Consider the following 57,671-nt stretch of genomic DNA (forward strand, 5'->3'; position numbering starts at 1 on the left):
GGCCTGCCCTTCGACGCCTGAACGGCTCTACCAGCAGCGAGCTGAGCCACTGTTTCGGTCCGGGCCGACGGCGCTGGTGACGCCGGGGAGAGAAAGAAAGAATTCTTCCTCTCCCCGGACCCCTCACCATCATCTTTTTCTTTGAGTTAGGGATGCTTTGCGGCCGGTGCGCCTCGGGTCACTGACCCGAGGCGACTGCACGCGCCGGATGGGTGCCCAGAAAGAACCGGCCCCTAATCACCCTATCCGCGAAAGCCAGATGGGAATCCAAGGGTCTCAGGCCCTTGGCGGGTGAGGTTCCGGAGAGGGCAGCGCCCTCTCTGGCGCCGCCAGCCCTCGTAGTGGGTATCTCCCCCGAACCACCTCAGATCACCACGCCGCCGCTGACATGGATCACCTGCCCCGTGACGTAGCCCGCGCCCGGCGAGGCCAGGAAGGCCACCGCCGCCGCCACGTCCGCCGGCGTGCCCAGCCGACGCATGGGGATGCGCGGCAGCACGGCGTCCCAGGCCGCGGGGTCCAGCGCCGCGTGGGCGCCCGCGTCCTTGCGGGTGAAGCCCGGCGCCACCGCGTTCACCGTCACCGCCGGCGCCCATTCGAGGGCCAGCGCCCGCACCAGTGCCTCCGTGCCTGCCTTGGCGGCGGCGCTGGCGGGGAACACGGTCGTGTCCGTCCGGAACAGATGCGCGACGAAGGAGGAGACGGCGATCATCCGTGCGTCGCGCCCTTCATCCCCTGCCCTGCGCAGATGAGGCCCCGCCGCGCGGGCCAGCCGCAGGAAGCCCCAGAGGACGGTGTCGGCGCTGCGGGCGAAATCCTCGTCCGTCAGGGCAGAGACGGGGGTGCGGTCCGCGAAGCCCGCATTGGCCACCACGATATCCAGGCCGCCGAAGGCGGTGGCCGCCTCCTCCACCAGCCGCGCGGGGGTGGAGGCGTCCGTCAGGTCGCCCATCAGCACGAGGGCCGCGGCGCCGGCCGCGCGCAACTCGGCGGCCACGGCCTCCGCGCCTTCCCGGTTGCGGCGCGCATGCACCGCGATGGCCGCGCCGGGCAGCGCCATGGCGCGCGCCACTGCCGCCCCGATCCCGCTCGAAGCCCCCGTCACCAGGATCCGCCGCTCTGCCATCCGCCATTTCCCCCGTACCACGCCTCTGGCCGCGCCCCTGATGGACGGCGGCGCCCCTGCCCCCCAGGATGCCGCGCCACGGAAAAATGAGGGAGAGGCGCATGGCGATCACGGTGATGCAGGCGGAGGGCCTCTATCCCGACGACACGGTGGAGCAGGCGGTGCTGGGCCCTGATGTCCGCATCCTGCAACCCGTCGTCGGCAGCCTGGCGGAGGTGCCGGACGCCCTCTGCGCAGAGGTGGAGGGTCTCTTCGTCTTCCGCGACTGGCTGAAAGCCGCCGACATCGCCCGCTTCCCCCGCCTGCGCTGCGTGGTCCGCATGGGCGTCGGCTACGATCGGCTGGACCGGCCGGCGCTGGCGGCGCGGGGCGTCACGGTCTGCAACCTGCCGGACTACGGCACGACGGAGGTGGCCGACCACGCCATCAGCCTCGCCCTTGCCCTTCGCCGCGGGCTGCTGCTGCACCACGACGCGCAGCGCGCCAGCCCGCCCGCCGCCTGGGCGCCCATCGAGTCGCCACTGATCCAGCGGCCTTCGACCCGTGTCTTCGGCGTGCTCGGCCTCGGGCGGATCGGCACGGCCGCAGCGCTCCGGGCGAAGGCCTTCGGCTGGAAAGTGGTCTTCCACGACCCCTACCGGCCCAACGGGACGGAGCTCGCCCTCGGGATCGAGCGCGCCCGCACGATCGAAGAGCTCTTCACCCGGGCCGACACCCTCTCCCTGCACACGCCGCTGACCCGCAGCACCCGCGGCCTGGTGGATGCCCGCCTCCTCGGCCTGATGCCACCTGGCGCGGTGGTGGTGAACACCGCTCGCGGTCCGATCCTCGACCTGGACGCGCTGGAGGGCGCCTTGCGGGACGGCTCGCTCGCAGGGGCCGGCCTCGACGTCCTGCCGGAGGAGCCGCCGGGGCCGGTGGTCCACCCCTTGCTTAATGCCTACCGGGAGGGACAGCCCTGGCTGTCGGGGCGACTCATCGTCACCCCCCACAGCGCCTTCCATTCGCCGGAGGCCCTGCTCGATATCCGTCTCAAAAGTGCCGAAACGATGCGGGATGTGCTGCTGGAGGGCCGACTGACGAATGTTGTGAGACCGGAAGATGATTAGCAACCGTGCTATAACAAGATTGTGATGAAAGTTTGTTTCGACCTCCGTGCGATTGATCGCGATGATCTGTGCCTAGAAGCCCCGCTTCATTGGTTATTTCCGAAATTCGGTTGAACTCGGTAGCGATCAGGCGTGGCCTTGCGATAAACAGAAGTTGAAAGCTCCGAGGGGATCGAGCAGTGCCGCGAGGCAAGGGGAGCGCAGACCCGATAGTGCGGCCTATCAACCGCATGCCGCACATCGTTCTCGACGTCTCCCGTCTGCTGGCCTGCGGCTCCAAGGCGGCGCCTTCCGGGATCGATCGGGTGGAGATGGCCTATGCCCGCCACTGGGCAGACGCGCCGGAGGGCAGCTGCACCTTCGTCGCGCAGGCCATGCTAGGCGACTACGTGGCCCTGCCGTTCCGGGCGGTCCTCGGCCTCATCGCCTCCCTCACCGAGGCCTGGGCGCAGGGCGACCCGACCGGGGCCCAGGCGCGCCGGGCCCGGCGGCTGGCGGTCGCGCTGCGCTGGCGCGTCATGGCCGGCATGGGCCAGCGCGAGCTGGCCAGGCGCCTGCGCCAGCCGGGGCCGAAGACCTTCCTTCTCGTCTCCCATCGGGCGCTGGAGCGGGAGCGGCCGATCCAGGCGATGCGCGAGGCCGGCTGCAGCTTCGTGCCCCTCATCCACGACCTGATCCCCGCCACCCATCCCGAATACGCCCGGCCAGGCCAGTCGGAGCGGCATCTGCGTCGCATCCGCACCACTGCGGCGCTGTCGGACGCGATCGTGGTCAACTCCGCCCATACGGAGGCGGCGCTCCACCCGCATCTGCGCGCCCGCGGCACCCCTCCGGAGGTGCTGGTGGCGCCGCTCGGCATCGATCCGCTGCCCGCCCCCACCATGGCCCTGCCGGCCGAGCCCTTCTTCGTGGTTCTCGGCACGATCGAGCCGCGCAAGAACCACCTTCTCCTGCTGCACCTCTGGCGCGACCTCGCGGCGCAGATGGGGGGCAAGGTGCCCCACCTCGTGATCGTCGGCCGCCGCGGCTGGGAGAACGAGAACGTCATCGACATCCTCGAGCGCTGCGACGCCCTGCGCGGCGTGGTGCGCGAGGTCGGCCAGGTTCCCGACCGCGAGGTGTGGGAGCTGCTGCGCGGCGCCCGCGCGCTCCTCTTCCCCTCCTTCGCCGAGGGCTACGGCCTGCCACTGGCAGAATCCCTCGCGCTCGGCGTACCTGCCATCTGCTCGGACCTGCCCGCCCTGCGCGAGGTCGGCGGCGCGGTGCCGGACTACCTTGACCCGCTGGACGGGCTTGCCTGGCGGAAGGCAATCCTCGATTACGCGGCCACCGACAGCGCCGCCCGCCGCGCGCAGCTCGGCCGGCTCTCGGGCTGGACGGCGCCGCGCTGGGAAACGCATTTCGAGATGGTCGACGACATGCTCGCCAGGCTGGCCCACCAACCCTTCCGCGCCACGGTCCGCGCGCCCGTGCTCGGGCGGCTCCGCGGCCTCGTCCGCTCCGGCGGGGCCGCCACCTGAGCCCCGTGCCGGGCAGGGCCACCCGGTGAGACGCGCCGAAGGAGGGCCATCGCGCGCCCAGGGCGGCGCGGCAGGCTCCCTTTCCAAAACGACACAGCCAGGGCCGACCCGCGCCGGCCGTGCCTCCCAGCGGGCCGCGCCCGAGCCGATCGCCATCGTCGGCGCCGCTTGCCGCTTCCCGGGCGCGCCGGACCTCGAAGCCTTCTGGTCCCTTCTCGAGGCCGGGGAGGACGCCGTCGGCACCCTGCCGGCCGACCGCTTCAGCCTCGACCTGTTCCACCATCCCCGCCGGGGCGAGCCCGGCCGGTCCTACAGCTTCGCCGCCGGCCATATCGGCGACGTCGCGGGCTTCGACGCCGCGCATTTCGGCCTCTCCCCGCGCGAGATGGCCGAGGCCGACCCGCAGCAGCGCCTCCTGCTCGAAGTGGCGTCCGAGGCGCTGGAGGATGCCGGCTGGCCCGCCAGCACCGTCGCCGGGAGGGAGATCGGCGTCTTCGTCGGCGGCTCCTCGACCGACTATGCGGAGCTGCGCCTCTCCGATCCCTCCGGGGCGGACCGGCACTTCATGACCGGCAACACCCTTTCGATCCTCGGGAACCGGATCACCAACGTCTTCGACCTGCGCGGTGGTGCGCAGACGATCGACACCGCCTGCTCCTCCTCCCTCGTCGCGCTGTCCCTCGCGGTGGACGCGCTGCGGGCCGGGCGGGTGGAGGCGGCGCTCGTCGGCGGCGTGCAGCTCCTCCTCTCGCCCTACGCCTTCATCGGCTTCTCGCGGGCCGCCATGCTCTCCCCGACCGGCCGCTGCCGCGCCTTCGCGGCGGGAGCGGACGGCTATGTGCGCGGGGAGGGCGCGGGGATGGTCGTCCTCAAGCCCCTCTCGGCCGCCCTCGCGGCCGGGGACGAGGTGCGTGGCGTGATCCTCGCGGCCGGGGTGAACACGGTCGGCCGCTCCATCGGCCTCTCCCTGCCCGATCCCCGCTCCCAGTCCACCCTGCTCCGTCGCGTGCTGGCCGAGTCCGGCCTGCAGCCCGGACGCGTCGCCTATTTCGAGGCGCACGGCACCGGCACCCAGGCCGGCGACCCCGTGGAGGCCGCGGCGATCGGCGAGGTCCTCTCGGGCGCCGCGCGGGCGGAGGCGCTGCCGATCGGCTCCGTGAAGTCGAATATCGGCCACCTGGAGACCGCCTCCGGCATGGCCGGGCTGCTCAAGGCTCTGCTGATGCTGGAGAAGCGGGTCATTCCGCCCAGCCTCCACTTCGAGGCGCCGAACCCGCGCATCGACTTCGGTGCCCTCAACATCCGCGTGCCCACCGCGCCCGAGTGCCTGCCTGGCCGCGAGCCGGTGATCGGGGTGAACTCCTTCGGCTTCGGGGGCACCAACGCCTCCCTCCTCCTTGCACCGCCGCCCGCCCCGCGCCGGCGCATGCCGGAGGCGGAGGGCGAGATGCCGCCGCTCATCCTCTCCAGCCGCTCCGCCGCCACCCTGCCCCGCGCGGCCGGCGCCTGGGCCGCGGCGCTCCGGGCCGAGCCGGCCCGCGCGCCGGCCCTGCTGCGCGGCCTCGCCCGGCACCGCGACCTCGGCCCGCACCGCCTCGTCCTGCGCGGCGATGCTCCTGAAGCCCTGGCGGCGGGGCTGGAGGCTTTCGCGGCGGGGGAGCCGGTGGGCGCGCACGGCGCCGTCCCCGCCGGCGCCTTCGGGCACGGCATCGCCTTTGCCTTCTCCGGCAACGGCGCGCAGTTCCCCGGCATGGCGCGCCAGGCCATGGCGCATTCCCGCCCCTTCCGGGAGGCGGTGAAGGCCGCCGATGCCGAACTCGCACCCCGCCTTGGCTGGTCCGTCGCCGCCGCGCTGGCGGAGGGGCTGACCGCCGAGGCCCTCGCCGCCACCGAGGTCGCCCAGCCCGCCCTCTTCGCCGCCCAGCACGGGCTGGTTGCCGCCCTCGCCGGGGAGGGGATCGAGCCCGCCATGGTGCTCGGCCATTCCGTCGGCGAGGTGGCGGCGGCGCTGGCGGCGGGCATCCTGGACCTGCCCGCGGCCGCCCGGCTGATCGTCGCCCGCTCCACCGCGCAGGGGCGCACGCGCGGGCGGGGCCGCATGGCCGCCTTCAGCGCCACCGAGGCAGAGGCCGCGCCGCTGCTGGCCGAGTGCGGCCCGGGCCTGGAGATCGCCGCCCGCAACGCGCCTCGCGCCCTCACCATCGCGGGGCCCGCCGCCGCGATCGAGCGCCTGGCCGCCGCCGCCCGCCGGCAGCGCCTGACCCTCGTCGTGCTCGACCTCGACTACGCCTTCCACTCCGCCGCCATGGACGAGGTCGCGGACGAACTGGCAGCCTCTCTGGAAGGGCTGCGCCCCGCCGCGCCCCGCCTGCCCTTCCTTTCCGCCGTCACCGGCTCGGCGCTGGAGGCGCCGGCGGATGCAACCTACTGGTGGCGCAACCTCCGCGCGCCCGTGCGCTTCGCCGAGGCCGCCCTCGAGGCCGCGCGCCATGGGGCGGGGCTGGTGATCGAGATCGGCCCCCACCCGATCCTGCAATCCTACCTGCGGGAGGCGATGCGCGCGGCCAAGTCGAGCGCCCCGGTCCTCGCCAGCCTCTCCCGCCGCGACCCGCCCGGCGACCCCGTCCCCGCCATTGCCGACCGCGCAACGGCGCTCGGCGCCGACCCGCGCCGCGCGCCCTCCTTCGCCGGCCCGGCCCTGCGCCGCGGCCTGCCGCCCACCTCCTATGCCCGCGCGCGCCACTGGTTCCCCGCAACGCCCGAGGCAGCGCGGCTGCACGACCCCGTGCTCGACCACCCGCTACTCGGCTTCCGGCGCGATGCCGGGCCGGAGGGCGGGGCGGCGCTCTGGACGCGGGCCCTCGACACCGACCTCATGCCCTGGCTCGCCGACCACCGGCTGGGCGAGGACGCGGTGCTCCCCGCCGCCGCCATGGCGGAGATGGCGCTCGCCGCCGCCGCCCTCCGCTTCCCCGAGGCCGAGGCGCTGGAACTCTCCGCCCTGCAGATCCTGAGGCCGCTGCCCATCCCCGGCAGCGGTCCCGAGGCGGGCAGCCAGGAACTGCGCTTCCGCCTGGCCGACGACGGCACCTTCCGCCTCGAATCCCGCCGCCGGATGAGCGGCGAGGCCTGGTCCCTCAACGCCCGCGGCCTGCTGCGCGCGGTCGGCGCGGAGGCCCTGCCCGATCCCGCCCCGTCCCTCTCGCCCGGCGGGCGCCGGGTGGAGGAGGCGGCGCTGCACGCCACCGCCGCGCGCTGCGGCCTCGCCTACGGCCCCGCCTTCCGCCCGGTGCGCCACGTGCTGCTGGCGGGTGAGGGCGCGGCGGCCGAGGTGGCGCTGGAACTGCCGCCCGCCGCCCCGCCCGATGACGGCTTCCTCCTCCACCCCGTGCGGCTGGACGGCGCCATGCAGGGCCTGATCGCCCTCCTGGCCGACCGGCAGGGCCCCGGGGCAGCCGCCTCCGGGGAGGCGCTGGTGCCGGTGCGCTTCGAGCGCCTGGTGGCCCGGCGCGGCGCCGGTCCGGCCGTGCGCGCCGGCCTCGCGCTCACCTATGTCGGCCAGCGCGCGGCCGAGGCGCGGCTCGTGCTCGCCGACGCCGCTGGCCGCCCGGTGGCGGTGGCCGAGGGCGTCTGGTTCCAGCGCGCCCGCCTCGGCCGCGCGGCCACCGAGCCCGCCGTCTTCCGCCTGGAGGACCGGGCGGCGCCCGATCCCACTCTGCCGCCCCCCTCGCCCGACCTCGACGCCGCCCTCGCCGCGGCCGAGGCGCGCGACGACGCGCTGGACCTTTCCGAGTCCGCCCTTCTGCTGGAGGCCTATGTCGCCTCCGCCGCCACCCGTGCCCTGGCACGCGGGGCCGCGCCCGGCGGCACCATCATCCCGACCAATCCCTATGCCGCGACGATGCTCCGCGCCTTGGAGGAGGACGGGTTGGCCGCCCGGGACGGCCATGCCTGGCATCTGCTGCCCGGCGAGGACCTGCCCGCGCCCGAGGATATCTGGCTCTCGGTGCTGACGGAGCGCCCGGTCCTCGCGCAGGACCTCGCGGCCCTGGCCTTGGCGGCCGAGCGCCTGCCGGAAGCCCTCGCCGGCCGACTGCCGCCGGAAGCCGCGCCGCTTGCCCTTTCCGACGAATCGGCTTCCTACGTCCTCGTCTCCGGGGTGCTGGCGGAAGCGGCGGGCGCGATCGCGGCGGCCTGGCCGGCGGAGCGGCCGCTGCGCGTGCTCGACCTCGGCGGACCGGCCCTCACCATCGCCCTCTCGGCCCGCCTCGCGCGCTCCGGCCGCCGCATCCTGCACATCCTCGCGGGCGAGGCCCGCCCACTGCCACCGCCGCATGAGACGGCCGAGGTCTCGACCATCGAGTGGCAGCCCGGCGCGGGCAACCCGGCCCCGATGGTGGACCTCGTGGTCGGCCTCCAGGGCCCGTTCCTGGACGGGGCGGGGCCGGGCGTCCTGCCGGACTTGGCGGCCGCCCTCGCGGAGGGCGGCGCGCTCCTTCTCGCCGCGCCGCAACCGGGGCGGATGACGGAGTTCCTGCGCGGGCAGGACCCGGCGAACCCCTCGCGGCCCATCCTGCCGGGCGCCGCTGCCTGGCAGGGGGCGCTGGAGGCCGATGGCTGGCTCGCCGCGCGCGTCCGGCCCCTCCGCACCTCGCCCATCCCCGCGCTGCTCGTCGCGGCCCGCCGCCCGCCGTCCCATCCCGCCCTCCCCCGCGCGGAGGAGAAGCGCTTCGTCCTCGTCGGCGATGCCGGCGCGACGCCGCTCGCGGAGGCGCTCGGTCTCGCGCTCGGCGGCGCCGGCGCCACGGTGGAGCGGCACCGGCTGGAGGACGCCCAGGCCCTGCCGCCCCGCGCGCTGCGCGGCGCCGCGGTGATCGCCCTGGCCAGCCCCCAGCCGGCGGCGCTGGCCACCACGCTCGCGGGCATCGTCCGGCTGGCCGAGGCCGCCGCCGGTTCCGCCTCCGGCCTCACCATCCTCGCCCAGGGCGACGCCAGCACGCCAGAGGCCGAGGCCATCCGCGCGCTCGGCCGGGTGCTGGCGAACGAGATGCCGGACCTCGCGCCGCGCCGCATCCTCGTGGACGCCGCCCTCGCCCCCCCGGCCGCCGCGCGCCGGGCCCTGGCGGAGATCGTCTCGCCAGGGGCGGAGCCGGAACTGCTGCTCGGCCTTCTCTCCCGCCGGGTGCCGCGCGTGGCGCTGGGCTTGCCTGCCGGCCCCGCCCGGGCGTCGCGCCTCGCGATCCGCCAGCCCGGCGCCCTCTCCTCCCTCGCCTGGGAACCGATGGAGCCGCTGCCCACCCCTGGCCCCGGCGAGGTGCGGCTACGGGTGGAAGCCTCCGGCCTTAATTTCCGCGACCTGATGTGGGCCCAGGGCCTGCTGCCGGAGGAGACGCTGAAGGACGGCTTCGCCGGCGCCGGCCTGGGGATGGAATGCGCGGGCGTGGTGGAGGCCGCGGGCCCTGGCACGGGCTTCCACCCGGGCACGCGGGTCTTCGGCTTCGCCCCGCGCGCCCTGGCCAGCCGGGCGCTGACCCGCGCCCAGGCGCTGGCCACAATCCCTGAGGGAATGACGTTCACTGCCGCCGCCACCATCCCCGTGGCCTTCCTCACCGCCGTCTACGCGCTGGAAACCCTCGCCCGCCTCGGCCCCGGGGAGCGCGTGCTGATCCACGGCGGCGCGGGGGCCGTGGGGCTCGCGGCGCTCCAGGTGGCCCAGGCCGCCGGGGCGGAGGTGGCGATGACCGCCGGCACCGAGGCGCGCCGCGCCTTCCTGCGCGCGGCGGGCGCTGACCTCGTGCTCGACAGCCGCTCGGGCGGCTTCGACGACGCGCTGCGCCGCCACTGGCCGGAGGGGGTTGACGTCGTGCTGAACTCCCTCGCCGGGGAGGCGATGGAGCGCTCGCTCGCCCTCGTGAAGCCCTTCGGCCGCTTCCTGGAACTCGGCAAGCGCGACTACGCGGAGGACCGGCGCATCGCGGTACGTCCTTTCCGCCGCAACGTCACCTATTTCGGCGTGGACGTGGACCAGCTCCCGAGCGCCCGCCCGGCCGAAGCGGCGCGGCTGCTCGAATCGATCCGCGGGCGGCTGGCCGGCGGTAGCTTCCGTCCCCTGCCCTATTCCCGCCGCGGCGCCGAGGAGGTGGAGGGCGCCTTCCGCCTCCTCCAGGCGGGCGGGCATATCGGCAAGATCGTCGTTCTCCCGCCCCGTGAGGAAGCGCCGCCCCCCGTACCCTGGGCCCCCGGCTCGGGTACCATCATCGTCACCGGCGGCACCTCGGGCTTCGGGCTCGAGGCCGCGAAGTGGCTCGCCGCCCGCGGCGCCGCGCGCCTGGCCCTCGTCTCCCGCAGCGGCCCCGCCGCGCCGGGGCTGGGTGAGGCGATGACGGCGCTGTCGGCCCTCGGCGCCCGTGCCAGCGCCCATGCGGTGGACGCGGCCGATGGTGCGGCGCTGAAGTCCCTGCTCGAAACCCTCCGCGCGGAGGGCCCCGTCACGGGCGTGGTCCACGCGGCGGCGGTCTTCGACGACGGGGCGGCCAGCGGCATGGACGCGGCCCGCTTCGCCCGCAGCCTCGCGCCCAAGATCGAGGCGGCGGAGAACCTCGACCGGCTGACGGCGGCGGACCCGATCGACCTCTTCCTCCTCTTCTCCTCGGCCACCACGCCGCTCGGCAATCCCGGCCAGGCGAACTACGTCGCCGCCAATGCCGGGCTGGAGGCGCTGGCCCGCCGCCGCCGCGCGCGCGGACGGCCGGCGCTCACGGTGCTCTGGGGTCCGGTCGCCGATGCCGGCGTGCTGGCGCGGGAAGCCGGCACCGCCCGCACCCTCGCCCGCCGCCTCGGCGTGGAGCCGATGCCCGCGCATGAGGCGCTCGATGCCCTGCCCGAGCTGATGGCGGGCGGCGCGCCCGTCGTCGCCCTCGCGCGCCTGTCCTGGAAGCGGGCCGGCGCCGCACTGCCCGTCCTGCGCGAGCCCGCCTTCGCCGCCCTGCGCGCGGGCAACGAGGATACGGATGCCGGCATCGCCGACATGCGCGCCCATCTCGCCGCCCTTCCCACCGCTGAGGCCGGGGCGCTGCTCGTCAGGATCGGCACGGAGGAGCTCGCCCGCATCCTCCGCCTGCCCGCCGAGAGCATCGCGCCGGACGCGCCCGTGGCCCGGCTCGGCCTCGACAGCCTCGGCGGGCTGGAGCTGCGCGGCGCGCTGGAGGCGCGGCTGGGCATGCCCGTGCCGCTCTCGGCCGTGACGGAGGACCTGACCGTCGCGGGCCTTGCCGCGCGCATGGTGGAGGGCCTGTCTGGCGGCGCGCGGGAGGCGCAGCTCGACGTGCTGCTCGAGAACTTCGAGCCCGGCACCCCGTTCCCGCCGCTCTTGCCCGAGAAACCTACTCTGTCCAATAGAATGTCCCAGGCCATGACCGGCGAGGCGAGGGAGACAGAAGGGTGACCCAAGGCATCGGCCTTTCCGCGGCGGCGCGCCTCGCCCTCCTGCAACGCCTCTCCAAGCGCCGCGCGCGGCAGGAGGAGAGCGGGGCGGAGAGCGGCGCGCGCTCCTTCGGCGACCTGCCGGCGCTGCGCGACTTCGAGCTGATGAAGACGGCTATGGAGGCGCTCGACCTCCCCAACCCCTTCTTCCGGCCGCATGAGGGCCTGGCGGCCGACACCACGCGGATCGGCGGCGCGGAATACCTGAACTTTTCCTCCTACAACTACCTCGGCCTGAACGGAGACCCGCGCATCAAGGCCGCGGCCCATGCGGCGATCGACCGCTACGGCGTCTCCGCCTCGGCGTCGCGCGTCGTCTCGGGCGAGCGGCCACCGCACGCGGCGCTGGAGGCGGCGCTGGCCGTTCATTACGGCACGGAAGCCGCGCTCTGCCTCGTCTCCGGCCACGCGACCAACGTTACGGTCATTGGGCACCTCATGGGCCCGCGCGACGTGATCCTGCACGACGCGATGATCCACAATTCCTGCGTGGAGGGCGCCCGCCTCTCGGGCGCGCGCCGCATCGCTTTCGCGCACAACGACCCGCAGGCGGCCGAGCGCGAGCTGGCCGCCGCCCGCCGCGGCGCCGCCCGCGCGCTGATCGTCATCGAGGGCCACTACTCGATGGACGGCGACGTGCCGGACCTCGCCCGCTTCGTCGAGATCGCCCGCCGCCACGACGCCTGGCTGATGGTGGACGAGGCACATTCGGTGGGCGTGCTCGGCCCCACCGGCCGCGGCATCTTCGAGCTGCAGGGCGTCGATCCCGCCGGCGTCGATATCTGGATGGGCACGCTGTCCAAGACGCTCTCCTCCTGCGGCGGCTACATCGCGGCGCGGCGCCAGCTCATCGACTGGCTGCGCCACACCGCCCCGGGCTTCGTCTATTCCGTCGGGCTCGCGCCGGTGCTCGCGGCCTCGGCCCTCGAATCGCTCCGCGTGCTGGCGGAGGAGCCCTGGCGCGTGGCCCGGCTGAACGCCAACGCCACCCGGCTGCGGGACGCACTGCGGGCGCGGGGCCTGGATGCCGGCGCATCGGCCGGGCATGCCATCGTGCCGCTGATGACCGGCTCCTCCGTGCGCGCCGGGCGGCTCTCGGCGGAACTGTTCGCGGGGGGCATCAACGTCCAGCCCATCACCTTCCCCGCCGTGCCCGAGCGCGCGGCGCGGCTCCGCTTCTTCGTCTCCTCCGAGCACACGGAGGAAGGGATTGATCGTGCGGCGGAGGTCGTCGCCCGCGCCTGCGCCGGCCTCGCGCCCGCGGAGCTGGCGGGCTGACAGGGGCGGCACCCCGCCTCGCCCTCCTCACCCTGGCCAGCGCCGCGAGCGCCGAGGCCGTGGCGGCGTTCGCCGCCCGCTACCGGGAGAGCCTCGCCCTCGTCGGGCTCTCCAACCCCTATCGCCGGAATGCGGGGGGATCGCTCGGCCAGGCCTGGCGGCATCTCCGGCGTTCGGGGCCGGGCCTGCTCGCCTACCTCGCGGTGAATATGTCGCTGCCGCGGATCGCCGGGCTGCTCTCGCCCGGCCTCGGCCCGCTTGCGCGAAGCCTCGGCGGCCGGGGCGTGCCCGTGGTCACGGTGGAGGACGTGAACGGCCCCGCTTTCGCGGAGACCCTACGCGCCTCGGGGGCGGAGCTGATCGTCACCTTCCACTTCGACCAGATCCTCTCGGCCGCGACGCTCGGCATTCCCCCGCTTGGCGGCATCAACGTCCACCCCTCCCTTCTCCCGCACCACCGGGGGCCCATGCCGACCTTCTGGGCGGGGATGGAGCCGGCGCCCGCCCATGGGGTCACGATCCACCGCCTCGTGCCGAGGATCGACGCGGGTCCGATCCTCGCCCAGAAGGCGGTGGACCTTCCGCGGGGGGTCACGGTCTCGGCCGCGGCGCGACTCCTCCATCAGGCCGCAGTGCCGCTCGCGGGCGAGGTCCTGCCCCGCCTCGCAGCCGGCACCGCGGCGGAGTGGCTGGCCGAGGCGCTGCCCTACCGCCCCTTTCCCACGCGCGCGACGTTGCGCGAGGCCCGCCGGCGGGGCCTGCGTCTCTTTGACGCCGCGGATTTGCGCGCAGCCCTGCGCGCGCGGCTTTGATCCCCGGCCAGAGCGCTTCGAAGGGGCTTCGTTCCGAAACGGCAACACGGCAGCAAGGAAAGCCCCGCTACACCCGGCAACGCAGGATTGTCGCCGCGCTGCGGCCCGAATATGGAGGATGGGTGCCTCAGCAAATCCAAGATGCCGTGCGGCCGAGGCGATTTCTCTTCCTGCAGGGTCCGATCACCCCCTTCTTCGACGAGGTCGGCGCCGAGCTGAGGCGGCTCGGCCACGGGGTTCACCGGATCAACTTCTGCCTCGGCGACAAGCTCGCCTGGCGCAGCCCCGGGGCGGAGGACTTCACCGCCCGCCCGGAGACCTGGCCCGCCTTCATCGCGGCCTTCCTCGACCGCCACGCCATCACCGACATCGTGCTGCTCGGCGAGCAGCGCTTCTACCACCGGGAGGCGATCGCGGCGGCGAAGGCGCGCGGCCTCACGGTGGTGGCCACCGACTTCGGCTACCTCCGCCCCGACTGGATCACCTTCGAGCTGGACGGCATGAACCGGGAGAGCCGCTTCCCGCGCGAGCCCGAGGCCGTCGTCGCCCTGGCCGAGACCCTGCCGCCCCTCGACCTAGCCCAGCGCCACCGGGACAGCTTCCTCAACCAGGCGACCTGGGACGTGGCCTACCACCTGGCAAACCTTATCCCGGGGCCCTTCCGCCACTACGCCAGCCACCAGATCTACCACCCGGTCCAGGTCTATCTCGGCACCCTGCTGCGCCTGATCATGCGGCGGCGCGCCAACCGACGGTCGGACGCCATTATCGGCCGGCTCAAGCAGGAAGGACGGCCGCTCTTCCTCATGGCGATGCAGATGGAGACCGACTTCTCCGTCCGCGCCTACTCCCGCTACCCCGACCTCGACACGGCGATCGAGGAGGTCATCACCTCCTTCGCTGCCCATGCCCCGCCGGCCGCGCAGCTTCTGGTGAAGGTCCACCCGCTGGACCCCGCGGTGAAGAACTGGGGCCGCCGGGTAGCCCGGACGGCGCGGCGGGCCGGGGTGGCGGGGCGCGTCCACTACCTCGGCGGCGGCAACCTGGGCAGCATCACCGAGAGCGTGCAGGGCGTCGTCACCATCAACAGCACCGTCGGCCTGCGCGCCATCGTGGACCGGCTGCCGACCCTCGCGCTCGGCGACGCGATCTACAAGATCCCGGGCCTGACCCATGGCGGATCCCTGGATAGCTTCTGGACCGAAGGCCATCCGCCGGACCCGGTGCTGCGAGAAGCCTTCCTGCGCGGCATCGGCCACTGCCTGCACATCCGCGGCGTCTACTACGCCCGCCCCGGCCTGGATGCGGCGGTCGAGGCAGCGGCGCACCGCCTGCACCACGGGCTGGTCAACCAACCCGTGCTGGAACCACCGCCGCTCTCATTCTGAAGCCTGAGTTAGACAGGGCTCTCTTTTTACCGTGTCGGCGCTTGTGGCCCTGGGGAGAGGAAGTAAGGAATTCTTCCTCTCCCCAGACCCCTCACCATCATCTTTTTCTTCGCGTTGAGATGCTTTGCGGTCGGTGCGCCTCGGGTCACCGACCCGAGGCGACTGCACGCGCAGGAAGGGCGCGCAAAGAACCGGCCCGATCACAGCATCCGCGCCAGCCAGACGGGGATCCAAGGGCCTCAGGCCCTTGGCGGGTGAGGCCTGGAGAGGGCAGCGCCCTCTCCAGGAGCCGCAAGCGCCGGCAGCCATCCCAGGTTGCGCAGCCTCTCCCTCTCCCCCGAGAGGAACCGGTCCCCGATATCGCCGCGCCAGCGCAGTTCCGGCGCCACCACGTTGCGCGCCCGGGCCCGTGCGGCTTCCTGGGCTTCCTGCACAGTGGCCCCCGTGCCCGTCACGATCATCAGGTGGCCTGACCGGCGCCGCCCGAGGAGTTGGCCGCCTTCCTGGCGCATGTCCACGAAGTGGTAGCCCTCCAGTTCGGCGCCCTCCACCGGGTGGAGAAAGAAGACCGGCGGGTCCTCCTCGGGCGTGGTGGTCGGATGGTGATCGGGGAAGGGCGGCACGGTCAGCACGATGGCGACGGAGAAGCCCGGCCGGGTCGCGAAGCGTCGGGGTTTGCGCGGCGCGGCCATGCGGCCCAGCAGGTCGCCCCAGCCCTCGGGTTGGAGGGCGGCGAGCACCGCGAAGCCGGGATTGCCGAAGCGGCAGGTGAACTCCAGCGGCCAGACGCCCCGCTCGTTCACGATGAGGTTCAGGTTGACGTAGCCGACATGCCCTGCGGCGGCGAAGCGCGGCGCCACGCGGTCCAGCGTCGCGGCGAAGAGCGCCTCCGAGTCCTCGTAGGAGGCGAGGGTACCCATCTCGCCCGTCATCTCCCCCATCTCACCGGGGAAGAAACGCTTGTGCTCGAAGTCGATGCAGGCCGGGCGCAGGAAGGCGGTGCCGTCGAAATAGGCGCCGACGCCGACCTCCACGCCCTCGATCCGCTCCATCAGCAGCACCCGCCCCTCGCCCGCGCGGCGGAGCATGAAGGCGACGTCCAGCCCCTCCGGATGGTCACCGACGAAGGTGTTGCGGCCGACCTCGTCGTGTTTGAGCACGTAGCGGCCGGGATGCTCCCGAAGCCAGTCGAGCGCGGCCGGGGCGTTCTCGAAGGACATGCTCTCCGCGATGGCGAGGCCCGCCTCGCGCAGCACCGACTGGCCGAAATCCCGCTCCTGCTCCAGGCGGTCGCCGAACTCGCTGCCGCCGACCACGCGATAACCCTCGGCGCGCAGCGCGTCCTGTACGGCGCCGCGCCCGATGCGCTCGAAGAAGACGATCCCGTCTCGCCCGACCCAGTCCAGTTCCGCCCGCCAGTCGGGCACGGTGTCGATCAGGCCGCCGAAGGCGCGGTCCCCCGGAGGATCCTCGGCGTGGACGCGCACCTCGTGCCCCTCGCGCTGCAGGGCGAGATAGACGTCGCCGAGATAGGCGCGTGGCCCGATGCCCAGAATCCGCATGCCCGCTCCGCTCCCTGCCGGTGCTCAGTCCCTTGCGGCAACGACGATCCGGCATCCCGGTTCCCCGGCGCCGCCCGCAAGGGAGCGCCGGGGAGGATGGGGCGGCCGCTCAGGCCAGCTCCGCCCCCCGCCGCTCCGGAATGAGCAGCAGCAGCGCGAGAACGTCCAGCGCGTAGAGCGCGGCGAGCGCGGCAATGGCCGTCTCGAAGCCGTAGGCGCCGGCCAGCGCCGCCACCGCCACGGGCCCGAAGCCGCCCACGGCGCGGCCGATGTTGAACAGCACGTTCTGCGCCGTCGCGCGCACCGCCGTGGGGTAGAGCTCGCTCATCAGCGCGCCGTAGCCGCCGAGCATGCCGTTGACGAAGAAGCCCATTACCGCGCCGCCGATCAGCAGCGCCGTCGCATCCGTCAGGCGCGAGTAGACCACCACCATGACAGCCGCGCCGACCATGTAGGAGAGGAAGGCGGGCCGCCGCCCGAGCCGGTCCGCGAGATGCCCGAAGGCGAAGATGCCGACGGCCATGCCGAGGATGGTCACGGCGGTCCAGACCGCCGACTGCGTCAGCCCGTAGCCGAACCGGCTGTTGAGGTAGTTCGGCAGCCAGATCATCACGCCGTAGTAGCCGAAGTTCTGCACGGAGCAGAGGATCACCATGCCGAGGCTGATCCGCGTGGTCGCCGCATCCTTTACCAGCAGGCGGAGCGGAAAGCCCTCCCCCACCGCCTTCGCGCTGCGGGCGGTGAACAGCTCCGGCTCGTGCAGCGTGCGCCGGATTCCCCAGGCCACGAAGGCCGGCAGGACGCCGACCGCGAACATGCCGCGCCAGCCGATGATGGGCAGCAGCAGCGGCGTCGCCAGCGCGGCCAGCAGCACGCCGGCCTGCCAGCCGAGGCCGACATAGGAGGAGGCCCGCGCCCGCTTCGACGCCGGCCAGGTCTCGGCGACCAGCGCCATGCCGATGCCGAACTCCCCGCCCAGCCCGATGCCCGCGATGGTGCGGTAGGCCAGCAGGTCCCAGTAGCCCTGGGCCAGCGCGCAGAGCCCGGTGAAAACGGCGAAGAGCACGATCGTCCAGGTCAGCACCCTGACGCGCCCCAGGCGGTCCGACAGCATGCCGAAGATCAGCCCGCCGATCACCGCCCCCACCAGCGTGCCGGTGACGAGGGAGGCCGCCTCGGCCTGGCCGAGCCCGAGTTCCCCCGCGATGGCACGGAGCATGAAGCCGAGGATCAGCAGGTCGAAGCCGTCCATGGCATAGCCGACGGCCGAGCCCCAGAGCGCCTTGCGGGCCTCGGGCGTGACAGGTTCTTCCACTTTTTTTCTCTCTTCCGTGCGGGCCGGCGATCATCGCCCGCCGGCCGGAAGCGGCCTTATCAGGCGACCTTGTCCGCCAGCAATCCGACCGCCAGCCCATAATTCATCGGCGAGTTGTAGCGCCGGATCACCCGCAGGTTCGGAAGGCCGAGGAAGACCTGCCCCGAGCTGCGCGTCGGCACGGCCAGCGAGGCCTCGGTATCGGTCGCGGGCAGGGGCGACCCGTCCGCCCGCCGCCAGCCCATCCGCGCCCACTCGGCCATCGAGCGCCGGCTCTCGGTGTCCACCCGCTCGATGTCGAAGCCGGCGGGGGGGCGGGCCTCCATCGCCCAGCCCTTGTCCGTCTGCCAGCCGCTGCGGGCGAGGTAGTTGGCGATCGAGCCCAGCGCGTCGGCTCGGCTGCCCCAGATGTCCTTGCGCCCGTCGCCGTCGAAGTCCACGGCCAGCCGCTCGAAGCTCGTCGGCATGAACTGCGGGTGCCCCATGGCACCGGCCCAGGAACCGCGCATCCCCTCGGCCGAGACGTGCCCGGCGTCGATGATCCGCAGCGCCGAGATCAGCTCCCCCTTGAAGAAGGCCGCGCGACGGCCCTCCCAGGCGAGCGTCGCCAGCGCCTCCACCACGTTGAAGCCGCCCGTGTTGGTGCCGTAGTTCGTCTCCATCCCCCAGATGGCGACAATCACCCGGGGGGAGACGCCGTAGCGGCCCTGAATGCTCTCGAGCAGCGCGCGGTTCTCGGCATAGGCGCGGCGGCCGCTCTCGATCCGCGTCTGGCTGACGATGCGGTCGCGGTACTGCTCCCAGCTCAGCACCCCCTCGGGCTGCTTGCGGTCCAGCTCCAGCACGCGGGCCAGGGGGCGGACGCCGCCGAGGGCGCGCTGAACCGTCGCCTGCGAAACCCCGGCCCGCCGGGCATCGGCGCGCAGCCCGACGAGAAAGGTGTCGAAGCCCGCCGCATCGGCCACGACCTGATCGGGCGAGGCGGTGATCGTGGTCACGGGCGCCGGCGCCGGCACGGGCGCCGCCACGGGTGCTACCGGGGCGGCCATGGCCGCCGGCGCGGTGCGGGAGGAGGAAGCGCAGCCGGCGAGGATCGGGCCGGCGCTGGCGAGGAGGAGGCGGCGGGAGAGCATGGGGGCGAGACTTGGCAGGAGCCCGCCGCGTGCGCAACGGCTTCAGTGCACTCCGCGCCAAATCCCACTCTATTCATTGCAAAACCGTTTATTAACAATCGTCTTGGTGGCACATCCATGGGGTCCAGGCGCCGGGTCGGGGGTTGCCACGGGCGCTTCAAGCCCATACCAGGGATCGCGCAGCTCGCCATGGAACTCTTCCGATGGCGGAACAAACCGTCCTTTCGCTGGTCAACGGCGCAGGGGCAGCCTCGCTGAAAGTCTTCCTGCTTTCGGCCCCTCTTTCGCCCGCCGCGGCCGCCCTCTTAGGGAGCGCGCCGCCCCGGGCCTCAAGGAGACGCCGCAGATGGCCCTTCCCCTCCCCGCCGCCCACCTCCGCCAGAGCATCCCGCCTGCTGGGCGCCGCTGGGCGGGATTGGCGGCTTGAGGGCGGCCCTCCGCCGCGCGGCCCCGGCCTGCGCCGCGCTCGGCCTTTCCGCCCTCGTCGCCTGCGCCCCGCCGATGGAGGAGGGGCCGGTGACCGCCGCCGCCCCGCCGCCGCGCGAGGAGCCGGTGCCGCCGCAGGATCCGGCGGTGGCCCTGCTGGAGCAGCAAGGCCTGCGGCCGGCGGGTGAGCAGCAGCTCGGCGATGCCTCCTATTACGGGCCGGAGTTCACGGGTCGGCGAATGGCGAACGGGCGCCGCTTCGACCCGGGCTCCATCTCCGTCGCCCACCGCACCCTTCCCTTCGGCACGAAGGTGCTCGTGACCCACCTCGGCAACGGCCGCTCGGCCATGGCAACGGTGGAGGACCGCGGCCCCTTCATCCGCGGCCGCATCATCGACCTCAGCCCGCGCCTGGCGGAGCGGCTTGGCATGCGGCAGGAAGGCGTCGCGGCCGTCGAGGTGCAGCCCGTCGAGGTGGCCGAGGCGCCGAACTAGAGGCAGCCCTGAAGGGGTTCCCACCTTCTGCCCGAGAGAGGGCGCTGCCCTCTCCGGATCTCACCCGCCAGGCGCCTGAGGCCGCTGGATCCTCATCTGGCGGTCGCGGAACCTTCCTTCACGTTCAGTCGCCTCGGGTCGATGACCTGAGGCGCACCATCCGCCGAGCATTCCAAGCAGGCAGAAAAAGATGAGTGGGGGTCTGGGGGGAGAGAATTCATTCTCTCCCCCCAGCGTCACCAGCGCTGCCCCGTAACGATGCGGGTCTGCCGGTGCAGACCACCACGGGAGCACCGCGCATGACCTTCGAAGCCCGTTCATCCGAGCGCTCGCCTCGCGACAGCAGGCGGCGGATTTCTGCCTCCGGACAGCCGGCATGGTCCTGACCTTCGCGGCGCTGGTGCTTCTCTCCCCCACCCGCCTTGACCACGCCCTCACGGGTTGACCAGGTTGGTAAGGCTGCCTTACCGTTCCTGCAAATAGGGGAGGAAAGGCGTGCAGGAGCCGGAGCGCATCCCTGTCCTGATCGCGGGCGGCGGCCCCTGCGGGTTGATGCTGGCCATCGAGCTCGCCCGTCGTAGGGTGGGCGTGGTGCTGGTGGACGACAAGCCCGGCACCGCCTTCAACCCCCAGGCCAACGCCACCCAGGCGCGCACGATGGAGCACTACCGGCGCCTGGGCTTCGCGGACGAGATCCGCGCGCTGGGAATGCCCGACGACTACCCCACGGACATCGCCTATTTCACCCGCTTCGCCGGCTATGAGCTGGCGCGCTTCAAGCTGCCCTCGGCGAAGGAGGCGCGCGCGCGGGTTTCGGGTCTCTCCGGCTCCTGGAGCGCGGCGGAGCTGCCGCACCGCGTCTCGCAGAAGTTCGTCGAGCGCGTCCTGCGCGAGAAGGCGCAGGCGGCGGGGGCCACTCTACTCTACGGCTGGCGCCTCGACGGGTTCGAGGAAGGAGCCGGGGGTGTCGCGGCCGCCATCGAGGCGGTGGACGGCTCGGCGCGGCGGGAGCTGCACGCGGACTACCTCGTCGGCGCGGACGGGCCGCGCAGCCCCGTCCGCTCCCGCCTCGGCATTCGCTACGCCGGCTCCTCGGGCGTTGCGCGGGACTTCATGGGCGGGCGGATGTACGCCCTCTATCTTCGCTGCCCCGCCTTCTACGACGTGGTGCCCCACGCGAAAGCCTGGATGAACGTCACCTATAACCGCGACCGCCGGGCCTTCATGGCGGCGGTGGACGGGGCCGCGGAGTTCGCCTTCCACACCCAGCTGCGCGACGGCGAGGACGAGGAGGCGATCACCGAGGCCCAGGCGCGCGCGATGTTCGAGCGCGCGGTGGGCCGCTCCGTCCCGGCCGAGATCCTCTCCCGCACCGCCTGGACCGCGGGGCATGCGCTGGTGGCGGAAAGCTTCGGGCGCGGGCGCGTGCTGATCGCCGGCGATGCCGCGCATCTTTTCACGCCGGCGGGCGGCCTCGGCTACAACACCGCGGTCGAGGACGCGGTGAACCTCGGCTGGAAGCTCGCATCCGTTGTGAAGGGTATCGCGGCCCCCGCGCTGCTCGACAGCTACGGGCTGGAGCGCGGGGCGCTCGCCCGGCGGAACACGGCCTACGCGCGGGAGCTCGCGGATTCCCTCGCCTACCGCCCGGCGGATCCGGCGCTTGAGAGCGACACGCCCAAGGGCGAGGCCGCGCGTCGGGAGGCCGGGGAGCATCTCGGCGCCCATGCGCGGCGCGAGTTCAACATTCCCGGCATCACCTTCGGCGGGCGCTACGACGGCTCCCCCATTATCGTCCCGGACGGCACCGCACCGCCGCCCGACGCCATGAACCGCTACGAGCCCACGGCCTGCCCCGGCGGGCGCCCGCCGCATGCCTGGCTCGGCGAGGGACGATCGCTCTACGACCTCTTCGGACCGGAATGGACGCTGCTGCGCCTCGGCCCTGCTCCAGCGAAGGGCTTCTCCCGCGCGGCGGCCGTGGCGGGCCTGGACCTGCGGGTGGTGGAACCCGGTGGCGGGGAGGCGCTGCGCGACCTCTACGGCCGCGACCTCGTCCTTATCCGCCCGGACCATATCGTGGCCTGGCGCGGGAACGATGCGGGGCAGGCGCCGGCCGTGCTGGCCCAGGCCGCGGGACTTGCCGCCTAAGGCGTGGCCGCGGGCGGCGGCCCCGGGCTAGCCTGAGCCACGCCATCGTCGATCGAAGAAAGAAACCCGGCCGGTTGCTCCAGACCGGCTAACAGGGAGGGACCAGGATGACGCATCGCAAGGGCTTCGGGCGAAGGCAGTTTGGCAGGGCGGCAGGCTTGCTGCCGCTCGCGGCGCTCGCGCCCCGCGGGGCGGCGGCCCAGGGGTCCGGCTCGCGCATCCCGGACGGGCCCGTGACGGTCGTCGTTCCCTATACCCCGGGCACCGGACCGGACATCCTGGGGCGGCTCGTCTCGGCGCCGCTGCAGCAGGCCTTCGGGCAGCCGGTGGTGGTGGACAACCGGGCGGGCGCCAGCGGCAATATCGGCACCCAGTTCGTCGCCCGCGCCGCGCCGGACGGGCGCACGCTGATGATGCAGCCGAACACCTTCATCATGAACCCGAGCCTGTTCCGGCAGGTGCCCTACGATCCCATCAACAGCTTCGTGCCGATCATCCAGCTCAGCACCGGCGACCTCGTGGTGGTGGTGAACCCGGACGTGCCGGCGCGGAACGCGAAGGAACTGGCGGAACTGGCGCGCGCGAAGCCGGGGGAGATCGACTACGGTTCCCCGGGCGTGGGCACGCCGCAGCACCTGGCCATGGCGCTGTTCGGGCTCACGGCGGGGGTGACGATGAACCACGTGCCCTATCGCGGCGCTGCCCCCTCGCTCCAAGACCTCATCGGCAAGCGGCTGGCGGCCATGGTGCTGCCGGTGCACACGGCGCTGCCGCTCGCCCAGTCCGGGCAGATTCGACTGCTGGCGATCTGCGGCGACCAGCGGAGCGACGTGGCACCCGACGTGCCAACCCTCGCCGAGAGCGGCGTCCCGGGATCCCAGGCCGATCTCTGGTACGGCCTCTTTGGTCCGGCCGGTCTGCCCGCGGATTTCGTGCGCCGGGTGAACGCCGACCTCAACGCCTGGCTGACCGAGCCCCGCACGCGGGAGGCGCTGCTGGCCCAGGGCATGAAGCCCGCCGGCGGCACGCCCGAAGCCCTGGGGGAACTGGCGAAGCGCGACCTCGCGCGCTGGGCAGACGTGATCAGGCGCGGCGGCATCTCGGCGGATTAGGCAGGATGGGCGACCCCGCCATCGGCGGCGCCCCTCTCGCCCTGCCGGCCCGCGGCGGGCCGGGCAACTGGCGCCGGCACAATGTCGGCCGCCTGCTGAACGAGGCGGTGCACCGCTTCGAGAGCCGCGTGCTGGCCCTGCTGGCGGAAACGGGCTTCCACGAGGTCCGGCTCGCCCATATCGGCGTGACGCGGAACCTCGACATCGGCGGCACGCGCGCGACCGAGCTTGCCCACCGCGCGAGCATGACGAAGCAGGCGATGGGCGAGCTGATCGAGCAGTGCGTCGCCCTCGGCCTCGTGCAGCGGGAGCCGGATCCGGCGGACCGCCGCGCCAAGATCGTGCGCTTTACCCAGCGCGGCCTGCGCTTCCTCGATGAGTTCCGCGGGGCCGTCGCGACTGCCCAGCAGGAGATGGGGGAACGGCTCGGCGAGGAGCGGCTGCAGGCGCTGCTCGACACGCTCTGGGACTACGCCCACCCGGAGGTGTGACCGAGAGTTAACCGCCCGCGGGCCGCGGGTCATAACCTTGTTATGTGCCCCTCGGCCCCGGCCGGCGCATACACCCCGCGCACGCCCCGGCGCCGCCGGCGGCGGAAACCACCCTCACGATGGGATGGAAGCGTGAGCCCACGATCGATGGCGTCAGTCTCACCCGCATCGAAGGAGGGGCTCGCCATGGCACCCCGCGCCGCCGGGAGGGGGTGGTTGCTGGCGGCCTGCGCCGTCTCGGCGCTCATGCTGCCGGCCCTGCCCGCCGCGGCGCAGTCCGTGCAGGACCTGCGGGCCCAGCTGAACGCGCTGCAGCGGCGGATCGACCAGCTCGAGGCGGCGCAGCGCCGGTCCGAGCAGCGCACGGTGGAGGCGCCGCGCCCCAGCCCCGCCCCGTCCGGCCGCGGCATCGCCGCCGCGCAGCCCGGCCGCAGCGGCCCCGGCCCTGCGCAGGCGGCGGGGATCGACACCTCGCCCAACAACAGCCTCTCGCGCGAGACGCAGACGGGCGGGCCGCCGCAGGTCACCTCGGCCATTCCCGTGCAGGCGCAGCGCGAGGACCCGCTGAACGGGCTGCGCGGTTCCTTCCCCGGCTCCTTCCGCGTGCCGGGAACGGACACCTCCGTCCGCCTCTACGGCTTCGCCAAGCTGAACATGTCCGGCGACCTCGGGCCGCGGAACCGCTCGGACGTCGTCACCGGCCAATCCATCCCGCTGGAGCGCGGCGTGGCCGGGGCGCGCACGGGCGGCGACTTCCAGGCCAGCGCCCGGCGCTCCCGCCTCGGCATCGAGACGCGCACGCCCTTCGACGGCTTCGGCGAGGTGCGCACGCAGGTGGAGTTCGACTTCGCGGGCCAGAACACGGACCTCACGACCCAATCTACCAACAACTCCTACACCCCCCGCCTGCGCCAGGCCTTCGCCGAGATCGGACAGTTCCAGGCAGGCGGCTGGGGCACCCTGCTCGTCGGCCAGACGAACTCGCTCTTCGCCGACCAGCCGCTCCTGCCGCTGCAATGGCTGAACGACTGGACCGCGCCCGGCGCCAGCAACGTCCGCCAGGCGCAGGTCCGCTACTCCCGACGCCTCGAGGGCGGCGTGACGATCAAGGCGGCGCTGGAGAACAGCTACAGCGACATCACCTCCACCGCCGGCACGAGCTATCCGGACGCGAATGGCGGGGCAGGCTTCGGCGTGAACCAGGTGCCGGACCTGACCGCGCAGGCGATTGTGGAAGGCGACTGGGGCTTCGCCGCCCTGCGCGGCATGCTGCGCCAGGTGCGGATCGACAACCGCGGCGCCGCGAGCCCGGCCTCCCGCTACACCGATTCCGCCCTCGGCTTCGGAATCGGCGCGACGGCGGCGGTGAACCTGCTTGAGAAGCGCCTCATCCTGGCCGGCAGCGTCCAGTACGGCGAAGGGCTGGGGCGCTACCTCGATTCCAGCTCGGCCGGCGTCGGTGCGGTCTCGAACTTCGGCCTGCCCGCCGCGGCCGGCGGGGGGCGGGAGATCGACACTGTGGGCGTGGTCGCGGGCGTCGTGGGTGCGCAGTACCACTTCACCTCCAACCTTCGCAGCAACCTCTCGCTGCACGGGGTGCGGCTCAACTTCCCCGACTACGTCCGCGCCTTCGCGGGCTGCCTCGGCGCCGGCTCAGGCACGGTCTGCGACGGGGTGAACCAGGAAATCTGGGCGGGCGCCATCAATCTCATCTGGAGCCCGGTGAAGCCGGTGGACCTCGGCATCGAGTACGTCCACGCGGAACGCACGCTGGAGAACCGCAACGTGAACGGCGTACGCGGCGGGCGCTCGGATCGGGTCCAAGCCTCCGCGATCGTGCGGTTCTGAGGGGCCGGCGCTGGTGACTCCGGGGAGAGGAAGAAGGAGTTCTTCCTCTCCCCGGATCCCTCGCCATCATCTTTTTCTATCTGCTTGATATGCCCTGCGGCCGGTGCGCCTCGAGTCGATGACCCGAGGCGAATGCACGAGCAGGAAGGGCACCTGGAAGGATCCGGCCCTCAATCATCGTATCCGCGACAGCCAGATGGGGATCCAAGGACCTCAGGCCCTTGGCGGGTGAGCCGCGGAGGGGGCAGCGCCCTCTCCGCTCCCGCACAGGACGGATCAGAACCTCCGCACCGCGGCCTTAACCCTTCGTCACGCCCCAGAACACCGGCACCGTCGTCGGCCGGATGCCCGTGAGATTGCTCCGCCACGCGGCGTTTGCGCGGAACTGCCCGGCATTGATGTAGGGCAGCACCTCGTAGGCGCGGGCGTGCACGGCGTCGAGCAGGGTGCGGCGCTTCGCCGGGTCGCCTTCCTGCGCCCAGGCGAGGCGCAGGCGCTCCAGTTCCTCGTCGCAGGGCCAGCCGGCGGGGGCCGCGTCGCAGCTGCTGGCGAGATAGAGGTTGGAGAGCGGGTTCTCCGCGTCCAGCACGTTGGCGATGGTGACGAAGAGGTTCCAGCCACCCTGCGCCGGCGGCTCGCGCCGGTTGCGGCGGGCGGTCAGCGTGCCCCAGTCCATCGCCTGCACGTCCATGTTCAGGCCCGCGCGCCTGAAGGTCTCGGTCATGACGAGGGTGGAGGCGTTGTTGAGGCCGTTGTCGGTGGCATTGAGGAAGACGACGGGGCGCCCGTCATAGCCGGCCTCGCGCAGCAACGCGCGGGCGCGGTCGATGTCGGGCTCGCGCAACCCGCGCGCGCCGGCGGCGGTCTCCAGCGGCGTGCCGCACATGAAATAGGAGGGGCAGTAGGGCACCTGTTCCGCCGCGCGGATGCCCATGCCCTCCAGCACGTCCTTCTGGTTCACGAGATAGAGCAGCGCCTGGCGGGCGCGCGGGTCGTTGAAGGGGGGCTGGGTGTGGTTGAGGCGCAGCCAGGCCATGCTGCCCACGGGGTTCACCGGCGCCACGCGCACGGCGCGGTTGCGCTCGAGCGTGGGGATGAGGTCAGGCGGCGGCTGCTCCAGGAAGTCGATCTCGCCGTTCGCCAGCGCGTTCACGGCCACCGCGGGATCGGGCATGGCAAGCCATTCCACGCGATCCACGCCGACCACCTTGCCGCCGGCCAGCCCGTCCGGCGCCTCGTCGCGCGGGCGGTAGGCGGGGTTGCGAGCATAGACGGCGCGGTCGCCCGCCCGCCACTCGGCGCCGCGGAAGACGAAGGGGCCGGAGCCGGTGGTGTCGGTGATGGCGGTGGCGGCGGGCGTGTTCGCCACGCGCTCGGGCATCACGAACAGCGCGCTGCCGGTGGGGCGGGCGAGCGCCTCCAGCACGAGGCCGAAGGGCTTGGAGAGGCGGATCTCGAAGGTCTTTTCGTCCACCACCTCCATCGCGCCGGTCGCGGCGGCCAGCGCCCGGCCGACGACGTCTCGCTGCGCCCAACGGCGGATGGAGGCCACCGCATCCGCCGCGCGCACCGGCGCGCCGTCATGGAAGGCGAGGCCGTCGCGCAGCGTGAAGCGCCAGGTCATGCGGTCGTCGGAGACGGTATGCGCGCCGACCATCTGCGGCCGCGGCACGCCCTTGCTGTCGAGCGCGAAGAGCTGGTCATAGATGAAGAAGCCGTGGTTGCGCACCGTGGCGGCGGTGGACTGCACGGGATCCAGCGTGGAGACCGGCAGGGAGAGGGCGATGCGCAGCGTCGTCTGCGCACCCGCCGGCGCCGCCGCCAGCCCTAGAAAGGCGGAGAGAAGAAGGGAAAGGCGGCGCGCCGTCATGTCGGTGTTCCTGCATCGGGGACGCAACAGCCTTGCACGGGCCGTGCCTACGGAAGGGAACAAAAAAGCCCCGGCGGATCGCTCCGCCGGGGCTGGTCTTACGCCGATCGCGCCCCGATCAGCCGAGGCGCTCGCCGTGTAGCGCGACGTCGAGGCCCTCGCGCTCCTCCTCCTCGGTGACGCGGAGGCCGACGATGACGTCCACGATCTTGAGCAGGATCCAGGTGGCAACGGCCGTGTAGATGAACACCGCCGCCACCGCGTAGGCCTGGATGATCAGCTGGTCGATGCTGCCCGAGGTTCCCTCCGGCAGGGCCGTCGTGGCCGAGAGCGGGCCGTAGGCGAAGACGCCCGTCAGCAGCGCGCCGACGATGCCGCAGAGGCCGTGCACGCCGAAGGCGTCCAGGCTGTCGTCGTAGCCGCACCAGTGCTTGAGGGCGGTCGCGCCCCAGAAGCCCGTGAGGCCCGCGACCACGCCGATGATCAGCGCGGGGATCGGCAGCACGAAGCCCGCGGCCGGCGTGATGGCGACAAGGCCGGCGACGGCGCCCGAGATCGCGCCGAGGACGGAGGGCTTGCCCTTGACTGCCCACTCCGCGAACACCCAGGCCAGCGCCGCGATGGCGGCGGCAAGCTGCGTCACCAGCATGGCCATGCCCGCGCGGCCGCCGGCGGCACCCGCCGAGCCCGCGTTGAAGCCGAACCAGCCCACCCAGAGCAGCGAGGCGCCGATGACGGCGAGCGCGAGGCTGAAGGGCGCCATGTTGTCGTGGCCGTAGCCGACGCGCTTGCCGAGCACGATGGCGGCGACGAGGCCAGCCACGCCCGCGTTGATGTGCACGACCGTGCCGCCCGCGAAGTCGAGCGCGCCGAGGGCGAAGATCCAGCCATTCGGATGCCAGACCCAGTGCGCGACGGGCGAGTAGATCACCAGCAGCCAGAGGATGTTGAACAGCACCATCGCCGAGAACTTCATCCGGTCCGCATAGGCGCCGGTGATGAGAGCGGGGGTGATGATGGCGAAGGTCATCTGGAACATCAGGAAGACCGTCTCGGGGATGGTGAAGGCCACCGCCGCGTCGCCCGAGCCCAGCGTGAAGGGCTTGTCCCAGTTCTCCGCGACGCCCCGCAGCAGCAGCTTCGAGAGGTCGCCGACATAGGCGCCGCCCTCACCGAAGGCGAGGCTGTAGCCGGCCACCATCCAGACCACCGTCGCGATGGCGGTGATGGCGAAGGACTGCATCATCGTCGCCAGCACGGTCTTCTTGCGGACCATGCCCGCGTAGAAGAGCGCGAGGCCCGGGATGGTCATCATCAGCACGAGGGCGGTGGAGGTGAGCATCCAGGCGGTGTCGCCGCTGTTCACCGTCGCCTCGGCGGCGGCGGACGCGGCCGGCGTGTCCTGCGCGAAGGCGCCTCCCGCCAGGAGCGCGGTCATGCCAAGGGCCGCGGCAGCCATCGTCCGGCCGCGCGAATGGGGTCGCATCGTCGTATCCTTGCTATTCATCGTGATCACAGGGCCCCCACATCGGTCTCGCCGGTGCGGATGCGCAGCGCGCGCTCGAGGTCGAGCACGAAGACCTTGCCATCGCCGATCTTGCCGGTGCGCGCGGTGTTGGCGATCGCCTCCACCACGGCATCGGCCAGCTCGTCCGGCACGGCCACCTCGATCTTGAGCTTCGGAAGGAAGGAAACCTGGTACTCCGCGCCGCGGTAGATCTCGGTCTGCCCCTTCTGGCGCCCGAAGCCCTTCACTTCGGTCACGGTCAGCCCCTGCACGCCGAGCGGGGTGAGCGCCTCGCGCACCTCGTCCAGCTTGAATGGCTTGATGATCGCCATCACCAACTTCATCGTCGTGCGGCCCCCTTCCTCCGCTAGAACAGGGGCCTTGATGCGAGTTGCGTGCCACCGCCGTTACGTTAATCGGGGGTGGTGCCGGGGCTTCCCGTGCCCAAATACTAGGCACAACACCGGCCCGTGATGCAGGAACACCCGATGACGATGCGTGAACCCGAGGCCCCCGCCGACCTCAACGTCGATGTGCTGGTGATCGGCGCGGGCCCCGTGGGCGGCACCCTGGCCACGGCGCTGGCCACCGCCGGCGTCAGCGTCATGGTGGTGGATGCCCAGGCCCTGGCGCCGATGGAACTGCCGGCCTTCGACGGCCGGGCCTATGCCGTGGCCGCGAGCAGCCGCAACCTGCTGGCGGCCGCCGGCCTCTGGGACCTGCTACCGGGCGAGCCCTGCGCCATCACCGGCATCCGGGTGAGCGACGGCCGTCCGGGCGAGCGCGCCTCCCCCCTGCACCTGCATTTCGACGCGGCGAGCATGGGGGAGGAGGCCTTCGGCTGGATGGTGGAGGCCCGTTCCCTCCGCGTCGCCCTCAACGCCCGCCTGGCCGCCCTGCCCGGCCTGCACCTGGCCGCGCCCATGACCGCCGAGGTGGAGCGGCGCGCCGAAGGAGCCGCGGCCCGCCTCTCCGACGGCCGGACGGTCCGCGCACGGCTGGTCGTCTCCGCCGAGGGGCGGCGGAGCGCGCTGCGGGCCGCCGCCGGCATCGGCGCCGCGCGGCTGGACTACCGGACGGCCGGGATCGTCTGCGCCATCGCCCATGAACGGCCGCACCGCGGCACCGCGCTGGAGGCCTTCCTGCCGAATGGCCCCTTCGCCCAGCTCCCGCTGGCCGACGCCTCCCCCGAGGGCGACAGCGAGCGCGCCCTCGCCGCGCGGGAGGGCTTCCCCCACGCCTCCGCCATCGTCTGGTCCGAGCGGGGCAGCCTCGCCCCCCACTTCATGGCCATGGAGCCCCCGGCCTTCGAGCGCGAGGTGATGCGGCGCATGGGCGACCACCTCGGCCGCGTCCGCCTCGTCGGCGGGCGGTGGGCCTATCCTCTCTCGGCCCTGCAGGCGATGCGCTTCACCGACACGCGCCTCGCCCTGGTGGGGGACGCTGCCCACGGCATCCACCCCATCGCCGGCCAGGGCTTGAATGTCGGCCTGCGCGACGTGGCCGCCCTCGCCGAACTGATTATCGAGGCCAAGACCGCCGGCGAGGATGTCGGCGCCCCCACACTGCTCTCCGCCTACCAGGCGCAGCGCCGGCCGGACGCCATCCTCATGCTCGGCGCCACCCATGCGCTGGAACGCCTCTTCGGCAACGACATCGCGCCCGTGCGCATCGCCCGCCGCCTGGGTATCGCGGCCGTGGACCGGATCCCCGCCCTGAAAGGCTTTTTCGCCCGGCGGGCCATGGGCTTTGCGGGGGGGACCGCCTCGGGGCTGCTCGGCGGGCGGGGGATCATGCCGGCTGGGTAGGGGCGGCGCTGGTGTCCCCGGGGAGAGGAAGAAGGAATCCTTCCTCTCCCCGGACCCCTCACCATCATCTTTTTCTATCTGCTTGATAAGCCCTGCGGCCGGCGCGCCTCGGGGTCGTGGACCCGAGGCAATGGCACGCGCGGGAAGGGCACCAGGAAACAGGACCAGCCCAATCACCGCATCCGCGACAGCCAGACGGCGATCCAAGGGCGTCGGCCTTCGCCGATCCGAGGCACTGCCTCGAATGTCCGGAGAGGGTGGATTCCTCTCCTGTCCGACGGGATCAGAAAGGCGCCACCTGCCTCAGGAGAGGGCGGCGCGGATCCCCGCCGGAAGTGCGACGGCGGGGGCGACCAGGGCCGGGCTGTTCATCGGGGCGTTTTCGCCCCGCCTCTCGACCGTGACGCCGGCCGTTTCCAGGCCGCGCAGGGTGCCGAGCGCGGACCGAGTACCGGAGAGGAGGACGCGGGGCGGGAAGTAGTCCCGGCCGGGCAGTGGCACGCGCATAAGGTGTCTCCGAGGCAGTCGACGGCGGCCTGTGCCCACCGGGGGTTGTATCGATTGATTACCGATGCGCAAGACACGCCGCGCTGATTGTTGCCGAGCCAGCGCATATCGCCCGCGCGACAGGCCGCGGGAGGTTGACCCAGGGGTTGTCTGAACGGGGGGGGCCAGGCCGCGTTTCATCGCCGGGCGTGAACGCTTCGTTCAGTGGCGACCGATAAAGGTCAGGCGATGCAGGAGAAGCCGTTCCCCGTCATTCCGATCGTCGCCATCTTCTCCAGCGAGGCCGCGGCCCGCGCAGCCATCGCGGAGACGGGGGCCGAGGTCCTGCGGCTTCCTTCGCCGGGGGTCGCCTTCCTGCGGCCGGCCCAGGGCCTGGTGGAACGCCTCTACGCGGCCGGGGCCGGGCTCGTGATCACCTAGCCGGGGCGGGCGCCTCGCCCTCGGCGCTGCCGGCGACCACCCGGCCGTCCTCCATCGTCACGATACGGTCCGCCACGTCGAGGATGCGCGGGTCGTGCGTCACCAGCAGGATTGCGGTGCCGCGGGACCGCGCGAGATCGCGCAGCAGCCGCACGACCTCGCCGCCACTTGCCCTGTCCAGCGCGGCCGTCGGCTCGTCCGCCAGGATGAGGCCGGGGGCGTTGACGAGAGCGCGCGCCACCGCCACCCGCTGCCGCTGCCCGCCCGAGAGCTGCGACGGCATCTTCCCGGTCTGATCCGCCAGGCCCACGGCGCGCAGCATCTCCCCCGCGCGCTCCAGCCGCTCCGCCTCCGCGGTGTCGCCGTCCAGCTCCAGCGCCATGGCGACGTTCTGCCGCGCCGTGAGGAAGCCGAGAAGGTTGTGGCTCTGGAAGATGAAGCCGATGCGGCGGCGAAGCGCGACCCGTGCCGCCTCCTTCGCGCCCGCCAGTTCCTGGCCGAGCACGCGCAGCGATCCCTGCTGGGCCGCCCGCAGCGCGCCGACGAGGGTAAGCAGGGTCGTCTTACCGCTGCCGGAAGGGCCGGTGAGGATGACGATCTCCCCGGGCGCCACACGGAGCGAGACATCGCGCAGCACCTCCCGCCGCAGGGTTCCGTCCCCGTAGGCGTAGGTGACGCCATCCAGCTCGACGGGGTCGCCGATCATCAGAACATGTCCGCGGGGTTGGCGTCGCGCAGCTTGCGGGTGGCGAGCAGCCCGGCGGCGGCGCACATGCCGAAGATCAGCAGCAGCACCCAGGCCGCGCGCTCGGCCGTCATATTCAGCGGCAGGAAGGTCGCGTCCGCCACCACGCCGTAGAGGATGGAGGAGACGATCGTGCCCGGCACGAAGCCGAGCAGCGCGAGGATGCCGGCCGCCCCCAGCACGACGCGCGAGAGATGGCCGTTGGAGTAGCCCATGGCCTTGAGGGTCGCGTACTCCTTCAGGTGGCTCGCGATGTCGCTGAACAGCACCTGGTAGACGATCACCATCCCGACCACGAGGCCCATGAGGCTGCCGAAGGAGAAGATGAAGCCGATGGGCGTCGCTTCCTCCCAGTAGCGGCGCTCATGCGCGCGCAGCTCCGCCTGCGTCATCACGCCGACATCGGGGGGCATGATGGCGCGCAGCGCGGCCTGGGTGGTCAGCAGGTCCGCGCCTGGCGCCAGACGGATGGCGCCGAGATCCACCAGCGCCGCCCGCCGCCCGCTGACGACGCGGCGGAAGTTCACCTCCGACAGCACCGCGTTGCCGTCCGCCCCGAAGGAGGAGCCGAGTTCCACCGTGCCGACCACCCGCAGGTCGCGGTTGCCGATCTGCACGGGGAAGGGCCCGCGCTCGGCCAGCATGGCGGTGACGGGGCCGAACTCCGGGCGCGAGCGGGCATCGAAGGCGAAGGTATCCGGCTGCTTCAGCGCCTCGCGCACGGGGGCGAGGCCCGGCAGGTCCAGCACCCCCGCCTCCACGTCGAAGCCGATGAGCTGAATGGTGCGGCGGGTGCCCGTCGCCGGGTTCCGGAAGCTCGACTGCGCGAGATAGACGGGCGCCGCCGCCGCCACGCCATCCACCGCCAGCGCCTGGGAGACCCGCGCGCGCGGGATCGGCTCCGGCCGGAAGGAGGCGAGCGTCATCGGGCTCATCAGGAACAGGTCCGCCTTCATGGCGCCGATGAGGGTCGTCGCGCTCTCGAACAGCGCGGCGCGGAAGCCGAGCTGCATGAAGACGAGGAGGCAGGCGAACATCACCCCCGCCGTGGCCGAGGCTAGCCGCGCCTTCTCGGAGCGGAGCTGGCGCCAGGCGAGGCGCACCGCGAGGCGGGTGGAGGCGGCGAGGCCCGGCGGGCTGGGCGCCGCGCGCGTGGCCGGCGTGACAGCAGGCCGCAGTTCGGTGAGCGCGTTCATGGGCGGATCGCCACCTGCACCTGCATGCCGGAGCGGCGCGAGAGCGCGGCGCGGGCTGCCTCGTCCAGCGTCAGGCGGACCTCGACCGTGCGCGCGTCCACCGCGGCCACGGGGTCGGTGCCGGCCTGGGTCGTGCGGCGCACCACCCAGCCGATCTCGCGCAGCACGGCGTTCAGGCGCCTGGGCTCGCCGGGCACCACCACCTCGGCCTCGGCGCCGCGGCGGAGGCGCGGCAGGTCGGTCTCGTAGACATCGGCCACGACGTCGAGATGCGAAAGATCGCCCATCTCCAGCACGCCCTCGCTTCCCACGGCCTCGCCGGCACGGGTGATGATGCGGAGCACGGTGCCGTCGGAGGGCGCGCGCAGCCGGGCGAGGGCGGCATCCGCCCGCGCGCGCTCCAGCGCACCCTGGGCGGCGGCGAGATCGGCCTCGGCGCGGGCGATATCCTCGGCGCGGGGGCGGCGGAGCGTTTCCAGCTCCGCTTCCGCCGCCGCGCGCTCAGCGGTGCGCTGGGCGGCGAGGTAGCGGTTGCGCTCGGCGTTGGCCGCGGCACCAGCACCGGAGGCGACGAGGGACTGCGCCCGCCCGGCATCGCGCCGCGCCGTCTCCTCGGCGGCGCGCAGCGCCTCGGCCCGGGCCTCGGCCGCCGCGATCTCGCTCGGGCTGCCGCCGGCCTGGGTGCGGTCGAGCGTGGCGGCGACCTGCGAGACGCGGGCCAGCGCCTCGGCCACCGAGGCGTCGCGTTGCGCGGCGTCGGCGAATTCGGCCAGCACCTGCCCGGCCTTCACCGTATCGCCCTCCGCCACCATCAGCCGGTCCAGCCGCGCGCCGGTTGCGGGGGCCGCCAGGCGGCGGATGCGGCCCGCGGGCTCCACCCGGCCGAGCGCGCCCACGCCGGCCGGCCCCTCGGCCGCGGCGGGCGCGACCACCGGGGGCGGCGCGAAGGGGCCGATCTTCGCCATCCAGGCGGCGGCACCCGCGGCAAGGAGCAGGATCGCGATGAGGGCGAGGCGCCTCATGCGCCGCGCTCCAGCAGGCCGTTGAGGGTGTCCCGCAGCGCCGAGAGCTCGGCGGGCCCGGCTTCGTAGAGGCCGAAGAGGCGGGCCATGAACAGCCCGTCGCCGGCCATCATGATGGCCGCGGCAACGCCCGGCGGCGTGCCGTCGGCCACCGCTGCCGCCCGGACGCGGGCGAAGAAGGCGCGGATCGGGTTCAGCAGGGCGGGGTCGTGGTGGAAGGCAGCGAGCATCACCGCCGCGGCTCGCGCATGCGCCTCCAGGATGTCCGGCTCGTCGAAGGTGAAGGCGAGGCAGGCGCGCAGCGCCCGGCCCGGCCCCTCCGGCTGGGCGGCAAGCACCGTCTCGTAATCCGCGGTGATCCGGTCCGCCAGGCGCTGCATCATGGCCACCAGCAGCGCCTCCTTTGAGGCGAAATGGTAGAGCAGCCCGCCCTTGGAGATGCCGGCTCCCCGCGCCGCGCCCTCCAGCGTCAGTGCCGGCACGCCGCGCGCGCGGATGATGGTCTCGGCGGCGTCGAGGACGCGGGTCTGCGCGCCGGGCGGGGCGACGGGATCGAGGGGCATGGCGCGGCTTCTATACCGTCCGGACGGTAAAGGACAGAGCTTCCTGCACGCCGCCGCTCTCCCGGCCCAGGGAGGAGAGGGCCGCCGGAAACGAAGAAGCCCCGGCGGAGGAGGGCGCCAGCCAAGGCTGCGGCACCTTCCCCACCGGGGCCCTGTTCTCAGCGATGGCCCGGGGGAGCGAGTCCCCCGGCCCCCATCACGCCGCCTCGCTCTCCGAGCGGCGGGCGTGCTTCTTGCGCTCATGCGGGTCGAGGTAGCGCTTGCGCAGACGGATGGCCGTCGGCGTCACCTCCACCAGCTCGTCCTCCTCGATATAGGCGATGGCCTGCTCGAGCGACATGCGGCGCGGCGGCACCAGGAGAAGCGCCTCGTCCTTGCCGGCGGCACGGATGTTGGTGAGCTTCTTCTCCTTGATCGGGTTCACGTCGAGGTCGTTCTCGCGCGAGTGCTCGCCGAGGATCATGCCCACGTAGACCTTCACGCCCGGGTCCACGAAGAGCGCGCCGCGCTCCTGCAGGGCGAAGAGGGAGTACTGCACCGCCTCGCCGTCCGAGTTGGAGATAAGGCTGCCCTTCACACGCCCCTCGATCGGCCCCGCCCAGGGCTGATAGCCGAGGAACAGCCGGTTCATCATGCCGGTGCCGCGCGTGTCCGTCATGAACTCGCCGTGGTAGCCGATGAGGCCGCGGGACGGGATGTGGAAGGTGAGCCGCACCTTGCCGCCGCCCGAGGGCCGCATGTCCTGCATCATGCCCTTGCGGAGGGACATCTTCTCAACGACGACGCCCGAATACTGCTCGTCGACATCGATCAGCGCCTCCTCGAAGGGCTCCTCCTTCTCGCCGGTCTCCGGGTTCACCTGCGTCAGCACGCGCGGGCGGCCGATGGTGAGCTCGAAGCCCTCGCGGCGCATCGTCTCGATGAGCACGCCGAGCTGGAGCTCGCCGCGGCCGGCCACCTCGAAGGCGTCCACTTCCTCGGAGACCTTCACCTTGATGGCGACGTTGCCCTCCGTCTCCTTGAAGAGACGGTCGCGGATCTGGCGGGAGGTGACCTTCTTGCCCTCGCGGCCGCCGAGCGGGCCGTCGTTGATGCGGAAGGTCATGGTCAGCGTCGGCGGATCGACGGGGATCGCCGGCAGCGGCTCCGTCACCTCGGGGGAGGCAATGGTGTCGGGGATCGTCGCATCGCTCAGGCCGGCGATGGCGCAGATGTCGCCCGCCTGCACCTCGTCGACCGGCACGCGGTCGAGGCCGGAGAAGGTCATCAGCTTGGTCAGCCGCCCCGTCTCGACGATCGAGCCGTCCTGGCGCAGCACGCGCACCGGCATGTTGGTGCGCGCGACACCCTGCTCGATGCGCCCGGTCAGGATGCGGCCGAGGAAGTTGTCGGCCTCGAGGATGGAGGCGTTCATCGCGAAGGGGGCATCGCGGTCGACCACCGGCTCCGGCACGTGGCTCAGGATGAGGTCGAACATCGGCGACAGGTCCTTGCGGGCCCCGTCCATCGTCAGGTCGGCCCAGCCCTGGCGGCCGGAGGCGAACATGGTGTGGAAGTCGAGCTGCTCGTCAGAGGCACCAAGAGCGGCGAAGAGGTCGAATACCTCGTTCAGCACCTCGTCGGCCCGCGCGTCCTGGCGGTCCACCTTGTTGATGACCACGATCGGCTTAAGCCCGCGGGCCAGCGCCTTGGTGAGCACGAACTTCGTCTGCGGCAGGGGCCCTTCGGCCGCGTCGCACAGCACGATGGCGCCATCGACCATCGAGAGGATACGCTCCACCTCGCCGCCGAAGTCGGCGTGGCCCGGCGTGTCCACGATGTTGATCTTCACGCCCTTCCACTCCACCGCGGTGGACTTGGCGAGGATCGTGATCCCGCGCTCGCGCTCGAGGTCGTTGCGGTCCATGGCGCGCTCGGCCACCTGCTGGTTGGCGCGGAAGGCGCCGGCCTGCTTCAGCAGGTTGTCCACCAGCGTGGTCTTGCCATGGTCGACGTGGGCGATAATCGCCACGTTGCGGATGCTTTGCGTCATCGCGCGTTGTCCTTCGTCCTGCCGGGGCCCGGCCTCTCAGCTTGGTGCCCCGGTGCGCGCGATGCCGTTTGGCCCGGTGGCCCGGGAAACCGATCGCGCCCGTTTCGCGCCCCTGAAAGGGGGCGCGGCCCTCGCTCGAAGTTCCATCCATATGGAAGGCCCCGCGCGCATCGGGCGGCGGGGCCTTTCTTCGGCGGTTCGGCTTGTTGCGGCGCACAGATAGCGTGCCGGGGGCCGGATTGCGAGAGATTCCGCGATGCTCGCCGCCCGCCCCGCGCATGCGCCCCGCTCATGCGGCGCCGGCGGGGCGCGGGGCTCCCTCTCCTTCCCCGGGAGGGACGGTCCCACCGCCGCGCCCCTCCGAGCGGCCGGCGAGCGGCCCTCGCCGGCCCTAGCGCGGCCGCAGCACCCGCGCGAGGGCGAGCCCCAGCGAGACCATCCCCGCCGCCACGACCATGAGCGCCGGGACCGATCCCAGCCAGGCGATCAGCAGGCCGAAGAGCAGCGGCGCGAGCGACTGACCAACAAAGAAGAAGAAGGCGAAGAGCGCCACCGCGGAGCCGCGCGCCTGCGGGGCGATCTCCGTCACCCGTGTCTGGAGGGAGCTGTGCATCGTGAAGTAGCCGAGCCCGACCGCGAACATCCCGGCTGCCACGGGCAGCACCCCTGCCCCGCCGCCATCCTTCAGCCCGGCCCAGGCGATGGCCGAGAAGCCGAGGGCGACCAGCGCCCCCGCCGCCCGCTGCATCCCCGACAGGCCGAGGCGCGACAGCATGAACCCGGCGAGAAGCGTGTTGGCCACCCCCGCCGCCCCGAAGGCGCCGATGGCGATGCCCGCCTGAAGGGGGCCGCCGACGCCCCAGTCCGCGAGCATGGCCGCGAGATAGGGAAAGAGGCCGAAGACGAGCAGCCCCTCCGCCGTTGCGGCGGCATAGACCCGGCGGGCCATGGGCAGGGCAAGGATACCGGCATAGCGGCGTGTCGCCGCGGTGGCGTCCAGCCGGCCGGGCGGCGGGTCGGGCTCGGCCCGTATATCGCGCAGGAGCACAAGGCCCATGCCGAGCACCGCCGCCGCGCCCCCGCCGAGGATGCCCCGCCAGTCCACCACCTCGTGCACCAGGCCGGAGATCACCCCTCCCGCGATCTGCCCCGTGGTGGCGAAGGCGAGGAGACGGCTGAGCGCCACCTGGCGCTGGTCCATCGGCACGCGGTCGCCGAAGGTGGCGATGACCAGGGGGTAGATCCCCCCCGCCGCCGCGCCCGCGAGCGCCCGGAAGACGAAGAGAAGGCCGAGGGAGGGCGCCAGCGCGCAGGCCACCAGCGCGAGGCCGGTGAGCAGGGTGGCCAGCGCGATGATCCGCCGCTTGCCCAACGCGTCCCCCACCGGCCCCAGAAAGGGCTGGATGAGGGCGTAGGGCATGGCGAAGGCGGTGGCGATGAGGGCCACGCTGTCGGTCGCGACGGCCAGGTCGCGGGCGATCTCCGGCAGGATCGGGTCCAGGCTGCGGGCGGAGAGCGAGGTGCAGAAGGCGGTCAGGCCGTAAAGGGTGATCAGCCGGCGGGTTCGCGCGGACTCGTCGGCGGGCGGGCGGGGCATCGCGCAGAGGTTGGAACGGACGCGCCCGGCGCGCCAGCCCGGCCCCGTTCACGGCACCGGCCAGAGGCGGGAGGATGTGCCCTGCCGGCCCGGCCGCAGCCCCGGGCGGCTCAGGCCCTCTGGCGACGCCGCTCCCCCGCAAGGTTCTCGCGGAGCCTCTCCTCCGGGATAGGCCGGCCGAGGAGGAACCCCTGGACCTCGTCGCAGTCGAGCTCCCGAAGAAGGGCAAGTTGCTGCTCGGTCTCCACACCCTCGGCGGTCACGCGAAGGTTCAGGCTCCGCCCGAGGGCGATGATCGCATTCACGATCGGGCGCGCGCTGCCGTCCAGCTCGGTCGCCTGGATGAAGGATCGGGCGATCTTGAGCCGGTCGAAGGGGAAGCGGCGGAGATAGACAAGGCTCGAATAGCCGGTGCCGAAATCGTCGAGGGCGAGCCGGACGCCGAGCGCCTTCAGCGCGCGCATCGCCGCCAGCGCGCCCTCCGCGTCCTCGATCAGCAGACCCTCGGTGATCTCCAGCTCCAGCCGGCCGGCGGGCAGGCCGGTCCGCGCCAGGATCCCGGCCACCTCGCTCGGCAGGTCGCCGTGCTGGAACTGGACCGGGGAGAGGTTCACCGCGACAACATAGGGCTGCATCCAGGCCGCGGCGGCCTTGCAGGCCTGTTCCAGGACCCAGCGGCCGAGCACGAGCATCAGCCCGCATTCCTCCGCCACCGGGATGAAATCGGCCGGCGAGACCTGACCTCGCACCGGGTGCTCCCAGCGCAGCAGGACCTCGTAGGAGACGACCTCGCGGGTGTGGCAGGCGTAGACGGGCTGAAAGCTGACGGCGAACTCGCCGTTGCCGAGAGCATGGCGCAGGTCGTGTTCCAGCAGGCCCCGCTCGCGCAGGCGCACCTCCATCTCCGGCTCGAAGAAGCGGGTGACACCCCGGCCCGCCGCCTTGGCCCGGTAGAGGGCGGTGTCCGCGTTCTTCAGCAACGCCTCCACCGTCCGGCCGTCGTCCGGGAAGATCGCGATGCCGATGCTCGTGTCGATGCTCACGGCATAGCCGCTCACGTCGAAGGGCCGGGCGATCTCGCCGAGAACCCGCTCTGCCAGCGCCGCGGCGTCGGCCGGGCGGGAGACGGAGGTCTGCACGAAGACAAACTCGTCGCCCCCCACCCGCGCCACGATGTCCGAGGCGCGGGAGAGGCCCCGCAGGCGCTCGGCCGTCCCCCGCAGCACCTCGTCCCCGGCGGCGTGGCCGAGGGTATCGTTCACGGGTTTGAAGCGGTTCAGGTCGAGGCAGAGCACGGCCAGCTGCCCACCGCCGCGCTCGGCCAGGGCCATGGCCTGCATCAGGCGCTCCTTGAGCAGAATGCGGTTCGCCAGGTCCGTCAGGCCGTCGTGATGGGCGAGGTGCTGGATCCGCTCCTGCGCGCGCAGGCGGTCGGTGATGTCGGTATAGGTGCTGACCAACCCGCCATCGGCGAGCATCCTCGTGCGGATCTCGATCACCGTGCCGTCCGCCCGCAGCAGTTCGCCGAAGCGCAGGCCTGCCTCCCTCTCCAGCGCTGACTCGTCGCATGGCTCCGCGCCGAGGGGGCACAACTCCCCCCGCGCCGCCTGCCACTCGGCCACCGGCGCGTGGTCCTCCCCGGTCTCGGCCATCCCCGGCGGCAGGCCCAGCAGCGTGACGTAGCGGGTGTTGCGGAGGGAAATGCGGCCGTGCCGGTCCACCATCAGCAGCCCCTGGTCGAGGTTCTCGATCGCGTGGCGCAGCACCTCGCGCGAGGCGAGGACGCGATGCTTGTGCCGGATCAGGAGGAAGCCCACGACGAGCACCAGAAGGGTAATGCCCGAGCCGAGCGCGACGGTGAGGCTGAACAGGGCGTCGAAGTTCGCCATGAAGGGCGCCATGTCCATCCCGACCGCCACCGTGATCGGGTAGTTGCGCAGCCGCCGGAAGCTGATGGCCTGCCCCTGGCTCCCGTCGGTAGGGGTGATGCGGAGGCTGCCATGGTCCGTCGCCGCGGCGGCCCGGCCGAGCGGCGTCTCCGACAGGTCGTGGCCGAGCAGGGTGCCGTCGGGCGCGGCCGCGCGCACGATCCCGTCCTGCCCAAGCAGCATCATGTTGCCGCTGAAGTCGAGCAGCTCGTGGAACTGCGTCATCCAGTAGGAGTCGAGCGAGCAGACCACCACGCCCGCGAAGCTGCCGTCAGGGGCGAAGACCTTGCGCGTGAACTGCACGGTCCAGCGGTTCGAGACCCGGCCCAGCACCGGCCGGCTGATGAAGAGCGTGTCGGCCGGCTCCTCGAGGTGGACCCGGAAATGCGCGCGGTCCGAGAGGTCGAGCGTGCCGTCCGTCCTGCCGAGATTCGTCTGGCGCAGCCGCCCGTTCGCGTCGATCAGCGCGAGCTGCGCCATCATGCCGTCGCTGTAGCCGTTGTCGGTGGCGACGAAGTCGAGGGAGAAGCCCTGCGGGTCGCGCCGGTAGGCATCGCGCGCGAAGCGCAGGCGCTGGTCGATCGCCTCGATGGTGCGGGCGACGCCCTGCTCGGCCGCGCCCGCGATGTTGAGGGCCGAGAGCCGGACGTTCTCCTCGATCCCCTGCCGCTCCACGACCAGGCGCGCGCCGACCGCGCCCCAGACGATGACCAGGATCGTCAGGACGAGCGCGATCTCGAAGCGGAAGCTGGTCCAGCTCCGGGAGAGGACCGACCGAGCGGCAGCGAGTGGCGTCGCCCGCGGCGAGACCACGGCTGGCGGGGGGTAGGACACGCGCGCTTCTCCGTCCGGCAAGGGTCCGGCTCGCCCCAGGTTAGGGAAGAAGAAGTGAACGAAAGTCTAAGCGGGGGGGCCGCGGGGCGTCAGTCCGCGGCGGCGAGCGCCGTCAGCGCGGCGGTGGTCGTCACCCAGCCGAAGAAGGTGCGCACGTTGAACACCGTGGCGTCGTGCACGAATCGCGGGCCGCCCTGCCAGCAGGCATCCTCCACCAGCACGGGCCAGAACTCGCGGTGGAAGGCCTCGCGCAGCGTGCTCTCGACGCAGACATTCGTCGCGACTCCGCAGAACAGGATGTCCCGGATGCCGCGGGCGCGTAGCATCATCTCAAGCTGGGTGCCGTTGAAGCCGCCGTAGCGGGGCTTCTGGACGAGGATGTCGCCGGGCGCGCGCTGCATCTCCGGCACCAGCGCGTAGTCCCAGGTGCCCTTGGCCAGCAGCGTGCCCTCCAGCTCCGGCCGCTCCCGCATGAGGCGCAGGGCGTTGGACTTCCAGTGGTTGGGCGAGCCGGGGCCGCCGGCCTCGACCCCCTCGGCGTCCCAGCCGTTCTGGAACCAGACGACCTGGATGCCGAGCATCCGCGCCGCCGCCACCGTCTGCACCACGTTGCCGATGACCGAGCGGGTGCCCGAGAGGTCGAAGCCCGCCTTGTCGAGATAGCCCTCCGCCGAGGCATAGGCGTTCTGCATGTCCACCACGATCAGCGCGGTGCGGGCGGGCAGGATCGGGAAGGCCTCGGGCTCGGCGGGCAGCAGGCGGTCGCCGGGGACGCGGGGGAGTTCCTGGGGGGTGCGGTCGATCGACATGGGGTCATGCTGCGCCGCGGAATCGCCCCCGTCCAGGCACCGGCAGCGGCTCCGGAAGCCGGAGAGCGCGGCTCCCTCAGCGCGGCAGCGCGCTCTCCCCGAGGCGCGCGGAAAGGCTCGGGCGCGCGTTCAGCAGCACGGGGTCGAAGCCCGCCTTGCGCTTGTAGCCGAGCGCGATCCCTTCCAGTTCCGCCAGCGGAAGCACCGCCTCCCGCCCGCCGACGGCCGCGAAGCCATCCGGCGCCCGGCTCTCTGCGAGATCCAGCACGAGGTCCGGCCCCTGGCCGCGGGCGGCCTGCACGAGGGCGGCGGTGGCCGGGCGACGCGCCTCCTCATAGGCCCGGAGGCCGGCCACCGCCTCCCCTGTGGTGGCCAAGTGGAAGGCCAGGCTTCGGGCGTCGAGGATCCCTTGCGAAGCGCCGTTGGAGCCGATCGGGTACATCGGGTGGGCGGCGTCGCCGAGCAGGGTCACACGGCCCCGCGTCCATTCCGGCAAGGGGTCGCGGTCCACCATCGGGAACTCCCAGACATCGGGCGCGGCCCGGATGAGGGAGGGGACGGAGAGCCAGGGCCATTCCCAGTCCGCGAAATCGGGCAGGAAGTCCTCGATCCGGCCGGGGCGGTTCCAGTCCTCCCGCGCCCAGGGGGTGTTCGGGTCCATTCGCCGCTCGGCGATGAAGTTGACCAGGGCGGGGCGTTCCGCCGTCGCCTCGCGGATGGGGTAGCAGACGAACTTCAGGCTGCTCGTCCCCGCCTGCACCATGGTCCGGCCGGTGAGGTAGCCGGGATGCTCGGCCACCGCGCGCCACATCAGGCTGCCGTTCCAGCGGGGCGCGCCCTCCTCCGGGTGCCAGGCGGCGCGGATGGCGCTGTGGATGCCGTCCGCGGCCACGACCACGTCGCCGCGCGCCACGCCGCCACCTTCCAGGTGCAGCACGGCGCCGTCAGCGTCCGATTCGGCAGCGATCCCGCGGGAGCCGAGATGGATGGCGCTCCCCAGCCGCTCCTGGGCCGCCTCCAGCAGCAGCATGAAGAGGGTGCCGCGGTGGATGCTCACCTGCGGCCAGCGATAGCCGGCGGCCAGGCCCCGGTCCTCGCGCCAGACCTCCTCGCCGCGCCGCGTGGCGTAGAGCAGCTCCCGCGTCGGGACGCCGGCGGCGAGGACGCGCTCGCCGAGGCCGAGTTCCGTGAGCTCCCGCACGGCATGGGGCAGAAGGTTGATGCCGACGCCGAGCGGCTTGGGCATGGCGACGGCCTCGTGGACCTCCGCCTCGATCCCCGCCGCGTGGAGCGCCATGGCCAGGGTCAGGCCGCCGATCCCACCGCCCGAGATGATCACGCGCATGGCCGTCCTCCGTGTTTTGCCGGATGTTGGCACCGCGCGAGGGAAGGTTCAACAGTTGAACGATCTGGACGGCCCAGAGGGCGATGGGGTTCTGGGCGGCCACGGACTGTTGGCCGGCACGGTGTCATACGGGCTGAAGCGGGCCTATCGCCGGGTCATCCGCGACCTGGAGGAGGCGCTGCGGCCGCACGACTTCACCCCGCCGCTGCTGGCCGCCCTGTCGATCGTCGCGGCCAATCCCGGGATCGCCCCGGCTCATCTGGCGGAGGCCATGGGCCACGGCCGTTCCCGCGCCGCGCCCCTCCTCGACCGGCTGGAGGAGCGGGGCCTGCTGCAGCGGCGGACCGGCGCCGACCGCCGCAGCCTGGAACTTCACGCCACCCCGGCGGGGCTGGACGCGCTCGGCCGGCTCCGCCCGCTGCTCGACGCGCATGAGGGGCGGATCACCGATGGGCTGAGCGCCGACGAGGCCCAGGCGCTCGCCGGCCTTCTCGATCGGCTCGCGCCCGGCCGGTGAGCCGGGCGCGGCCGCGGCGGGGTCAGCCCACGCGGTTGCCGATGAGGTCCTGCACCACGGTCGGGTCGGCCAGGGTGGAGGTGTCGCCGAGGCTGTCGGTCTCGTTCGCCGCGATCTTGCGCAGGATCCGGCGCATGATCTTGCCCGAGCGGGTCTTGGGCAGGCCCGGCGCCCACTGGATGGCGTCCGGGCTGGCGATCGGACCGATCTCACGCCGCACCCAGGCGACGAGCTCCTTCCTCAGCGCCTCGGTCGGCTCCTCGTCGGCGTTCAGAGTGACATAGGCGTAGATGCCCTGGCCCTTGATCTCGTGCGGCATGCCGACGACGGCGGCCTCGGCGACCTTCGGGTGGGCGACGAGGGCGCTCTCGATCTCCGCCGTGCCCATGCGGTGGCCGGAGACGTTGAGCACGTCGTCCACGCGCCCCGTGATCCACCAGTAGCCGTCCTCGTCGCGCCGCGCGCCGTCGCCGGTGAAGTACTTGCCGGGGAAGGTGGAGAAGTAGGTCTGGATGAAGCGCTCGTGGTCGCGGAACACGGTGCGCATCTGGCCCGGCCAGCTGTCGGTGATGACGAGGTTGCCCTCGGTCGCGCCCTCCAGCGGCGCCCCCTCGTTGTCCACCAACGCGGGAAACACGCCGGGCAGCGGCAGGGTGGCCGAGCCCGGCTTCTGGGCGACGGCGCCGGGCAGCGGCGAGATGAGGATGCCGCCCGTCTCGGTCTGCCACCAGGTATCGACGATCGGGCAGCGCTCGTCGCCGACCACGCGGTAGTACCAGAGCCAGGCCTCGGGATTGATCGGTTCACCCACGCTGCCGAGGATGCGAAGCGACTGGCGGGAGGTCCCCTTCACCGGCCCCTCGCCCTCCCGCATCAGGGCGCGGATGGCGGTGGGGGCGGTGTAGAAGATGTTCACCTCGTGCTTGTCGATCACCCGCCAGAAGCGGCTGCTATCGGGCCAGTTCGGCACGCCCTCGAACATGAGCGTGGTCGCGCCGTTCGCGAGCGGGCCGTAGACGATGTAGGTGTGCCCCGTCACCCAGCCCACATCGGCCGTGCACCAGTAGACCTCGCCCGGACGGTAGTCGAAGACCAGCTCATGCGTGAAGGCGGCCCAGACGGCGTAGCCGCCGGTCGTGTGCAGCACGCCCTTGGGCTTCCCGGTCGAACCCGAGGTGTAGAGGATGAAGAGCGGGTCCTCCGCCCCCATCGGCTCGGGCGCGCACTCGGCGGATTGCGCGTCGCAGAGCGTCGCCCAGTCGTGGTCGCGCCCCTCCTGCATCTCCACCTTGCCCCCGGTGTTGCGGGCGACGATGACAGACTTCACCGTCGGGCAGGACTTCAGGGCCTCGTCGGCATTCGCCTTCAGCGGCACGGTGCGGCCGCCGCGCCGGCCCTCGTCCGCCGTGATCAGCAGCGTGCTCTCGCAGTCCTGGATGCGGCTGGCGAGGCTGTCCGGCGAGAAGCCGCCGAAGATGATGGAGTGCACGGCGCCCAGGCGCGCGCAGGCGAGCATGGCGACCGCCGACTCGACGATCATGGGCAGGTAGATCGACACGCGATCGCCCCGGCGCACGCCGAGGGACTTCATCGCGTTGGCCAGCCGGCATACGCGGGCCAGCAGGTCGCGGTAGGTGACCTTCGCGTCCGACTTCGGGTCGTCCCCCTCCCAGATGATCGCCACCTGGTCGCCGCGCCCGCCCTCCACGTGGCGGTCGAGGCAGGATTCGCTGATGTTCAGCACCCCGTCCTCGAACCACTTGATGGAGACGTCGCCCTCGAAGCTCGTGTTCTTGATGCGGGTCGGCGCCTTCATCCAGGCGATGCGGCCCATCTCGCGGCGCCAGAAGCCCTCCGGATCACGCGCGGCCTCGGCCACCATCGCCTCGCGCCGGGCGGCATCGACGTGGCTGCCGGCGGCGATCTCGGGCTTCACGGGGATCAGGGTCTGGTCGGTCATGGCGCTCCTCCGGGGCTTTGCCCTTCGGGCGCCATCGTCGCGCTCAGGCGCGGGGCGTCAAGCACTGGAAGCGGTGGAACGGGGGCCTGCCCCCGCCCGACCGCCGATCAGGAATGTTTAATGATCGAAACAGCAAGGGGGTCACAACGGCGCGGGGGAGACCAGGGCCTCCCCCGCCCAGGCCCTGTCAGCGATAGCGGTAGGAGTAGGGGCGCGGCGGGCCGGCATAGCGGCGCGGCGGCCCGTAGTAGCGGCGCGCCTCAGGACGGCGATAGTAGCCCGGCGGTGGGCGGCGCCAGTGATCACGGCCGCGGTAGTAGCCGCGCGGCGGCCCGTAGTATTGGACGGGAATGGCCTGCACAGGCGCGGCACGGTCCAGGACGGCAATGGCGGGCGCGACCTGGGCCTGCGCCGCGGGAGCGGCCGCCAGGACCGGCGCGCCGAACAGCGCGCCCAGGACCAGGAACCGACGTCCCCAGGAACCGAGACGAGCAAGACTGCCCTGCATGGTGGCTTCCTTCCTTTCGGCGGGCCGGGAGGGCCCTTCACCTGTCTAATCAACGCCGCGAAGCGGGCAGGGTGGCGACAGGATTGCGGCGCCGGGAGGGCTTTTCGTTCCGGATCGCGATGTAATGACCGGAACCGGGGTGTGGGGGCGTCCATGGCCCACCCTCGCGCCCACCCCTGGCCCCCGCCGCCCAGGAAAAATAGAAGGGAGCCGGCGGGGGCCACTTCCCCCCACGCCTCGCTTTCAGGGATGGTCGCACGCATGAAGGTCCTTCTGGTCGGCGGCGGCGGCCGCGAGCACGCCCTGGCGTGGAAGATCGCCCGCAGCCCACTGCTCACGAAGCTCTGGTGCGCCCCGGGCAACCCCGGCATCGCCGCCGTGGCGGAGTGCGTGCCGATCGGGGCGGAGAGCATCGAGGCCCTGGTGGCCTTCGCGCGGGAGCGGGCGGTGGACCTCGTCGTGGTCGGCCCCGAGGCGCCGCTGACCCTCGGCCTCGCCGACGCCCTCGGCGCCGCCGGCATTCCCTGCTTCGGCCCCAGCGCCGCCGCCGCCCGGCTGGAGGGCTCCAAGACCTTCACCAAGGAGGTGCTGGACGCCGCCAGCGCCCCCACCGCCGCCTGGGCCCGCTTCGAGGACCCCGCCGCCGCGCGCGACCATGTCCACGCCCAGGGCGCCCCGATCGTGGTGAAGGCCGATGGCCTTGCCGCCGGCAAGGGCGTGGTGGTCGCGGGCACCGTCGAGGAGGCGGAGGCCGCCATCGCCGACATCATGGAAAGCCGCGTCCACGGCGAGGCCGGGGCAAGCGTCGTGATCGAGGAGTGCATGATGGGGGAGGAGGCCTCCTTCTTCGCCCTCTGCGACGGCACCCGCGCCATCCCGCTCGCCGCCGCCCAGGACCACAAGCGCGTGGGCGAGGGCGATACCGGCCCGAACACCGGCGGCATGGGCGCCTATTCCCCACCCCCCGCCTTCACCGACGCCATGCGGGACGAGGTGATGGCCCGCGTGGTGGAGCCCGTGCTGGCCGAGATGGCCCACCGCGGCGCGCCCTTCCGCGGCGTGCTCTTCGTCGGCCTGATGCTGACCGCCACCGGCCCGCGGGTGATCGAGTTCAACGTCCGCTTCGGCGACCCGGAATGCCAGGCGCTGATGCTGCGCCTCGAGAGCGATCTCCTCCCCGCCCTCGCCGCCTCGGCGGCGGGGGACCTTTCCGGCGTCTCCCTGCGCTGGTCGGCGGACCCGTCGCTCATCGTGGTGGTCGCGGCCCGCGGCTATCCGGGCCCCGTCGCCAAGGGCGAGCCGATCGGCGGGCTGGAGGCCGCGGCCAGCATCCCCGGCGTTCGCGTCTTCCACGCCGGCACCGCCCGCGGGCCGGGCGGCTCGGTCGTGGCCTCGGGCGGGCGGGTGCTGGGCATCGGCGCCACCGCCCCAGACCTCCGCGCCGCGCGCGAGGCCGCCTATGCCGCCGTGGACGCGCTCGACTGGCCCGGCGGCTTCTGCCGGCGCGACATCGCGCACCGGGCTCTTGGCGCCGCGCCCCTCGGGGCGGCCTTATGACCGGCGCGCCGGTGAGGCGAGCGCCGTGACGGGCTCCACCGCCTCCATCCGCTGCGGGGACGACCTGCGGGGCCGGGTGCCCGGCACCTACTTCCCCATCGCCGACCCGGTCTGCCAGGGCCCCGTGCATGGCGAGTTCCTGGAGGGCTATGTCTCCCGCCGCGCCGGCTTCGTCGCCGGCCACTACGCCCATGGCGCGGCGGCGGTCCGGGCCCGCCTGGCGTCGGAATACGCGGCCCTGCGCGAGCTGCCGCAGTACGACCGCGTGCTGCTCTGGTTCGAGCACGACCTCTGGGACCAGGCCGCGCTCATCCGCGTGCTCTCGGTGCTCGCGGGCTGGCCGGCGCTGGCCGGGCGCCTCTGGCTCATGCCCGCGGACGGCGAGCGCAGCTTCCCGGAGCTGCCGCAGGAGGAGTTGGACGCCCTGGTGCCGCAGCCCCTCCCCTGGTCCAGCGTCGAGGCCGGCGCCGAGGCCTGGGACGCCTTCGCGGCGGAGGACCCGACCGCGCTCGACCGCCTCTCCCGCCGCAACCTGCCCCTGCCGTACCTCGCCCGCGCCATGCGGCGCCATCTGCAGGACCTGCCCTGGGTAACGGACGGGCTCGGCCTGACGGAGCGCCTGGTGATGCGCGCCGCCGCCGAGGGCGTGACGGGCGAGGCGCCGCTGATCCGCCACCTGCGCGCGGCCGATCCCGTCTTCCACGTCACCGACCTCATCGTCCGGGACATGGTGACGCGCCTCTCCACCGGCACGCGCCGCCTCCTCACGCGGGAGGCGCCGCACCTGCCCACGGCGCACGGCGCCGCCATCCTCGCGGGCGCGGCGCGCCACTCCCCGGGGCCGCGGCACCAGGCGGGGGTGGTGGTCGGGCCGCGCGGCCGCTGGTGGTGGAACCCCCGCTCGGCCGGGGTGACGGACCGGCTTCCCGGGCGTCCGGGCCTCTTCGGATAGGCGGCCCGCTCAGCAGCCGTGGAAGCCGCCGCCCGGCAGCGGCGCCAGTTTCAGGATGCCCAGCACGCGCGCGGGGCTGCCGGGCGAGACCACCGCCATCGCCCCTTCCGGCAGCGCCCGGCCGCCGACCGTCTCGCCCATCGCCATGATCAGCGGCGTGCGATGCCCGACCAGCACGCGGTTCACGCCTGCCGCCACCGGAGCGGAGAGCAGGCGGCGATGGCCCTCGATCACCTCGGCCAGCCGGGGACCGGCATAGTCGTCCGCCAGCAACTCGTCGGTGACACGCACCCGGGCGGCGCCGAAGGCGGCCTCGGCCGTGTCGCGGGCGCGGAAGACCGGGCCTGCCAGAACCGGCGCCTCGACCGGAACCCCGAGCTCCTCCAGCCGCCGGCCGATCGACGCCGCCTGCGCGCGCCCCGCGGCGGAGATGTTGCGCTGCCCCTCGCGGTCACCGACGCGAAAGGAGCGGTCGCAGGGCTCGCCGCGCGTGTCGGCGTGGCGCAGGAAGAGCACCAGCCCGCCCGCGCGCAGCCGCTCCACCAGTGCCTCCCCCTCCGGCGATCCCGGCCGAACCGGGGCGAGATCGGCCAGGGCCGGCATGGCGGTGAGGACGAGAAGGAGCAGCGCGCGCCGGATCATCGGCGCATCCTGCCACGCCGCGCCGGCGAACGGGGCACCCATGCGCCCTTCCGCCATTCCGGCCGCCCCGTCTTTCCGCTAAGTCCCCGCCCATGCGCTACGTCTCCACCCGCGGCGAGGCCGCCCCCCGCTCCTTCGAGGCCGTGCTCCTCGCCGGCCTGGCCGAGGATGGCGGCCTCTTCCTGCCGGAGACCTGGCCCACCCTGGCGGCCGCGGAATGGGAGGCGCTGCGCGGCCTGCCCTATCCGGATCTGGCCGCTGATATCATTGGCCGTTTCACGGGAAACACCTTCGAGGAGGGCGTCCTGCTGGCCATGTGCCGCGACGCCTATGCCGGCTTTAACACCCCGGCCGTGGCCCCCCTGGTGCAGCTCGACGAGCGCCGCTTCGCCCTCGAGCTGTTCCACGGCCCCACCCTCGCCTTCAAGGACTTCGCCCTCCAGCTCCTCGGCCGCATGTTCGACCACGTGCTGGCCCGGCGCGGGGAGCGCATCACCATCGTCGGCGCCACCTCCGGCGACACGGGCTCCGCGGCCATCGAGGCCTGCCGCGACCGCGCGAACCTCGACATCGTCATCCTCCACCCCGAGGGCCGGACGAGCGCCGTGCAGCGCCGGCAGATGACGACGGTGCTCTCGCCCAACGTGAAGAACATCGCCATTCACGGCGACTTCGACACCTGCCAGGACATGGTGAAGGCCATGTTCAACGACGCGCCCTTCCGCGCGGAGATGAACCTCTCGGCCGTCAACTCCATCAACTGGGCGCGCATCGCGGCGCAGATCCCCTACTACGTCGCCAGCGCCCTCGCGCTCGGCGCCCCGGGTCGCGAGGTCGCCTTCAGCGTGCCCACCGGCAATTTCGGCAACGTCTTCGCCGCCTGGGCCGCGCGCGCCATGGGTCTGCCGATCTCCACCCTCATCATCGGGTCCAACCGCAACGACATCCTCGCCCGCTTCATCGGCGCGAACGACATGACGGCCCGGCCCGTGGCGCCCAGCCTCTCGCCGAGCATGGATATCCAGGTCTCCTCGAACTTCGAGCGCCTGCTCTTCGAACTTCTCCACCGCGACGGCGCGCGCACGGCCGCCACCATGCGCGCCTTCCGCGAGACCGGCGCCATGCCCGTGCCCGACGCCGCCTGGCGCGAGGCCACCGCCCTCTTCCGCGCCCACGCGGTGTCGGACGAGGAAACGGTTGAGGAAATGCGCCGCCTGCACGCCCAGGGCTACGCCGCCGACCCCCACACGGCCACCGGCACCGCCGCCAGCCACGCCAGCCCTCCCGACAACCGCGCGACCCCCATCATCGTCGCCGCGACGGCCCATCCCGCGAAGTTCCCGGACGCGGTGGAAAAGGCGACCGGCAGCCGCCCGGCCCTGCCGCCCCACATGGCGGACCTCTACGAGCGCGAGGAACGCTTCACGGTGCTGCCGAACGACCTCAGTTCGATCGAGGCGGCGGTGCGGGCCCATGCGCGGCGGAACGCGGCCTGAGGGGACGACGCTGGTGACTCCGGGGAGAGGAAGAAAGAATTCTTCCTCTCCCCGGACCCCTCACCATCATCTTTTTCTTCAGGTTTGAAGCACTTCCCCGGCCCGTGCGCCTCGGGTCATCGATCCGAGGCGACTGAACGCACAGGAAGGGTGCCGAAGAAGCGCCAGTCCCCGATCAACGCATCCGCGACAGCCAGATGGAGATCAAAGGGCCTCGGGCCCTTGGCAGGTGAGGTCTGGAGCGGGCGGCGCCCTCTCCAGGGTCGCCAGCGCCCTTCAGGCCCCCAGCTTTTCCGGCCCGTCCGTCTCGGCCTGCCCTTGCGGCTGCCCTGGCTCGGAACGCTTGCCGCCGCCGAGTTGTTCGAGCTTCCGCTTCACCCGCAAGTCCTCCTCTGTCAGGGGCGGCGGGTATTTCGGCGCGACGCCCGGCGGCACGGAATCCCCGGGGTCATGGTCTTTCTCGCGCTGGGCCACGGACCGGTCCCTCCTCTCCCAACCTCTCGCAGGAGCGCCCATGCGCCCGGCCGGTTGCAGCAGGGCACCTGCTGGTTGTCTTCGCGGAAGGTTTTCGCGCTCAAGTTAGACTCTCTCGTTGAAGTCTTTTCTGAGGAACGGCACGTAAAACACCTGTCCGGACGGTGATCCGCCGAGTCGCAAGGTCCGGTCAGGCCGCCGGCGGCCCGCCGGAGTCGCGGATGGCGGAGGGGGGACCGGGATGGCGCTGCTTCTCGCCGCCCTCGGCCTTCTCGGCTTGGCCGCCTTTCTTGTCCTCGTCCACGCCCTTCCGCCGGAGCCAGTGGCGGCGGAACCGCTGCCCACCCTCACCCCACGCCAGTTCGAGCAGCACTGCGGCGATGTCCTGGCCGCCCGTGGGTGGTCGGTCGCCGTCGGGCGCGGCTCGGGCGACCAGGGGGTGGACGTTCTGGCCCGGAAGGACGGGCGCGCGCTGGTGATCCAGTGCAAACTTCACGCGCGGCCCGTGGGCAACAAAGCCGTGCAGGAGGCCCTGGCGGGGCGCGGCTACGCCGGGGCGGACGCGGCGGCGGTCGTCTCCAACGCGCCCTACACGGCGGCGGCCCACGCCCTGGCGGCGCGCGTCGGCGTGCTGCTGCTGAACGTGGCGGACCTGCCGCGGATCGAGCGCCTGATCGAGTGGCCGGAGACGCCGGCCACTCCGCTTCCGGAGGCGGCGCCGACCCGCCCGCGCCGGCGCCGCCCGCGTCGGGCCGCCGTGCGGCCCGCCCGCCGGATCCCCGCCCGCCCGCTGGCCGCCGCGATCCTCGCCGGGATCATCCTCTTCATGCCGAGGATGGCCCCGGAGCCCCCTGCCCCGCCACGGGCGATCGCGCGCCCTGCTCCGCCGAGGCCGCCCGCCGTGGTCGAGCAGCCGGAGGTCGCTCCGTCCCGCGTGCGGCGCGCGGCTTAGGCTTGCCTGGAGTAAAGCCGGGGTCGAAACCGGCTTGACCAGTCCGGGCGAGGTGCCCCGGGAAAGTGGGACATTACCGGTGGTTGGAGGCCAGCCCGGCACCAAGGTGATTGGTTGTGCCCACGCCCCGGTCTAGTCTCGCCCGGCCAACGTCGCCCGCCCATGACCGGACGCCCACGCCCTTGCTGCACGCGCCCACTGCCTTCGTCCTCACCTTCGCGCTGGCGGTCACCTGCGGCGCCGTCCTGCTCTTCCTCTGGAACCAGACGCGGCGGCACCTGGCGCTCGCCTACTGGGGGGCGGCGCATTCGCTGGGGGCGGTCGGGCTGCCGCTCCTGGCGCTGCGCGCCGTGGCGCCGGGCTGGATCTCGATCGATCTCGGCAACGCGCTGCTGGCGGTCAGCTATGGGCTGATCTGGGCGGGGGCGCGGCGCTTCATGGGGCGGCGGGTGCCGCCGCTGGCTGTCGTGGCAGGGGCGCTGCTCTGGCTGGCGGCCTGCCGCGTGCCGGACTTCTACGCCAGCATTGCCATGCGCGTGCTCGCGATGGGGCTGGTAGCGGCCACCTACAACATCCTCGCGGCCTGGGAGCTCTCCTACTCGAACGGGGTCGCATCCTTCCGCTCGCAGCGGCTGCTCATCTGGGTGCTGCTGGCCAACGCCGCCGCCTACCTGCTGCGCATCCCCTTCCTGCTGTTCCAACCCATCCAGGCGCCGATCAGCAGCTACGCCAGCAGCCTCTGGCTGGACGTGCTCGTCATCCTCGGCACCGCGCTGGCGGCTAGCACCGCCCTCGTTCTCGTCTCCCTCGTACGGGAACAGGAGGAGCGCGAGGCGAACGCCGCCCTGCGCGCCGCGCGCGACGCGGCGGACGAGGCCAGCGCCGGCAAGACCCGCTTCCTGGCCCATCTCAGCCACGAGCTCCGCACCCCGCTGAACGGCGTGCTCGGCCTGGCCCAGGCCCTGGCCGGGGACCCCAGCCTGGGGGCGGAGCAGCACGACCGCGCGGCGATGCTGGAGCGGGCCGGACGCCACCTGAACGCTCTGTTGACCGATGTGCTGGACCTCTCCCGCATCGAGGCCGGGCGGCTGGAGCTGGTGCCCGTCCCCACCCTCCTCTGCGCCCTGCTGGAGGAAGTGACCGGCCTTGTCCGCGGCGCCGCCAGGGCGAAGAACGTGGTGCTGCTGGAGGAGATCGCGCCCAACCTGCCGGAGGCGGTGCTCTGCGACCCGCTGCGGGTTCGTCAGATCCTGCACAACCTGCTCGGCAACGCCGTGAAGTTCACGCCGTCCGGCGGGAGGGTTACGCTGGCCGTGCGGCGCCGCGCCCAGGGCGGCCTCGTGCTGACCATCACCGACGACGGGCCCGGCGTGCCCGAGGATTTCCGCGACCGCCTCTTCGAGGATTACACCCGCGCGACGCGGGAGGCGGCGAAAGGCGACGGCACCGGCCTCGGCCTCGCGATCTCCGCCCGGCTCGCCCAGGCGATGGACGGCTCCATCCGCTTCGGCACCCCGCCTGGCGGGCGCGGCAGCGTCTTCGAGGCCTGGCTCCCCCTGCCCGACGCCGAACCGCCGGAGGCCCCTGCCGTGGCGGAAGCCACCCCGGCCGCTGCGGGGATCCCGCCGCGGGGAATGACCGTGCTGGTGGTGGACGACATCGCGGTCAACCGCCTTGTCCTGCGCGCCATGCTGGAGCGGGCCGGGCACCGCGTCCTCGAGGCGGCGGACGGTGCCGCCGCGCTGGCGATCGTGGCCGATCCGAGCGAGGCCGGCCTGCCGGAGGTGGTGCTGATGGACGTGCTGATGCCCGGCATGGACGGGCTGGAGGCGACGCGCCGGATCCGCGCCCTGCCCGGCAAGGCCGCCCGGCTGCGGATCCTCGCGGTGACCGCGGGTGCCATGACAGACGAGGTGGCTGCCTGCCTGGCCGCCGGGATGGACGGGCACGTGACGAAGCCCGTGGAGCGGGCGGTGCTGCTCGCGGCCCTCTCGGGACCTCCGCCTGGCTCTCCCTCTGGCTCTCCCCTTGGCTCCCCCCCCGGGCCCCCTTTCAGCTCTCCTCCTGGCCCTGCCCGGCGGGCTGCCCGGCCGCATGGCTCGCACCCGGCGGCCGGACACCCTACATTCGGTCCCTGAAACGCCCCTTCCCGGAAGCCAATCCCCCCGACATGACCGAGTCCACCCTCGCCGCCGCCACCGATCCCGCCAACGGCGGCGCGATCCGGCTCACCCGCCTGCCGAACGGGCTGACCGTCGTCTCCGACACCATGAGCCGCGTGGAGACCGCCTCCATCGGCGCCTATGTCCATACTGGCACGCGCGACGAGACGCCCGAGGAGAACGGCGTCTCCCACTTCCTCGAGCACATGGCCTTCAAGGGAACCGAGAAGCGCGACGCTTCCGCCATCGCGCGGGAGATCGAGGCCGTGGGCGGCCACCTGAACGCCTACACGGCGCGCGAGACCACCGCCTACTACGCCAAGATCCTGAAGGAGGACCTGCCGCTGGCCGCCGACATCCTCGGCGACATCCTGACGCACTCCACCTTCAGCCCCGAGGAGGTGGAGCGCGAGCGCGGCGTCATCCTGCAGGAGATCGGCCAGGCGAACGACACGCCCGACGACATCGTCTTCGACCACTTCCAGGAGCGCGCCTTCCACGGCCAGCCGATGGGCCGCCCGACGCTGGGCCCGGCCGGGATCATCGAGACGCTGCCGCGCGAGGCGCTGACCGGCTACATGCGCCGCCACTACGGCCCGTCGCGCATGGTGGTCGCGGCCGCCGGCGCGGTGGACCACGATGCGCTGGTGGAGCTGACGAAGCAGCACTTCGCCGACCTGCCGAGCATCGACCAGCACGAGGCCGAGCCCGCCCGCTACACCGGCGGCGAGTTCCGCGAGGAGCGCGACCTCGACCAGGTGCACCTGCTGCTCGGCTTCCCGGGGCCGGCCTATGGCGACCCCATGCACCACCCGACGATGCTGCTCTCCACCATTCTCGGCGGCGGCATGTCGTCGCGCCTGTTCCAGGAGATCCGCGAGCGCCGCGGCCTCGTCTACTCCGTCTACTCCTTCCACTCGCCCTACCGGGACGCCGGCCTCTTCACGATCTATGCCGGCACCGGCGAGGAGCAGGCAGCCGAGTTGATGCCCGCGACGCTGGAGGAGCTTCGCCGCGTCCAGCACGACGTGACCGAGGAGGAGCTGGCCCGCGCCAAGGCGCAGCTTCGCGCCTCCGTGCTCATGTCCCTTGAATCCACGGGCTCGCGCTGCGAGCAGCTCGCGCGCCAGCTCCAGGTGCACGGCCGCATCATCCCCGTGGAGGAGACGAAGGCCCGCATCGCCGCCGTCACGGTCGAGCAGGTGCAGCAGGCCGCCGCCCGCGCCTTCCGCGCGGCGCCGACCCTCGCCGCCCTCGGCCCCGCCGGCCGCGTGCCGCACCTGCCCGAGGTGATCGAAAGGCTGGCGGCGTGAGCGAGACCCTCGCGAAGGCCGATCCGCGCGAGACGCTGGCCAGCCTCGTCTCCGCCGCGCGCAAGGCGGGGGCGGACGCGGCCGATGCCATGCTGGCCGCCGACGCCTCCCTCTCCCTTCAGATGCGGCTGGGCGAGGTCGAGAACGTCGAGCGCGCGGAGGGCTTCGACATCGGCCTCCGCGTCTTCGTCGGGCGGCGGCAGGCGATCGTCTCCACCACCGATGCCGACCCGCGCGGCTTCGCGGCCCTGGCCGAGCGCGCCGTCGCCATGGCGCGCGCCGTGCCGGAGGACCCCTTCGGCGGCCTGCCCGAGCGCGTGCCGTCGCTGGCCGACCTGCCGCTCGACATGGATGACGGCGTGGAGCCCGACGTCGCCTCCCTCACCGACCGCGCCCGCCGCGCGGAAGAAGCCGCCCGCGCTATCGGCGGCGTCAGCAATTCCGAAGGGGCGGAGGCCGGCTGGAGCCGGACGGTGATCGCGCTCGCCGCCTCCAACGGTTTCGCCGGCACCTATACGCGCAGCGGCCACAGCCTGTCCGTCACCGCTTTGGCCGGCCAGGGCACGGCGATGGAGCGGGACTACGACTACGCCTCCGCCACCCACCTGTCGGATCTGGACGATCCCGAAACCCTCGGCCGCAATGCCGGGGAGCGGGCGGTGCGCCGCCTGAACCCGATCCGCCCGGCCACGGCGCGCCTGCCGGTGGTCTACGACCCGCGCGTGGCAAGCTCCATCATCGGCCATCTCGTGGGCGCCGCGAACGGGGCCTCGGTCGCGCGCGGCACGAGCTTCCTGCGGGAGAAGATGGGCACCCAGGTGATGGCAAAGGGGCTGACGGTCCGGGACGACCCGACCCGACCCCGCGGCCCTCGCTCCCGTCCGTTCGACGCCGAGGGGATGCCCACCGCGCCGCTCGCGATCGTGGAGGACGGGGTGCTGAACCACTGGCTGCTGGACTGGCGCTCGGCCCGGCAGCTCAACCTCGCCTCCAACGGGCGCGCCGCCCGCGCGGTGGGCGGGCCGCCCTCGCCCTCCACCACGAATCTCTGGCTGGAGCCTGGAACCCTCTCGCCCGAGGCGCTGATGGCCGACATCGCGGAGGGGCTGTACGTCACCGAGATGATCGGCAGCAGCATCAACGGGCTGACCGGCGACTACAGCCGCGGCGCCTCCGGCTTCATGATCCGGGGCGGGCAGCTGGCGGAGCCCTTCTCGGGCGTCACCATCGCCGGGAACCTGCTGGAGATGTTCCTCCACATCACCCCGGCCAACGACCTCCGCTTCCGGCGGGGCACCGACAGTCCGACGCTCCGCATCGAGGGGCTGACGATGGCAGGGGCCTGATCACGGGCGGGTTCCTCTGCTAAGCCGATACCGGCAACAACCGAGGAACCGCCCCATGGCCCTGAAGCTCTACGGCGTCCTGCGCTCCCGCGCGACGCGCCCCGTCTGGACCGCCATGGAGCTGGGACTGGACTTTGAGCAGGTGCCGGTGATCCAGGCCTATCGCCTGAAGGACCCCGCGGCGCCGGACGCACCCCTGAACACCGCCTCCCCCTCCTTCCGGGCGGTCAACCCAAACGGGCTGATCCCCAGCATGGACGATGACGGCTTCGTCCTGCACGAATCGCTCGCCATCAGCCTCTATCTCGCCCGCAAGCACGGCGGACCGCTCGCGCCACGGGACGCGCGGGAGGAAGGGCTT

At 72.8% G+C, this 57,671-nt stretch carries 44 protein-coding genes (2 of these 44 running past the window's edge); 23 read left to right on the plus strand and 21 right to left on the minus strand.

What is annotated here, in order from left to right; translation table 11 throughout:
• On the plus strand, positions 1–21 hold the 3' end of the coding sequence (locus BO39_RS03900; RefSeq protein WP_043830198.1) for a 4-hydroxybenzoate 3-monooxygenase. It extends 1,167 nt beyond the left edge of the window; the window shows 21 of its 1,188 coding nt (coding positions 1,168–1,188); its start codon lies off the left edge, out of view; the stop codon is at positions 19–21.
• A gap of 343 nt (positions 22–364) precedes the next feature.
• Here BO39_RS03900 and BO39_RS03905 read toward each other — a convergent pair whose 3' ends face one another.
• Positions 365–1,126, minus strand: coding sequence for an SDR family NAD(P)-dependent oxidoreductase (locus tag BO39_RS03905; RefSeq protein ID WP_043830199.1), 762 nt, complete (start codon positions 1,124–1,126; stop codon positions 365–367).
• Positions 1,127–1,227: 101 nt separating this feature from the next.
• On the opposite strand from BO39_RS03905, the gene BO39_RS03910 reads away from it, so the two are divergent.
• The 6 genes from BO39_RS03910 to BO39_RS03935 all read left to right on the plus strand — a co-directional run bounded on the left by BO39_RS03910 (position 1,228) and on the right by BO39_RS03935 (position 14,715).
• On the plus strand, positions 1,228–2,235 hold the full coding sequence (locus tag BO39_RS03910; RefSeq protein WP_043830201.1) for a C-terminal binding protein: 1,008 nt from the start codon (positions 1,228–1,230) through the stop codon (positions 2,233–2,235).
• 230 nt (positions 2,236–2,465) lie between these two features.
• Complete coding sequence (locus BO39_RS03915) at positions 2,466–3,755, plus strand: glycosyltransferase family 4 protein (protein ID WP_052401427.1); 1,290 nt, start codon at positions 2,466–2,468, stop codon at positions 3,753–3,755.
• A 25-nt stretch (positions 3,756–3,780) separates the two neighbouring features.
• The gene (locus tag BO39_RS03920) at positions 3,781–11,199 is read left to right on the plus strand and encodes a type I polyketide synthase (RefSeq protein ID WP_052401428.1); all 7,419 of its coding nucleotides are present in this window, start codon (positions 3,781–3,783) and stop codon (positions 11,197–11,199) included.
• On the plus strand, positions 11,196–12,515 hold the full coding sequence (locus BO39_RS03925; RefSeq protein WP_043830203.1) for an aminotransferase class I/II-fold pyridoxal phosphate-dependent enzyme: 1,320 nt from the start codon (positions 11,196–11,198) through the stop codon (positions 12,513–12,515). Before BO39_RS03920 ends, BO39_RS03925 begins: the two co-directional genes overlap by 4 nt.
• 59 nt (positions 12,516–12,574) lie before the next feature.
• On the plus strand, positions 12,575–13,327 hold the full coding sequence (locus BO39_RS03930) for a formyltransferase family protein (protein WP_211257376.1): 753 nt from the start codon (positions 12,575–12,577) through the stop codon (positions 13,325–13,327).
• Positions 13,328–13,449: 122 nt separating this feature from the next.
• Positions 13,450–14,715 (plus strand): capsule biosynthesis protein, encoded by a 1,266-nt coding sequence (locus BO39_RS03935; RefSeq protein ID WP_043830207.1) that lies wholly within the window; start codon positions 13,450–13,452, stop codon positions 14,713–14,715.
• Between the two features lie 239 nt (positions 14,716–14,954).
• Here BO39_RS03935 and BO39_RS03940 read toward each other — a convergent pair whose 3' ends face one another.
• The 3 genes from BO39_RS03940 to BO39_RS03950 all read right to left on the minus strand — a co-directional run bounded on the left by BO39_RS03940 (position 14,955) and on the right by BO39_RS03950 (position 18,725).
• Positions 14,955–16,277 (minus strand): hypothetical protein, encoded by a 1,323-nt coding sequence (locus BO39_RS03940; protein ID WP_052401429.1) that lies wholly within the window; start codon positions 16,275–16,277, stop codon positions 14,955–14,957.
• A 109-nt stretch (positions 16,278–16,386) separates the two neighbouring features.
• Positions 16,387–17,592, minus strand: coding sequence for an MFS transporter (locus tag BO39_RS03945; protein ID WP_052401430.1), 1,206 nt, complete (start codon positions 17,590–17,592; stop codon positions 16,387–16,389).
• A 59-nt stretch (positions 17,593–17,651) separates the two neighbouring features.
• Positions 17,652–18,725 (minus strand): lytic murein transglycosylase, encoded by a 1,074-nt coding sequence (locus BO39_RS03950; protein ID WP_245614934.1) that lies wholly within the window; start codon positions 18,723–18,725, stop codon positions 17,652–17,654.
• A gap of 423 nt (positions 18,726–19,148) precedes the next feature.
• On the opposite strand from BO39_RS03950, the gene BO39_RS30850 reads away from it, so the two are divergent.
• The 5 genes from BO39_RS30850 to BO39_RS03975 all read left to right on the plus strand — a co-directional run bounded on the left by BO39_RS30850 (position 19,149) and on the right by BO39_RS03975 (position 25,248).
• Positions 19,149–19,646 carry a septal ring lytic transglycosylase RlpA family protein gene (locus BO39_RS30850; RefSeq protein WP_245614936.1) on the plus strand — a complete coding sequence of 166 codons (498 nt, stop codon included), beginning with the start codon at positions 19,149–19,151 and terminating at the stop codon, positions 19,644–19,646.
• Between the two features lie 495 nt (positions 19,647–20,141).
• Positions 20,142–21,797 (plus strand): FAD-dependent oxidoreductase, encoded by a 1,656-nt coding sequence (locus BO39_RS03960; RefSeq protein WP_043830208.1) that lies wholly within the window; start codon positions 20,142–20,144, stop codon positions 21,795–21,797.
• A 107-nt stretch (positions 21,798–21,904) separates the two neighbouring features.
• Positions 21,905–22,909, plus strand: a complete 1,005-nt coding sequence (locus BO39_RS03965) for a tripartite tricarboxylate transporter substrate binding protein (protein ID WP_052401431.1) — start codon at positions 21,905–21,907, stop codon at positions 22,907–22,909.
• A gap of 5 nt (positions 22,910–22,914) precedes the next feature.
• Positions 22,915–23,400, plus strand: coding sequence for a MarR family winged helix-turn-helix transcriptional regulator (locus BO39_RS03970; RefSeq protein ID WP_084697826.1), 486 nt, complete (start codon positions 22,915–22,917; stop codon positions 23,398–23,400).
• Positions 23,401–23,586: 186 nt separating this feature from the next.
• Complete coding sequence (locus tag BO39_RS03975) at positions 23,587–25,248, plus strand: porin (RefSeq protein ID WP_156963458.1); 1,662 nt, start codon at positions 23,587–23,589, stop codon at positions 25,246–25,248.
• 298 nt (positions 25,249–25,546) lie between these two features.
• Here the strand turns inward: BO39_RS03975 and BO39_RS03980 are convergent, their stop codons facing one another.
• The 3 genes from BO39_RS03980 to BO39_RS03990 all read right to left on the minus strand — a co-directional run bounded on the left by BO39_RS03980 (position 25,547) and on the right by BO39_RS03990 (position 28,969).
• A complete protein-coding gene (locus tag BO39_RS03980; RefSeq protein ID WP_043830212.1) occupies positions 25,547–27,118 on the minus strand; it encodes an ABC transporter substrate-binding protein in 1,572 nt (523 codons plus the stop codon).
• 118 nt (positions 27,119–27,236) lie between these two features.
• Positions 27,237–28,604 carry an ammonium transporter gene (locus BO39_RS03985; protein ID WP_156963460.1) on the minus strand — a complete coding sequence of 456 codons (1,368 nt, stop codon included), beginning with the start codon at positions 28,602–28,604 and terminating at the stop codon, positions 27,237–27,239.
• 26 nt (positions 28,605–28,630) lie between these two features.
• On the minus strand, positions 28,631–28,969 hold the full coding sequence (locus BO39_RS03990; RefSeq protein ID WP_043830216.1) for a P-II family nitrogen regulator: 339 nt from the start codon (positions 28,967–28,969) through the stop codon (positions 28,631–28,633).
• Between the two features lie 144 nt (positions 28,970–29,113).
• Between BO39_RS03990 and BO39_RS03995 the strand changes: the two genes are divergently transcribed.
• Positions 29,114–30,433, plus strand: a complete 1,320-nt coding sequence (locus tag BO39_RS03995) for an FAD-dependent monooxygenase (RefSeq protein ID WP_043830218.1) — start codon at positions 29,114–29,116, stop codon at positions 30,431–30,433.
• A 303-nt stretch (positions 30,434–30,736) separates the two neighbouring features.
• Here the strand turns inward: BO39_RS03995 and BO39_RS04000 are convergent, their stop codons facing one another.
• Positions 30,737–30,940 carry a hypothetical protein gene (locus BO39_RS04000; protein ID WP_043830220.1) on the minus strand — a complete coding sequence of 68 codons (204 nt, stop codon included), beginning with the start codon at positions 30,938–30,940 and terminating at the stop codon, positions 30,737–30,739.
• A gap of 228 nt (positions 30,941–31,168) precedes the next feature.
• On the opposite strand from BO39_RS04000, the gene BO39_RS04005 reads away from it, so the two are divergent.
• Complete coding sequence (locus tag BO39_RS04005; protein ID WP_043830222.1) at positions 31,169–31,360, plus strand: hypothetical protein; 192 nt, start codon at positions 31,169–31,171, stop codon at positions 31,358–31,360.
• Here BO39_RS04005 and BO39_RS04010 read toward each other — a convergent pair.
• From BO39_RS04010 to BO39_RS04050, 9 genes are all read right to left on the minus strand, one after another.
• On the minus strand, positions 31,353–32,066 hold the full coding sequence (locus BO39_RS04010; RefSeq protein ID WP_052401432.1) for an ATP-binding cassette domain-containing protein: 714 nt from the start codon (positions 32,064–32,066) through the stop codon (positions 31,353–31,355). The genes BO39_RS04005 and BO39_RS04010 overlap by 8 nt on opposite strands.
• Positions 32,066–33,301 carry an ABC transporter permease DevC gene (gene devC / locus BO39_RS04015; RefSeq protein ID WP_084697827.1) on the minus strand — a complete coding sequence of 412 codons (1,236 nt, stop codon included), beginning with the start codon at positions 33,299–33,301 and terminating at the stop codon, positions 32,066–32,068. The genes BO39_RS04010 and devC overlap by 1 nt, the downstream gene beginning before the upstream one ends.
• Complete coding sequence (locus tag BO39_RS04020; RefSeq protein ID WP_043830224.1) at positions 33,298–34,323, minus strand: efflux RND transporter periplasmic adaptor subunit; 1,026 nt, start codon at positions 34,321–34,323, stop codon at positions 33,298–33,300. Before BO39_RS04020 ends, devC begins: the two co-directional genes overlap by 4 nt.
• Entirely contained in the window at positions 34,320–34,886 is a 567-nt protein-coding gene (locus tag BO39_RS04025) for a TetR/AcrR family transcriptional regulator (protein WP_052401433.1), read from the minus strand. The genes BO39_RS04020 and BO39_RS04025 overlap by 4 nt, the downstream gene beginning before the upstream one ends.
• A 196-nt stretch (positions 34,887–35,082) precedes the next feature.
• Positions 35,083–36,918 carry a translational GTPase TypA gene (gene typA / locus BO39_RS04030; RefSeq protein ID WP_043830226.1) on the minus strand — a complete coding sequence of 612 codons (1,836 nt, stop codon included), beginning with the start codon at positions 36,916–36,918 and terminating at the stop codon, positions 35,083–35,085.
• Positions 36,919–37,309: 391 nt separating this feature from the next.
• A complete protein-coding gene (locus BO39_RS04035) occupies positions 37,310–38,515 on the minus strand; it encodes an MFS transporter (RefSeq protein WP_052401434.1) in 1,206 nt (401 codons plus the stop codon).
• A 110-nt stretch (positions 38,516–38,625) separates the two neighbouring features.
• Complete coding sequence (locus BO39_RS04040) at positions 38,626–41,277, minus strand: bifunctional diguanylate cyclase/phosphodiesterase (protein ID WP_052401435.1); 2,652 nt, start codon at positions 41,275–41,277, stop codon at positions 38,626–38,628.
• Between the two features lie 89 nt (positions 41,278–41,366).
• A complete protein-coding gene (locus tag BO39_RS04045) occupies positions 41,367–42,086 on the minus strand; it encodes an isochorismatase family protein (RefSeq protein ID WP_043830228.1) in 720 nt (239 codons plus the stop codon).
• Between the two features lie 76 nt (positions 42,087–42,162).
• On the minus strand, positions 42,163–43,431 hold the full coding sequence (locus BO39_RS04050; protein WP_043830230.1) for a flavin-dependent oxidoreductase: 1,269 nt from the start codon (positions 43,429–43,431) through the stop codon (positions 42,163–42,165).
• A 55-nt stretch (positions 43,432–43,486) separates the two neighbouring features.
• Between BO39_RS04050 and BO39_RS04055 the strand changes: the two genes are divergently transcribed.
• Positions 43,487–43,948 carry a MarR family winged helix-turn-helix transcriptional regulator gene (locus BO39_RS04055; protein ID WP_052401436.1) on the plus strand — a complete coding sequence of 154 codons (462 nt, stop codon included), beginning with the start codon at positions 43,487–43,489 and terminating at the stop codon, positions 43,946–43,948.
• Between the two features lie 22 nt (positions 43,949–43,970).
• Here BO39_RS04055 and acs read toward each other — a convergent pair whose 3' ends face one another.
• Together acs and BO39_RS04065 are read right to left on the minus strand one after the other, a co-directional pair.
• Positions 43,971–45,908: an acetate--CoA ligase gene (gene acs / locus BO39_RS04060; protein WP_043830233.1), complete on the minus strand. Its 1,938-nt coding sequence runs from the start codon at positions 45,906–45,908 to the stop codon at positions 43,971–43,973.
• Between the two features lie 187 nt (positions 45,909–46,095).
• Positions 46,096–46,416: a hypothetical protein gene (locus BO39_RS04065; RefSeq protein ID WP_052401437.1), complete on the minus strand. Its 321-nt coding sequence runs from the start codon at positions 46,414–46,416 to the stop codon at positions 46,096–46,098.
• A gap of 261 nt (positions 46,417–46,677) precedes the next feature.
• Here BO39_RS04065 and purD point away from each other — a divergent pair, with 261 nt between their 5' ends.
• Positions 46,678–47,973, plus strand: coding sequence for a phosphoribosylamine--glycine ligase (purD, locus tag BO39_RS04070; protein ID WP_043830235.1), 1,296 nt, complete (start codon positions 46,678–46,680; stop codon positions 47,971–47,973).
• 25 nt (positions 47,974–47,998) lie between these two features.
• The gene (locus BO39_RS29610; protein WP_156963464.1) at positions 47,999–48,925 is read left to right on the plus strand and encodes a hypothetical protein; all 927 of its coding nucleotides are present in this window, start codon (positions 47,999–48,001) and stop codon (positions 48,923–48,925) included.
• Positions 48,926–48,934: 9 nt separating this feature from the next.
• Here the strand turns inward: BO39_RS29610 and BO39_RS04080 are convergent, their stop codons facing one another.
• The gene (locus tag BO39_RS04080) at positions 48,935–49,609 is read right to left on the minus strand and encodes a histidine phosphatase family protein (protein ID WP_156963466.1); all 675 of its coding nucleotides are present in this window, start codon (positions 49,607–49,609) and stop codon (positions 48,935–48,937) included.
• A gap of 50 nt (positions 49,610–49,659) precedes the next feature.
• Between BO39_RS04080 and thrC the strand changes: the two genes are divergently transcribed.
• A complete protein-coding gene (gene thrC / locus BO39_RS04085) occupies positions 49,660–51,063 on the plus strand; it encodes a threonine synthase (RefSeq protein ID WP_043830237.1) in 1,404 nt (467 codons plus the stop codon).
• 276 nt (positions 51,064–51,339) lie between these two features.
• Here the strand turns inward: thrC and BO39_RS04090 are convergent, their stop codons facing one another.
• A complete protein-coding gene (locus tag BO39_RS04090) occupies positions 51,340–51,537 on the minus strand; it encodes a hypothetical protein (RefSeq protein ID WP_043830239.1) in 198 nt (65 codons plus the stop codon).
• A gap of 241 nt (positions 51,538–51,778) precedes the next feature.
• Between BO39_RS04090 and BO39_RS29615 the strand changes: the two genes are divergently transcribed.
• The 5 genes from BO39_RS29615 to BO39_RS04115 all read left to right on the plus strand — a co-directional run.
• Positions 51,779–52,489: a restriction endonuclease gene (locus BO39_RS29615; protein ID WP_052401440.1), complete on the plus strand. Its 711-nt coding sequence runs from the start codon at positions 51,779–51,781 to the stop codon at positions 52,487–52,489.
• 182 nt (positions 52,490–52,671) lie between these two features.
• Positions 52,672–54,627 (plus strand): hybrid sensor histidine kinase/response regulator, encoded by a 1,956-nt coding sequence (locus BO39_RS29620; protein ID WP_052401441.1) that lies wholly within the window; start codon positions 52,672–52,674, stop codon positions 54,625–54,627.
• Between the two features lie 32 nt (positions 54,628–54,659).
• Positions 54,660–55,964, plus strand: coding sequence for a M16 family metallopeptidase (locus BO39_RS04105; protein ID WP_052401442.1), 1,305 nt, complete (start codon positions 54,660–54,662; stop codon positions 55,962–55,964).
• Complete coding sequence (locus BO39_RS04110) at positions 55,961–57,310, plus strand: TldD/PmbA family protein (protein ID WP_043830242.1); 1,350 nt, start codon at positions 55,961–55,963, stop codon at positions 57,308–57,310. Before BO39_RS04105 ends, BO39_RS04110 begins: the two co-directional genes overlap by 4 nt.
• A gap of 55 nt (positions 57,311–57,365) precedes the next feature.
• Positions 57,366–57,671, plus strand: partial view of a glutathione S-transferase family protein gene (locus BO39_RS04115; protein ID WP_043830244.1) — the 5' portion only. It continues 321 nt past the right edge of the window; only the first 306 of its 627 coding nucleotides appear in the window; its start codon is at positions 57,366–57,368; its stop codon lies beyond the right edge, outside the window.

Source organism: Roseomonas aerilata DSM 19363, assembly GCF_000711725.1.
Taxonomy (GTDB): Bacteria; Pseudomonadota; Alphaproteobacteria; order Acetobacterales; family Acetobacteraceae; genus Roseomonas; species Roseomonas aerilata.

Bases quoted from the DNA above. Each gene is read 5' to 3' on its own strand.
- BO39_RS03905 (WP_043830199.1), bottom strand. From the start codon at position 1,126: ATGGCAGAGCGGCGGATCCTGGTGACGGGGGCTTCGAGCGGGATCGGG.
- BO39_RS03910 (WP_043830201.1), top strand. From the start codon at position 1,228: ATGGCGATCACGGTGATGCAGGCGGAGGGCCTCTATCCCGACGACACG.
- BO39_RS03915 (WP_052401427.1), top strand. From the start codon at position 2,466: ATGCCGCACATCGTTCTCGACGTCTCCCGTCTGCTGGCCTGCGGCTCC.
- BO39_RS03940 (WP_052401429.1), bottom strand. From the start codon at position 16,277: ATGCGGATTCTGGGCATCGGGCCACGCGCCTATCTCGGCGACGTCTAT.
- BO39_RS03950 (WP_245614934.1), bottom strand. From the start codon at position 18,725: ATGCTCTCCCGCCGCCTCCTCCTCGCCAGCGCCGGCCCGATCCTCGCC.
- BO39_RS03965 (WP_052401431.1), top strand. From the start codon at position 21,905: ATGACGCATCGCAAGGGCTTCGGGCGAAGGCAGTTTGGCAGGGCGGCA.
- BO39_RS03970 (WP_084697826.1), top strand. From the start codon at position 22,915: ATGGGCGACCCCGCCATCGGCGGCGCCCCTCTCGCCCTGCCGGCCCGC.
- BO39_RS03975 (WP_156963458.1), top strand. From the start codon at position 23,587: ATGGCACCCCGCGCCGCCGGGAGGGGGTGGTTGCTGGCGGCCTGCGCC.
- BO39_RS03980 (WP_043830212.1), bottom strand. From the start codon at position 27,118: ATGACGGCGCGCCGCCTTTCCCTTCTTCTCTCCGCCTTTCTAGGGCTG.
- BO39_RS03985 (WP_156963460.1), bottom strand. From the start codon at position 28,604: ATGCGACCCCATTCGCGCGGCCGGACGATGGCTGCCGCGGCCCTTGGC.
- BO39_RS03990 (WP_043830216.1), bottom strand. From the start codon at position 28,969: ATGAAGTTGGTGATGGCGATCATCAAGCCATTCAAGCTGGACGAGGTG.
- BO39_RS03995 (WP_043830218.1), top strand. From the start codon at position 29,114: ATGACGATGCGTGAACCCGAGGCCCCCGCCGACCTCAACGTCGATGTG.
- BO39_RS04000 (WP_043830220.1), bottom strand. From the start codon at position 30,940: ATGCGCGTGCCACTGCCCGGCCGGGACTACTTCCCGCCCCGCGTCCTC.
- BO39_RS04005 (WP_043830222.1), top strand. From the start codon at position 31,169: ATGCAGGAGAAGCCGTTCCCCGTCATTCCGATCGTCGCCATCTTCTCC.
- BO39_RS04010 (WP_052401432.1), bottom strand. From the start codon at position 32,066: ATGATCGGCGACCCCGTCGAGCTGGATGGCGTCACCTACGCCTACGGG.
- devC (WP_084697827.1), bottom strand. From the start codon at position 33,301: ATGAACGCGCTCACCGAACTGCGGCCTGCTGTCACGCCGGCCACGCGC.
- BO39_RS04020 (WP_043830224.1), bottom strand. From the start codon at position 34,323: ATGAGGCGCCTCGCCCTCATCGCGATCCTGCTCCTTGCCGCGGGTGCC.
- BO39_RS04025 (WP_052401433.1), bottom strand. From the start codon at position 34,886: ATGCCCCTCGATCCCGTCGCCCCGCCCGGCGCGCAGACCCGCGTCCTC.
- typA (WP_043830226.1), bottom strand. From the start codon at position 36,918: ATGACGCAAAGCATCCGCAACGTGGCGATTATCGCCCACGTCGACCAT.
- BO39_RS04035 (WP_052401434.1), bottom strand. From the start codon at position 38,515: ATGCCCCGCCCGCCCGCCGACGAGTCCGCGCGAACCCGCCGGCTGATC.
- BO39_RS04045 (WP_043830228.1), bottom strand. From the start codon at position 42,086: ATGTCGATCGACCGCACCCCCCAGGAACTCCCCCGCGTCCCCGGCGAC.
- BO39_RS04050 (WP_043830230.1), bottom strand. From the start codon at position 43,431: ATGCGCGTGATCATCTCGGGCGGTGGGATCGGCGGCCTGACCCTGGCC.
- acs (WP_043830233.1), bottom strand. From the start codon at position 45,908: ATGACCGACCAGACCCTGATCCCCGTGAAGCCCGAGATCGCCGCCGGC.
- BO39_RS04065 (WP_052401437.1), bottom strand. From the start codon at position 46,416: ATGCAGGGCAGTCTTGCTCGTCTCGGTTCCTGGGGACGTCGGTTCCTG.
- purD (WP_043830235.1), top strand. From the start codon at position 46,678: ATGAAGGTCCTTCTGGTCGGCGGCGGCGGCCGCGAGCACGCCCTGGCG.
- BO39_RS04080 (WP_156963466.1), bottom strand. From the start codon at position 49,609: ATGGGTGCCCCGTTCGCCGGCGCGGCGTGGCAGGATGCGCCGATGATC.
- thrC (WP_043830237.1), top strand. From the start codon at position 49,660: ATGCGCTACGTCTCCACCCGCGGCGAGGCCGCCCCCCGCTCCTTCGAG.
- BO39_RS29615 (WP_052401440.1), top strand. From the start codon at position 51,779: ATGGCGCTGCTTCTCGCCGCCCTCGGCCTTCTCGGCTTGGCCGCCTTT.
- BO39_RS04105 (WP_052401442.1), top strand. From the start codon at position 54,660: ATGACCGAGTCCACCCTCGCCGCCGCCACCGATCCCGCCAACGGCGGC.